The organism is Lysobacter sp. Root916, from assembly GCF_001429785.1.
Classification (GTDB): Bacteria; Pseudomonadota; Gammaproteobacteria; order Xanthomonadales; family Xanthomonadaceae; genus Lysobacter.
The window spans coordinates 171005-228310 of sequence record NZ_LMJF01000015.1 but is presented as its reverse complement, the minus strand read 5'-3'; the positions used below and the strand labels follow the sequence as shown (position 1 = coordinate 228310).

Here is a 57306-nt window from a genome sequence, read left to right as displayed (position 1 = left end):
GTCGGTGATCTTGAGGAACCACTGCGGGATCTCGCGCTTCTCCACCAGCGCGCCGGTGCGCCAGCCGCGGCCGTCGATCACCTGTTCGTTGGCCAGCACGGTCTGGTCGACCGGGTCCCAGTTGACCACCGAGTTCTTGCGGTAGGCCAGGCCCTGCTTCATCAGGCGCACGAACATGCGCTGCTCGTGCACGTAGTAGTCCGGACGGCAGGTCGCGAACTCGCGCGACCAGTCGATCGCGTAGCCCATGGTCTTGAGCTGCGCCTTCATGTGCTCGATGTTGGCGTAGGTCCACTTGGCCGGCGCGGTCTTGTTCTTGATCGCGGCGTTCTCGGCCGGCAGGCCGAACGCGTCCCAGCCCATCGGCTGCAGCACGTTGTGGCCGGTCATGCGCTTGTAGCGGCTGATGACGTCGCCGATGGTGTAGTTGCGCACGTGGCCCATGTGCAGCGCGCCCGAGGGGTACGGCAGCATCGACAGGCAGTAGTACTTGGGCTTGTCGGAGCGCTCGTCGACCTCGAAGGCGCGGGTACCGTCCCAGTAACGCTGGGCGGCGGCCTCCACGGACTTGGGGTCGAAGGCGTGGCTGTCGGTGGGGGCTGGTGCGACGTCGCTGGACACGGAGGGGGTCTGGCAGGGCAAGGAAAGACCCGAAAGCCTACCGCAGCGCACAAAAGCCCGCCATGGCGGCCGGCTCGGCGCGACGCCCGCAAGCCTCTCAGGAGCGGTTTACGCGCGTTTTCGCCGATGTTCCCGCGTGCCGCGCACCGGCCCAGCCGCCGCCGGCGAGGGTCGCCACCGCCTCGGGCCGGCCGCGCAATGCGCCGCGGCCGGCCGGTGCCGGCCGCGGCGCGCCTTACGGTGCGGCGGATTCAGCGCTTGGTGCACACCCAGGCAATCACCTTGCCGTTGCTGTCGTATACCGGCGTCGCCCTTTGCCCGATCGGGCACAGGAGCAGAGGCTGGGTGGTCGCCAGGGCCAGGGTCGGCAACACCGCGACGACGGCGAGGAGCAGACAGAGCGTCAGTTTCATGGACGAACTCCTGTTGATTTCCGCAAAGGTTCGCTTGCATGCTGCGGCGGCCCATTCCCGGGCCGCGCGGGCGATTGTCACCGCATTCGGACCGGCATGTGCGAAGTCGGTCGCATTCTCTTTCGGTGCGCTAGCGTATGGCGCGCCCCATTCTTCACGTGCACAGCCGGAATCCACGATGACTCGTCCGTCCGCCGCCGTATCGTTCGTCCTCGCCGCCCTCCTCGCCCCGCCCGCCTTCGCCGCCGAAGCCCCGACCGCGCTGCACTGCGGCAAGTTGTTCGATGCGCGCAGCGGCCAGCTGCTCGACGCCCGCACCGTGGTCGTGCGCGAAGGCAAGGTCGCCGAGGTGCTGGCGGGCCGCGCCGAGGTCGCCGGCGCGCGCGCGATCGACCTCAGCAGCCACACCTGCACGCCGGGCTGGACCGATCTGCACGTGCACCTGGGCTCGCAGTCCAGCCCGCAGAGCTATTCGGAAGGCTTCCGCCTCGACGACGTCGACTTCGCGTTCCGCTCCGTCGGCTTCGCCAAGAAGACCCTGATGGCCGGCTTCACCAGCGTGCGCGACCTCGGCGGCGAAGTCAGCCCGCATCTGCGCGACGCGATCAACCAGGGCCTGGTCGACGGGCCGCGGATCTGGGCCGCGGGCAAGTCGATCGCCACCACCGGCGGCCACGCCGACCCCACCAACGGTTACAACGACGCGCTCTCGCACCTGATCGGCCCGCCCGGCCCCACCGAGGGCGTGATCAATTCGATCGACGACGCGCGCCAGGCCGTGCGCCAGCGCTACAAGGACGGCAGCGACGTGATCAAGATCACCGCCACCGGCGGCGTGCTGTCCTACGCCAAGTCCGGCGACGCGCCGCAGTTCACCGTCGAGGAGGTCAAGGCTATCGTCGACACCGCCAAGGATTACGGCTACCGCGTCGCCGCGCATGCGCACGGCGAGGAAGGCATGAAGCGCGCGGTGCTCGGCGGCGTCACCAGCATCGAGCACGGCACCTACATGAGCCCGGAAGTGATGTCGCTGATGAAGCAGAAGGGAACCTGGTACGTGCCGACCATCTACGCCGGCCGCTTCGTCGCCGAGAAGGCCAAGATCGACGGCTATTTCCCGGAAGTGGTGCGCCCCAAGGCCGCGCGCATCGGCGCCCAGATCCAGGACACCGCCGGCCGCGCCTACCGCGGCGGGGTCAAGATCGCGTTCGGCACCGACATGGGCGTGGGCCCGCACGGCGACAACGCCCGCGAGTTCGTCTACATGGTCGAAGCCGGCATCCCGGCCGCGACCGCGCTGCAGGCCGCGACCATCCGCGCCGCCGAGGTGTTGGGCGTGGACGACCAGGGCGTGATCGAAGCCGGCAAGCGCGCCGACATCGTCGCCGTGCCCGGCGACCCGATCGCCGATATCAACGCGGTGATGAAGGTCGACTTCGTGATGAAGGACGGCAAGGTCTACCGTCAGCCCGGCGCGACCGACTGAGGTCGCCCGCGATGCGGCGCCTGGCGGCGCTGATCCTCGCGCTGGCGCCGGCCTGGGCCAGCGCGGCCGACAGCGTCTGCTACGGCACGCCGGGCAAAGGCCGGCTCGAGCACGGCGTGCAGCTGCCGGGCTCGGGCCGCAATTTCGTGCCCTACAGCAGCGTCGGCGTGGGACTGGGTCGCACCTACGCGCATGCCAAGGTGCAACGCTCGATCGCGGATGCCTACGCGGAGCTCGCGCGTACGCGCCCCGCGACCACCTACATGTACGGCGAATCCGGCTGGGCCGTGGGCGGCCGCATCCAACCGCATCGCACCCACCAGAACGGTCTGGCCGTGGATTTCATGGTGCCGGTGCTGGACGCACGCGGACGCTCGGTCGCCTTGCCCACCAGCATCGCCAACCGGTTCGGCTACGACATCGAGTTCGACGCCCAGGCACGTTACGGCGAGCTGCGCATCGATTTCGAGGCGATCGCCGATCACCTGCACGCCGTGCAGGTCGCGGCCGCGAAACAGGGCGTCGGCATCTCCCGCGTGATCTTCGAACCGGCCTACCTGCCGCAGCTGTACCGGACCCGACGCGGCGCCTACCTCAAGCGGCATATCCGCTTCATGCAGGGCCAAGCCTGGGTGCGCCACGACGAGCACTACCACATCGATTTTCTGCTGCCCTGCAAACCCTTGCGGGGCTAGCATCAGCTTCGGCATCCAGGCCGGGCAACCACGGGGAGCGCCGCGATGGATCTGGAATGGATGGGTTACGTCGCCGCGACCCTGACCACGCTGTCGTTCCTGCCGCAGGCGGTGAAGACCATCCGCAGCCGCGACACGCGCGGCATCTCGCTGGGCATGTACGTGGTGTTCACCCTCGGGGTCGGCTTCTGGTTCGGCTACGGCCTGGCCCTGCACTCCTGGCCGATGATCGTGTCCAACGCGATCACCTTCGCGCTGGCGGCGACCATCCTGGGTCTGAAACTCAAATACGGCTGAGGCTCAGCGAGGCGCCGCCCGTGCGCGCGCCGCGACCAGCCACCACAGCAGCCAGGTCGCGAACGCCGCGCGCTGGGCCAGACCCGCCGGCAGCAGCGAGGGCAGCACCAGCGCGAACAGCAGCACCGCCAGCGCGGCAACCAAGCTGGCCAGGCTCAGCGTGTGCAGCTCCGGACGCGCGCGGCTGCGGCTGCCCAGCGCGATCGCGAATGCGCCCGCGGCGAAGGCCAGCCACCACAGCAGCCACACCGTCGCATGCAGGCGGCTGGGCGCGGAGTCGAAGTCCTGCGTGTCCAGCGGCAGCAGGCCCTGCGCGGCGAAAGCCAAGGCCGACAACAACACCAGCTGCGTACCCACGCGCACGCTCCAGCGCGTGCCGGCCAGCGCTTCGCGCAGCCCCAGCGCCACCGCCGCGGCGAGCAGGCCCGGCAGCACGAACGCGAACAGGTTGAACCACCGCGCGTAAGGCACGCCCGAGCCGCCCAGCCACGCGACCGGATGTTGGGTATGCGCATAGCCGTCGAACGCCGCGCCGAAACCCGCCAGCGCCAGTACGAAGGACAGCAGCGCGGCCGCGGCCGCGATCGATTTCCAGGATTTCACGGCAACTCCCATACGAATACGTCCTCGACGCCGACTTCGAACGCGCGCGCGATCCGGAACGCCAGTTCCAGCGACGGCGCGTAGCGTCCGGCCTCCAGCGCGATGATGGTCTGGCGGGTCACGCCGCAGGCGTCGGCCAGCGCCTGCTGGGTCATTTCGCCGCGCTCGAAGCGCAGGCGGCGGATGTGGTTGCGGATCGGGGTGGCGACCATGCGCGCGCTCAGTGCCGATCGCGCCAGTAGTAGACCGCGCTGGCCGCGTACTCGCACAGCCAGCCCCACATCAGCGCGAACACCAACAGGCTGGACACCATCGCCGGCGTCGCCCAGGCCAGGCGCGAGGCCGGGCTCAGGCCCAGCGTCACCGCGATCCCGATCACGCCGAAGATCAGCGCGCCGTGGCCCCAATCGGCGGCGTGACGGGCGATCTCGCGGTCGCGCTCGTCCTCGCCGACCGCGCCGCGCCATCGCGAGCCCAGCACCTGCGACAGCACCGCCCAGGCGATCAGCAGCAGCACCAGATGGCGCCCGACCGCGCCGGCCTCCGGATTGCGCCACAGCTCGGCGCCCTGGAACACCTGCACCTTGGCCAGGTAATAGGCCACCGCGACGAGCATGAACCCCAGGCCGATCCAGGCCCGCCATTCGCCCAGGGCGGCGCGGCCCTCGAACTCGGAACGCGGTACCCGATGCAGCAACAGCAACGAGCCCCAGGCCGCGGTGACCAGCAAGGCCACCCCGACCTTGCCACCGTCGAAGCCCAGCACCGCCGACGGGTTGGCGATCAGCAGCCACAGCGACAGCCCCGCCACCGCCAGCAACCCGGCCAAGCCCCAGCTACGCGTCATCATGGTGTCTTCCCCGCCAGACAATATGTACGCTGTACATTACATTTGCTCCAACGCATGTCAAGTATTTTTTACATGTCTTGGATTCGCCCCGGGCTGGCACCATGTCCGGCTGATCGTTTACGCAGGACCGCCCATGACCGTCTCCGCTCCGCAGCCGCACGTCTTCGACGCCACCACCGACCGCTTCGAGGCCGAGGTCCTGCAGCGTTCGCTGCAGACGCCGGTCCTGGTCGACTTCTGGGCCGCCTGGTGCGAGCCCTGCAAGACCCTCGGGCCGCTGCTGGAAAAGCTGGCCGGCGAGTACAACGGCGCCTTCGTCCTGGCCAAGGTCGACGTGGACGCCGAGCAGCAGCTGGCCGGCATGTTCCAGATCCGCTCGATCCCGACCGTGTACCTGGTCAAGGACGGTCAACTCGTCGACGGCTTCCCGGGCGCGCTGCCCGAGGGCCAGCTGCGCGAATTCCTCAGCCACCACGGCATCCAGCCGGCCGCCGCCGTCGAGGAACCCGTGGCCGAGGCGCCGGAGCCCACGCTGGACCCGCATGCCGAAGTGCTGCGCCTGCGCGCCGAAGTCGCGGCCGAGCCCGATCAGGACGAGCGCAAGCTCGAACTGGCGCTGGCCCTGCTGCGCACCGGCGCCGCTCACGAGGCCGAGCAACTGCTGGACGGGCTGCCCGCCAACCTGGCCACCGACGACCGCGCCCTGCGCGCCCGCGCGCGCCTGGGCTTCGCCGCCCTGCTCAAGGACGCGCCCGCGCCGGAAGTGCTGGAGGCGGCGATCGCCAGCGACGAGACCGACCTGCGCGCACGCCACCTGCTCGGCGCGCACCGCCTGATCGGCGGCCAGTCCGAAGCCGCGCTGGAGCAGTTCATCGAGATGCTGCGCCGCGACCGCGCCTACCAGGACGGCCTGCCGCGCAAGGCCTTGATCGACGCCTTCCGCGTGGTCGAGGACGAAGACCTGGTCGGCCGCTACCGCCGCAAGATGTCCTCGCTGCTGTTCTGAGCCGCCCCGTCCCCAGGAGCGAGCGCCCGCCTTCGCTCGCTCCTCACCCCTCCAAGCTCACTCCCCGCCCTTGACTATACGCATGCGTATGGCAGGCTGAGCGCCCCCGCCCGCCGCGACCGCGCATGAAAGCCAACACCCTGAAACTCGGCCTCAACCTGTGGCCGCCGTTCCTGTTCAGCGGCATCCGGGTGCGCGAGATCGCGCCCGACTACCGTCACGCGCGGGTCGAACTGCGGATGCGGCCGTGGAACCGCAACTACGTCGGCACCCACTTCGGCGGCAGCCTGTTTTCGATGACCGATCCGTTCTGGATGCTGCTCGCGCTCAATGCGCTAGGCCGCGACTACATCGTCTGGGACAAGGCCGGCGCGATCGAATTCGTGAAGCCCGGCCGCGGCACCGTGCACGCCGAATTCGCGCTCGACGAGCAGGTGTTGCAGGAGCTGCGCGAGGCCACCGCCGGCGGCGAGAAAACCCTGCGCTGGTTCGACACCGACGTGATCGACGGCGCCGGCGAGGTGGTCGCGCGCGTGCGCAAACAGCTCTACGTGCGCCGCAAACCCGGCCGCGACTGAGGCACGGCGCTGTGCGCAACACGTCGGCAAGCAGGATGTGAAGACCGGCTACGGTCTATTTCTGACGTAATAGGGCCATTCCCGACACACTCCAGGTGCTTGCGCGCCTGTCGCACGCGATGGCCTGTCGCCTTGCGCTTGCAACGAGGCACAATGGGCGTGCGCGACAATGGATGGCGCGTCTTCACGTAATTTGCGTGATGTGAGTGTGGTCAGTCCCGGCACGCATCAGCGTATGCTGGGCACTCGCGACAGGGGGCCGCGATGTCCAGGTCTACACAAAATCCGCACGAAGACTCAGCGCCGTTGCCGGAGATCGCCGGCTATCGCCTGCGCCGCGTGATCAATCACGGCGGCATGTCGACGGTATACCTGGGCGAACAGATCGGCTTGGCGCGCGAAGTCGCGATCAAGGTCATGCTGCCGTTGGCGCTGTCGGACGAAGTCAGCCGCCGCCGCTTCGAAAACGAAGTGCGCACCATCGCAAGACTCGAACACCCCAACGTCGTGGTGATCCACGAAGTCGGACGCACCCGCGAAGGGCTGCCCTATTACGCCATGCCGTATCTGGCGCGCGGCCATCTGGGTCAGCGCGATCTGAGCAAGGACGAGCCGCGCGCGATCTCGATCATGGAGACGCTGCTGTCGGCGCTGGACTACGCGCATGCGCGCGGCGTCGTGCATCGCGACGTCAAGGCCGAGAATGTGTTGTTCGACGACGCCGAGCGCCCGCTGTTGGCCGACTTCGGTATCGCCCTGCGGCGCGGCTTCGGCCCGCGCGTGACCGCGGCCGGCCTGGCCGTGGGCAGCACCGCCTACATGGCGCCGGAACAGGCGCGCGGCGAAGACGTCGACGGCCGCGCCGACCTTTACAGCCTGGGCGTGCTGGGCTGGGAAATGCTGACCGGCCGCCTGCCCTTCGAGGCCGCCGATGCGCTGTCGATGGCGGTGATGCACGCGCAGGATCCGATTCCCAAGCTGCCGCAGCACCTGCGTCACTGGCAGCGCTTCATGAACCGCGCGTTGGCCAAGCAACCCGGCCAGCGTTTCCAGGACGCGGCCGAAATGACCGAAGCGCTGGCCGATGTGCAGCGCAGCGGTTTCGTGCACAGCCTCAAGCGCCTGATGCCGCGCCGCAACCGCCTGCGCCAGTGGGCGGTGCCGCTGTGGGCCGGCGTGGCGGTGGCCGCGGTGGCGGTGGTCGCGATCGGCTTCGGCCTGAGCAGCGCCCAGGACGACGAATTCTTCCGGGTCGAACGCGCGGCCGCCGCGCCGGCCAGCGCGGTGGCCAGCCCTGCCGCCGGCGACCCCACCGACGCCATGCTCGCGCCGCTGCCGGAAGCGCCGCTGCAGCGTTCGCTGGAGGAAGCGCGCCGCTACATCCGCCTGGGCAAGCTGACCGCGCCGGCCGACGGCAACGCCTACAACAGCCTGCTCACCGCCTGGCACGCCGACAGCACCAGTCCGGACGTGCGCGCGGGCGTGACCGAACTCACCCGCGCGCTGGGCGACCAGCTCGCCGCGGCCGTGCGCGAGCGCAACGATCAGCGCGCGCGCGAACACATGCTCAACGCCACCACCCTGGCCCAGCAGACCGGCAGCGCCGACTCGCCCGCGATGCGCGCGTTGCGCGAACAGGCCGTGGCCGCGCTGCAGGCGCGCATCGAACTGGACGGCAAGCGCAACGATCGCGAGGACGCGCAGCGCTCGGCCGCGCTGGCGGCCGAACTCGACCTGCCCAAGGCCACCTCGGCGCGCCTGATCGCGCAAGCCAAGGCGATCGGCGGCCTGCGCGCCGGCGAGACGGTCGCGGTCGGCAGCCTGACCCAGGACAACAGCCGCATCACCGTCGCGCTGAGCCCGCGCCCGGTCAGCCGCGCCGAGTACGCACGCTTCGCCAGCGCCAGCAACCGCAGCCCGGCGCTGTGCCGCGAGCGCGCGTCGCTGCTGCGCGTGCTGGCGCCGCGCAACTGGGAATCGCCGGGCTTCAAGCAGGGCGACGGCGAGCCGGTGGTCTGCGTCTCGCAGGCCGACGCCGAAGCCTATGCGCAGTGGTACAGCCAGCAGACCGGCCGCCGCTACCGCCTGCCGTCCGCGGCCGAGGCCGAGAACCTCAACGACACTCCCGGCCGCGCGCTGTCGATGTGGCTGCGCGACTGCGGCCGCGACTGCCAGCAGCGCCAGGCCAGCGGCGCTTCCTGGCGCAGTCGCCAGGCCCAGCGCCCCCTGGCCGCCGCGCGCGGCTACGACGACGTCGGCTTCCGACTGGTGCGCGAGCGCTAAGCGCGTCGGCGGAGCCCTTGTAGGATGCGGTGAGCCAAAGGCGAACCGCATCGTCGCGCGGCCGCCCCAACGACGACGGCCCGATTCTCGTTGCCTCTGGCCCCTGTGGCGGGTACCGGCTCGTCCGAAGCGCGCGGCCCGCGCCCACCGCAAACCCAGGCCCCCATCGCGGCACCGCCGCGCATGCCCGCGCTCGCCTACAATCTGGCGCCATGCGCATGTCCAACCTGCAACGCCTGTTCCTCACCGGTCTGCTCACCCTGCTGCCGATCTGGCTGACCTGGGTGGTGGTCAAGTTCGTGTTCGTGCTGTTGTCCGACACCAGCCGGCCGCTGATCGACCCGCTGCTGGCCAATCTGGCCGCGACCAATCCGCAGGCGCTGGGCTGGCTTACCGAGCGCTGGTTCGCCACCGCGCTGGCCCTGGCCGCGACCTTGGGCGTGATCCTGCTGTCGGGCGTGATGGCGCGGCGCGTGTTCGGCCAGACCTTGTTGCGCGGCTTCGAGGCGCTGATCAAGCGCATCCCGCTGGCCAGCACGATCTACTCCAGCGCGCGCCAGTTGCTCGACATCCTGCAGACCAAGCCCGACGGCACCCAGCGCGTGGTGCTGATCGACTTCCCGCATACCGAGATGAAGTCGATCGGCTTCGTCACCCGCGTGCTCAAGGAACAGGGCACCGGCCGCGAGCTGGCGGCGGTGTACGTGCCGACCACGCCCAACCCGACCTCGGGCTATCTCGAGATCGTGCCGGTGGAAAAGATCACCCCGACCGATTGGAGCGTCGACCAGGCGATGAGCTTCATCATCTCCGGCGGCGCGGTATCGCCGGAGACGATTCCGTTCTCCGTTCCCGTCGCCACCGACGCACCCACTTCCAATTGAGGCCTGCATGAGCCAGCAAGGACGCACCGCACTCGCCCGCCTTTTGCCGTTCTCCCCGCTGAAAAAGAGCGGATGGGTGGATTTGCTTTTCGCTTCGCGCGGAGCGGGAGCAAAAGCAAAAGCAAATCCCCCGCCGTCCGCTACGCGGACGTCTGCCCCCTTTTTCAAAGGGGGCGCATTCCAAGGGGGCGCATTCCAAGGGGGCGCACTCAAAGGGGGCGTTTTGTTGGCGCTGCTGTTGTCGGCGCTGGCCCTGCCGGCCGCCGCGACCGAATCGGTGGCCTTGCTGCCGCAGACGATCAAGCTGGACGACGGCCGCAGCTTCAAGCTCACCCTGCCGGCCAATCTCGAAGTCGTGCCGGTGGCGCAGGGCTACAAGCGCATCCGCTTCTTCGCGCGCAGCCCCGATGGCCGCATCTTCCTCACCGACATGCGCGACCTCAGCGACAACCGCAAGGGCCGCGTGCTGATCCTGGACGGCTGGGACGAGAAGAAGGCCAAGTTCGCCCGCATCACTCCTTACCTGACCGACCAGCGCAACCCCAACAACCTGGCCTTCCACACCGACAAGCAAGGCCAGCAGTGGCTGTACCTGGCGCTGACCGACAAGCTGGTGCGCTACCGCTATCGCGCCGGCGATCTCGCGCCCAGCTCGGCGCCCGAGACGCTGGCGACGTATCCCGACTACGGGCTGAGCTACAAGTACGGCGGCTGGCACCTCACCCGCACGGTCGCGTTCGCCAACAACGGCAAGATGTACGTCTCGGTCGGCAGCAGCTGCAACGCCTGCATCGAGAAGGAGCCGGTGCGCGCGACGGTGATGGAATACAACCCCGACGGCAGCGGCGCGCGCGTGTACGCGCGCGGCCTGCGCAACGCGGTCGGCCTGATCGCCCACGACGACCGCCTGATCGCGACCAACCAGGGCTCCGATCACCTCGGCCTGGACAAGCCCGACGAGACCTTCTTCAAGCTGACCGACGGCGCCGACTACGGCTGGCCGCATTGCTACCACAGCCGCGGCAAGGTCTACGCCGATCCCAAGTTCCCGCGCGCCGCCGGCTGCGCCAAGGTGCCGCGCGCGTTCGGCTGGTTCCCCGCGCATGCCTCCGCGCTCGGCGTGGACTGGTTCCCGGCCGGCGACGGCAGCCTCGCCAATCAGTACGTGGTCGCCCTGCACGGCTCCACCAACGCCAAGATCGGCCATGGGTACAAGCTGGTGCGGGTCAACGCCGACGGCAGCAACGGCGGCGACCTGATCACCGGTTTCCTCGACGGCGCCAAGGTCAACGGCCGCCCCTGCGGCGTGCTGCGCATGGGCCGCGACGCGTTCCTGTTCACCGACGACAAGTACGGCGTGATTTATTACGTGAGACCGAAACGATGAGCGCAGCCGCGCCCGGGATCGTGACCAAGACGCTGGAAGACCGCGCGCTGCGCTTGTTCATCGTGCTGTCGGCGTTCTTCTGCGTGAACGCAGTGCTGGCCGAGTTCATCGGGGTCAAGATCTTCGCGCTCGAGGACACGCTCGGGATCGCGCCGCTGCAGTGGAACCTGTTCGGCCAGAGCGGTTCGCTGAGCTTCACCGCCGGCACCCTGTTGTGGCCGGTGGTGTTCCTGATGACCGACGTCATCAACGAGTTCTTCGGCCGCCGCGGCGTGCGCACGATCTCCTGGCTGGCCGCGCTGCTGATCGTGTACGGCTTCGTGTTCGCGTTCGCCGCGATCTCGCTGGCGCCGGCCGGCTGGTGGGTGAAGGCGGCGCAGTCGCAGGGCGTGGCCGATTACCAGGCCGCGTTCGCGGCGGTGTTCGGCCAGGGCCTGTGGACCATCGCCGGCTCGCTGGTGGCCTTCATGCTCGGCCAGCTGATCGACGTGGCCGTGTTCCACCGCATCCGCAACGCCACCGGCGAGAAGCACATCTGGCTGCGCGCGACCGGCTCCACCGCGGTCTCGCAGCTGGTGGACAGCTTCGTGGTGCTGTACATCGCCTTCGTGCTGGGGCCGCAGAAGTGGCCGACCTCGCTGTTCCTGGCGGTCAGTACGGTCAACTACGCCTACAAGATGCTCGCGGCGATCGCGATGATTCCGCTGATCTACCTGGTGCGCGCGGTCATCGTGCGCTACCTGGGCGCGGCGCGGGCGCAGCAATTGCGCGACGAAGCCGCCGCCTGAACGCGACGCGCGCCGCGATTGCGCGCATCCGGGGCCGCGCCGGCCGCGATCCGTGACTTCCGACCGGGGCGGCTGCGCGGCCGCTCGGCCATGCTGGGGGACTCATCGCTCCTGGGAACCCGTAATGACCTTGCGCCCGCTCGCTCTCGCACTCGCTTTGACGGTCGCCGCCGCGGCCATCGCGCCCGGCTACGCAGCCGAAGCCCCCAAGGCCGCCGCCGCCGACCAGGCCAAGGCCGCCAAGCTCACCGCCCTGTACGGCCAGTACTGGGAAGAAATGCTGAAGCTCAACCCCGTCCAGGCCACCTTCCAGGGCGACAACCGCTACAACGATCAGCTGCCCGATTTCGGCACCGCCGAATACCGCAAGGAATCGCACGATTTCACCGTGCGCTGGCTCAAGACCGTGCAGGACATCGGCCCGGCCGGCCTGCAGGGCCAGGACCTGCTGAGCTACGAGACCTTCGTGCGCGATGCCAAGAGCTCGCTGGACTCCGAGCAGTTCCCCGACTGGATGATGCCGATCAACCAGATGGGCAGCATGGCCAGCTTCGCCGTGCAGCTGGGCTCGGGCACCGGCCCGCAGCCGTTCAAGACGGTCAAGGACTACGACAACTGGCTCGCGCGCGGCAACAAGCTGCCGGTGCTGTTCGACACCGCGATCGACAACATGCGCCAGGGCATGAAGGCCGGCGTGGTCCAGCCCAAGGCGCTGATGATCAAGGTGATCCCGCAGCTGGACGCGCTGATCAAGGACAAGCCGGAAGAGACGCTGTTCTGGGGCCCGATCACCAACCTGCCCAAGGACTTCTCCGACGCCGACAAGCAGCGCCTGACCGCGGCCTACCGCGAGATGATCGCCAGCCGCCTGCTGCCGGCCTACAAGAAGCTGCGCACCTTCATCAACGACGAATACCTGCCGGCCACGCGCGACAGCGTCGGCATCGACAAACTGCCCAACGGCCAGGCCTGGTACGCGTTCAACGCGCGTCAGCGCACCACCACCAACCTCAGCCCGGCGCAGATCCATCAGATCGGCCTGGACGAGGTCGCGCGCATCCACGGCGAAATCCGCAAGGTGATGACCCAGGTCGGCTTCAAGGGCTCGCTGCAGGACTTCTTCAAGTTCATGCAGACCGATCCGCGCTTCAGCTTCAAGACCGAGGACGCCCTGCTGGCGCACTACCGCGCGCTGGAAGCCAAGATCAACCAGAAGATCCCGCAGCAGTTCTCGCTGGTGCCGAAGGCGCCGTTCGAGATCCGCGCGGTCGAACCCTTCCGCGCCCAGTCCGCGGCCGGCGGCGAATACCGCAGCCCCAGCGAGGACGGCAGCCGTCCGGGCGTGTTCTACGTGAACACCTACGACCTGCCCACGCGCAAGACCTGGGACGCCGAGGATCTGTACCTGCACGAGGCGATCCCGGGCCACCACTTCCAGCTCGCGCTGCAGCAGGAGCTGACGGGCATTCCGGCCTTCCGCCGCTTCGGCGGCGAAACCGCCTTCATCGAGGGCTGGGGCCTGTACGCCGAATCGCTGGGCAAGGACCTGGGCGTCTACACCGATCCCTACGACTACTTCGGCTACCTGCAGAACGAGCTGTGGCGCGCGATCCGCCTGGTCACCGACACCGGCCTGCACAGCAAGGGCTGGACCCGCGAGCAGGTGATCAAGTACATGCTCGACAACTCCGCCGAAAGCGAAACCCAGTCCACCGCCGAGGCCGAGCGCTACATCGCCTGGCCGGGCCAGGCGCTGGCCTACAAGATCGGCGAGCTCAAGATCCAGGAACTGCGCCGCAAGGCAGAAAAGGAACTGGGCCCGAAGTTCGACGTGCGCGAGTTCCACGCCGAAGTGCTGAAGGACGGCTCGGTGGCGCTGGACGTGCTGGAGCAGAAGATCGACCGTTGGATCGCCAGCAAGAAGGGCTGATCGGGCCCGCGATCGGACAGAAGAAGCCGGGCTTGCCCGGCTTTTTCTTTGCCTGGGTTGGCGGGCTTGGGCAACGCCCGTCTCGGTCCCCGTCCAGGCCCGGCCTGCCGACCGCAGCCGCGGCCCAAAGCCATGCCCGACGTGTCCATTCAGCTTCAGCGCTCGGGTGCAGCCCCCCTTGCAGACCCCGCGCCTGCCGCCCTGAGCGGCCTGCGCCAGGGCCGGCGCCGCGCCGTCGTCGCCCTGAGGGGCCGCCACCGCGCCCACACCCAAGGCGGCGAAAAAATCGCCACAAGGCACCGTCAAGCCGCATAATAGTGCGCGGCCCGTCACATTTTGGGCTCGATATCCTGCCCTAGCCCATAGCGCCAGCCACGGAAGACGGATGTTCGCCATTGCAGTGCCGACCCACCACGCCAGGCGATGGCGTCCGCTGGGCCGATTTCTTGTCGCCCTCCTGATCACCCTCGTACTGTCCGCCACGGCCTCGGCCCAGGAGTGGACCTATCGAGTGCGACCGGGCGACAACCTGTGGGAGCTCAGCGCACGCCATCTGCGCACCGACGTCGACTGGCGCCGTCTGCAGCAACTCAATCGCGTCGCCGATCCGTATCGCCTGCCGCCCGGCACCCTGCTGCGTTTCCCGGTGTCCTGGTTGCGCATCGAACCGGCCAAGGCGCGTCTGGTCGCGCTGCGCGGCGCGGTGCGCGCGCAAGTGTCCTCGCGCGCCAGCGTGACCTCGGCCAGCCAGGGCTTGCGCCTGAGCATCGGCGGTTGGTTGGAAACCGGGCCCGGCGCCAGCGCCACCCTGGAATTCGCCGACGGCTCGCGCCTGATGCTGATGGACAACAGCCGCATCGTGTTCGACCGCCTCAGCGCCTACGGCCAGACCGGCATGGTCGACACCCGCATGCGCCTGCAGCGCGGCCGTGCCGCTAACCGGGTGATCCCCGCGCGCGGTCCGGCTTCGCGCTACATCATCGAAACGCCGTCGGCGACATCGAGCGTGCGCGGCACCCGTTTCCGCGTGAACGCGGGCGGCGACGCGCAGCCGGGCAGCACCGAAGTGCTGGAAGGCAAGGTCCAGGTCGGCGGCGCCCAGGGCGCGGGCGTGCTGGTGCGTCCCGGCTACGGCAGCGTCGCCGCCAGCGGCGCGCCGACCTCGGCGCCGACCCGGCTGCTGCCCGCGCCGACGCTGGAGGATGCCGCCACCCAACTGGCCTCGCTGCCGATGACGCTGAGCTGGGCGGCGATGCCCGACGCGGTCGCGTACCGGATCGAAGTGGTGCGCGACGACGCGCCCGACGTGCTGCTGTTCGAAGCGCTCACCGCCGCCACCCGCCTGCGCATCGCCGACCTGCCGCCCGGCCGTCATCGCGTGCTGCTGCGCGCGGTCGCCGCCAACGGCCTGGGCGGCGAAGACGTCGAGCGCGGCTTCGAAGTCAGCGACCACCCCTTGCCGCCGCTGACCCTGCGCCCGCTCGACGGCGAGACCGCGCACACGCCGCGTCCGCGCTTCGAATGGGCGCGCGTCGAAGACGCCGCCGGCACCACCCTGGAACTGGCCGACGATCCGGCATTCGAGCGTCTGCGCCTGCAGACGCGTGTGGACGGCCAGCGCTATCGCCCGTCCGAACCGCTGCCGCCGGGTCGCTACTACTGGCGCCTGGCTTCGCGCGACGGCAACGGCCGCAGCGGTCCTTACGGCGACGCGCTGACGTTCGACGTCAGCGATGCGCCGGTGGATCCGGGCCTGCAGCCGCCCGAAGCCGCGCAAGGCCAACTGACCCTGCGCTGGAAGGACGCGGCGCCGGGCCAACGTTTCCATATCCAGGTCGCGCGCAAACCCGACTTCGCAAAGCCGCTGCTGGATCGCGAAGTCGAGCAGCCGCAGGTCAGCCTCGACCGCCCCGGCGGCGGCCGCTGGTACGTGCGCGTGCAGACCATCGACGACGACGGCTACGTCGCGCCATACAGCCCGGCGCAACAGATCCGTCTGCCCTGCCGCGTGTGCTACGCCGGCGCGGGCGCCACCTTGCTGTTGCTGCTGGCCTTGTGAACATCCGCGCGTCGTCCTGGCCCCTGCGTATCGCCGCGGCCTTCGCCGCCGCGGGCCTGGCGGCGCTGATCAGCGCCAGCGGCGCGTTCTGGTGGCTGGACGACGCCTTCTACGACCAGCATCTGGCGGCGTGGACCTACCCGCCCGACGACGACGTCATCGTGGTCGCGGTCGACGACCAGAGCCTGGGCGAGCTCGGCCAATGGCCCTGGCCGCGCGACCTGCATGCGCAACTGCTGGACCGCCTGCACCGCGCCGGCGTGCGCGGCGTCGCCCTGGACCTGGTGTTCGCCGAACCCGACCGCAGCGGCGAGGCGCACGACTTCGCGCTCGCCGACGCGCTGCGCCGCAACGGCCGCGTGGCCTTGCCGGTGATCGCCGCCGCGCCCAGCCAGAACGGGCCGCCGGTGGAAGTGTTGCCGACGCCGGTGCTGGCCGCGGCAGCGGCCACGCTGGGCCACACCGACATCGAACTCGACGCTGAAGGCACCGCGCGCGGCCTGTACCTGCGCGCCGGGCTGGGCGAAGCGCGCTGGCCGGCGCTGGCGCTGGCGACCATCGGCCTCGACCCGGCGTATGCGCGCCGACCGCTGCCCGGCCTGCGCCGGCCCGCCAGCGAAGGCGGATCGCCCTATCAATGGACGCGCGACCACTATGTGCGCATCCGCTACGCCGGCCCGCCCGGCAGCTTCGCCCAGGTCTCCTACGCCGACGTGATCTCCGGCCGCGTGCCGGTCGAACTGCTGCGCGGGCGCTGGGTCGTGGTCGGCGTGACCGCGGCTGGGCTGGCGCCGCCGTTTCTGACCCCGATGTCCGACGAGTTGCGCATGCCGGGCGCCGAGTACCAGGCCAACGTGATGGAGATGCTGCTGCACGGTCGCGCGATCGTGCCGCTGGCGCCGCAATGGGGCGCCGCGCTCACCGCCGCGGTGGTGCTAGTGGTGGTGCTGTGCATCCTGGTGCCCGGTTTCCCGCGCCCCTTGCTGCTGACCTCCGCCTGCGTCTTGGCCACCCTCGCCGCCAGCATCGCGCTGCTGCGCATGGGCAATCTGTGGTTTCCGCCCGCGACCGCGATCGTCGCGATCGCGCTGGCCTACCTGGCCTGGATGATCGGGCACCTGCGCCATTGGCGTCGCCAGGCCCATCTGGACACCCTCACCCGCCTGGCCAACCGCCGCCGCTTCGATCATGTGCTCGAGCGCGAACTCGCCAGCGCGCGCCGCACCCGCGCGCCGTTGACCCTGGCCCTGATCGACGTCGACCACTTCAAGGCCTACAACGACGCCGAAGGCCACCGCGCCGGCGACAAGGTGCTGCGCCAAGTCGCCCACATCATCGCCGCGCACGCGCGCCGCCCACGCGACCTCGCCGCGCGCTTCGGTGGCGACGAGTTCGCCATCGTCCTGCCCGACACCGCCGCCGAGGGCGCGGCCCTGGTCGCCGCAGCCCTGCTCGCCGACATGCGCGCGCTCAACCTGCGCCATGGAGACGCCCTGGGCGGCGCCAAGGTCAGCATCAGCATCGGTTTGCATACCTGCGTGCCCGGCAACCACACGCGCGAACGCACCTTGTTCGATGCGGCCGACGCCGCCCTGTATCGCGCCAAGGAGAACGGGCGCGACGGCTATGCGGCGACGCGATCGGTCGAGGCCGAGTAGCCGCGGACCGCGCTCATCGCATCATTCCTCGGGCATGCGATCGGCGGGAATGTAGTCGCGCAAGCGCCGCATCAGCTCGCACTGCGCCGCAGCGCGATCCGGAAACGTCTCCCGCCAACGCGTCTGTATGTTCGAAACGCCGGATTCGGGCTCCACATCGAAGTCCAAGCCGATACCGAATCCGGACTTCACCGGCGCGATGTGCAACCTGTATTCGAACCCATCTTTCGCGGTGATCGTCCGCAACGGCGCCGACGCGAAGACCGGACAATTTTTCAGATAGGCTTCGTCGCGAAAGACGACGATCTTCATCGCCAGCGCAAGCACCGCGACGAAGGTGACGAGCAAAAGCGCTGCCCACCAACCGATGAGCCAGGCGCCCGCCAAGATCATGAGCGGGCCCAGCACCAGCAGAACGAAGAAGGCTCGGTACCGGAAGCAGACGAAGGCCAGCGCGAGCACGAATCAGCCCGCCACGAAGATCGCGCCGCCAAAATCGCCAAGACCGGCTGTCATCATCGTTGCTCGACCATTCGCACCAACAGCTCGAATGCGCTGCTCTGTGCAGCCTCGACTGTACCGCCGATCGCGTCCCAACCCGTCCGCCAGGCTTCGTCGTACAGCGCTTCGTCGCCGTCCACCGCCTGCTCGGCGATACGTCGTACTTTGCGCCAGGTCTTCTCGAACTGGGCTTGGCTCAGGGCCTGCGAAAAATCGACGCCGGCGCGCTCCAGTGCAGGCACGACCACCGCGTCCACCCTGGGCGTAAGGCCCTCGTGCACCGCAAGCAGGATGCGTCCATGCATCGTGCTGGTGGCGATGGACAACACCCCAGACGTCACGGGGTTCCAATCTTCGGCCAGCGCCGGGTCGGTGGCGATCGCGGCAACGGCGGCCGAGCCGGCACTGTCTCCTGCTGCGGTCGATTTGATGGCCTGCGAGGCAGCCACGCCCAGCACCGAAGCCTGCTCGCTCGCCACCGCCAGCTGCGTGCTGTCGGTCACGCGCGACACCCTGTCGAAATAGGCATCGGGAAGGACACTGCAGGCGACCGAGATCGTCCTCATTTGCGAACGCGTGCTTGCGGCGAAGGGAGCTCCCTTCAACGATGGCGCTCGCAGGCCTCGCAATGCAGTCGCGTGCTCGGCCAGCTGCGGCCTTCCATCGGCCTCCAACCACAACGGCGCGTACTCGCGCACCAGCCAATCCAGCGCCTGGATACGGCGCGCGGTCTGCACGCCTGCGCCCGACCGCGTATCGCGCACCACGCCCTCCAGCGGCTGCAGCCAATGTCGGCCCTGGTCATCGGGCATGGATTCGCACCAAGTCTCCAGAAAGGCCGCGATCGCAGGACATGTCGCGTGCGCGGGATCGTTCCAGTAGCGATGCATGTCCATGCTCAATCCCATTCGCGTTGTTTATCGGCTCGGCCGCAGCTCGGGTCGCAACTCACTGCCGATGCTCCGCGGGCTCAACCTCCATAACGGGGATAGCTCGCGGGGAAGGCGACCGGGCCGCGCTGTCGCCGCTTGCCCGCGTCGCGCTTGGTGGTGGCCTTGGCGCAGTCGCGCGCGGCCCGTTCCGTGCCCGGCGGATCGGCGGCGTCGATGCAGACTGTGCGGCCGGCAACGACCATCAGGGCCTGCCCGCCGCCGTAGTCCTTGATCTGGTCGTACTTGAATTCCGTCAGCGGACGTCCGTCGGCATCGAGCAGGGCGATGCGCTGCGCACGCCAGACCGCGGTGAGTCCGCTCAGGTCCCAGGTGTCGTTGATATCGCTCTGGTCGTACACCCGCTTGCCATGCGTATCGAACAACTCCAGCCGATAACGTTCGTCGTTGGCCTTGCGCCACTGCATCCGTTCGTACTGATTGAGCGCTTCCGGCTCCGGATTGAGCAAGCTGCTGTAGCCCACCGTGCGCCCGTAGTAGCTTCCGCCTAGCCTGGTCATACGCAGGCCGGTGATGAAATTGACGGTGAAGCTCTTGTACTCCTGCTCGGACACTCGGGCCCAACCATGGTCGAGGCCATCGACCGCGTAGCCCGGCGAAACCTCGTAGTACTCGATCGGCAGCACGACCCGCCCCTGGGCATCGAGCATGCCGCGGCGAACCTTTCTCGGCTCTCCCGGCCGAGCGATATCGCGCTGCACCTGATACCAGGAGACGTCCGGGCGCAGCTTCGTCCTGACTCCGACGATGTTGAGGTACTCGAACGGGATGACGGTCTTTCCGTCCTGGCCGATGACGCCGTAGAGATCGTCCCTGAAATCCCCGCCCGAGGGCCGGATGGTCGCGATCGCCTGGCCGTTGACGAAGTGCAGCTCATCCTCGAACACGGTGGCCGATACTTCGTTGCCCTGCCGATCGAAGTGGCGCACGCTCTGCAAGCCGATAGCGCTCAGGCCCTGATCGCCCAGATCGGTGATGTGCTGATAGCCGATCGGGATCACGACGAGCTTGCGTCGGTCCACCACGCCGTAGGCCGCATCGCCCTTGCGGTCGATGCGTACCAGATACAGCCCGTCGCCGAGCGTCGCGACTTTGTGATGCGAGGGCGCGCGCTGTCCGCGCTCCACGATGGCGGTCGCCTTGGGCTCCGGCATCTCCTTGCCGGTCATGGCCTGGTAGTAGCGGACGGGCGCGCACGCCGTCAGCGAAAAAAGCGCAACGATTGCGGCGATCCTGGCCAGCTTGCTCATAGGCCCGATGTTTGCATGCTCAGGCGCCCGCGCGAAAGAACTTCACGCGATCCCGTTGCCGGCCATTGCAACAGCGGGCATCTCCCCGCGACGCCTCAGAAGCGCTCGCCGACCGGCAGATAGCGCCACTCGCCCAGCGGCATCTTGCTCAAGGAAATGCGGCCGATGCGCAGACGCTTGCTGGACACCACCTGCAAACCGACTTGCGCGCACATGTGCCGCAGCTGCCCACCCATCACGTTCTTGATCGCGAAGCGCAGCCGGTTCTCGTTCGCCCAGCTGACCTTGCACGGCGCCAGCGGACGGCCGCGGTATTCCAGGCCCTGCGCCAGCCGCTTCAAGCCGTAGGGGCCGAGCTCGCCGCTCACCTCGACCACGAACTCCTGCTCGATCTGGGCGTAGTCCTCGGTCAGGCGGCGCCAGGTGCGGCCGTCCTGGCTCAGCACCACCAGGCCGGAGGCCTCGGCGTCGATCGGCATCAGCGGGGTCAGGTTGTGGAAATGGCGCTTGAGCAGGCGCACCCCGGACAGATCGCCCTCGGCGTGCGTCGCCGCCAGGGCCAGGCCGGGCGTGTCCTTGAAGTCCATGCCGGCCGGCTTGTGCAGCAGCATCGTCGCCGGCTCGGCCGGCTCCAGCCGCGCCTGAGGATCCAACTCGACCCGTTGGCTCGAGATCGGCGCTTGCGGCTCTTCCACCACCTCGCCGTCGACCAGGACCCAACCGCCCTCGATGTACTGCTGGGCCTGCGCACGCGAACAGCCCGTCAATTCTGCGACGCGTTTATCTAGACGTAGGGGCTCGGACATGGAAAAAGTCGGCGGGGAAGGCGTTAAGTGTAAAGATACGCCGGTGCCCGGCGGAAAACCCCTCTCCACCGGACCGATTGCGCTCATAGGACTAGATGAAGACTCCCTCCGGCTTGCAGGCGCTGATCGACGACGGCGTGATCGATGAAGTGATGCGCCCGCTGAAAAGCGGCAAGGAAGCCGCGGTCTACGTGGTCCGCTGCGGCAGCGAAGTGCGCTGCGCCAAGGTCTACAAGGACATGGCCCAGCGCAGCTTCCAGCAACGCGTGCAGTACCAGGAAGGCCGCAAGGTGCGCGGCAGCCGCGAGGCGCGTGCGATCGGCAAGGCCACCAAGTACGGGCGCAAGCAGCAGGAAACCGCCTGGAAGAACACCGAGGTCGACGCGCTATACCAGCTGCGCGACGCCGGCGTGCGCGTGCCCGAGCCTTACGGCTACTTCCACGGCGTGCTGGTGATGGAGCTGGTCACCGACGCCGACGGCCACTCCGCACCGCGCCTGGGCGAGGTCGAACTGGCGCCGGACCAGGCCCGCGGCTTCCACCGCTTCCTGGTCCGCCAGGTAGTGAAGATGCTGTGCGTGGGTCTGATCCACGGCGACCTGTCCGAATACAACGTGCTGGTCGCGCCGGACGGCCCGGTCATCATCGACTTCCCCCAGGTCGTCAGCGCCGCCGGCAACAACGCCGCGCGCGCGATGCTGCTGCGCGACGTCAACAACCTCACCGCCAGCCTGGGCGCCTGGGCGCCGGAGCTGCTGGACACCTGGTACGCCGAGGAAATGTGGGCCCTGTTCGAGGCCGGCGAGCTGCACCCCGACAGCGAACTCACCGGCACCTTCGTGCACGACGAATCGACGGTCGACCTGGGCAGCGTGCGCGACGCGATCAACGACGCGCGCGAGGAAGCCTTGATCCGGCAGCAGGGGCGCGAAGCGGCGGCCGCGGAAGAGTGAGTGTCGGCGCGCCGTGCGCGCGCACCATCGCGATGCCGGCCGTTGGCGAGACGTGTCGCGGTTCGAGCGGGCTCCGACGGGGCGCCCCACGCGGCAAACCGGCACACACGAGCCTGGCTGCTCGCATGCGCGGTTCCGACTCGCGCATGCAGCCCCAGACCGTCGCGAAGACCAGCCGAACCGAGCAACGCGATGCGGCATGCCGATGACGCCCCGGTCGGCGTGGCGATCCGAATCCGAAGCCGATCCGCATAATTTCAAGCGCTATTCGAGTGCCTTGCTGCATTCATCAGCAGCGCAATTGGCACAAATAGCGCGTTCATATTTCTGAACCAAGGAAGGCATCGCCCACCCGCCGCAATGAGTGGGGGGTGATCGCCTCGTGGGACGTTCTATCCCTTGCGGCACGACCAAGCGCTGCCCCCCCGCACGCCCACGACCCAGCGCCTGAGCCAGACCCGCCGCAACCGCTGTACGCATCCCTCTCTTTAGCTCAAGGAGTTTTCGGATATGCGCAAGTTCAGTATGTCGGTTATCGCTGCGACCGCAGCCATGTTGGTTTCCGGTGCGGCCCTCGCCGCCGACGACCTCGCCCCCGCGTTGAAGTCGGCCATGCAGCGCGACTTGGGACTCTCCGGTGCCCAGCTGGCCCAGTACCTCAAGGCCGAACGCTTGGCCGGGCAACAGGAAAAGTCCGCCGAGAGGCAGCTCGGCCGCAACTTCGCCGGCGCCTGGCTGGAGCGCAAGGCCGATGGCTCGTTCGGCTTCGTGGCCGCCAGCACCTCGGCCAAGGGCAAGGTCGCCGGCGTCGAAACGCGGCAGGCCCGTTACAGCCTGGCCGCGCTGAATTCGGCCAAGGGCCAGCTCGACAGCCAGCTCGCCCGCAACGCCCGCGCGCCCAAGGGCGTGTACAGCTGGGCGGTGGATGTGCCCAGCAACAGCGTGGTGTTGGGCGTCGCGCCGGGCGCGGAAGAGGCGGCCGTCGATTTCGTCGCCCGCAGCGGCATCGACGCGAGCACCGTGCGCTTCGAAACCCTCAACGAAGCCCCGCAGCGCCGCATCGCGATACAAGGCGGTCGCGGCTACCTGCGCGATCCCGGCGACGGCTACGTGTACGCCTGCTCGGTCGGCTTCACCGTGACCCAGGGCAGCTCCCCGGGCTTCGCGACAGCCGGCCACTGCGGCACCACCGGCGAGGTCGTCTATCACGAAGTCTCGCAGTGGACGCCGGGCGTGAGGATCGGGTCCTTCGCCGCCTCCACCATGCCCAACGGCAATCAGACCGGTCCCGACCGCGGCTGGGTCAAGGTGGATAGCACGCACACGCTGTCGCCCAGCGTGTACGGCTACGGCAGCGGCGACGTCAACGTGCGTGGCAGCACCGAAGCCGCCGTCGGTGCGGCGCTGTGCCGTTCCGGCCGTACCAGCGGCTGGCGTTGCGGCGCGATCCGCAGCAAGAACATGACCGTGTCCTATGTGGACGACGCGGGCAATCCGGACGGAACGGTGACCGGCCTTACCCAAACCACCGCTTGCGCGGAAGGCGGCGATTCCGGCGGTTCCTTCATCACCGGCGTCGGCCAGGCCCAAGGCGTGCTGTCGGGCGGTAGCGGCAGCTGCAAGGGCCGTCAGGGCCGGACCGGCGGCGGCAACAGCTATTTCACGCCGATCAACTCCATCCTCAGCAGCTACTCGCTGACCCTGCGTACCAGCCCCTGATCCAAGGGCGCAGGTACCGACTCGAGCGCCCCGGTTCTCCGGGGCGCTTTTTTTCTGCGCGCGCGGGCCACCGAGCGGGCGCGCTCGACTCCGTCATCCGTCGCATGCTCTGTTATCTCCAGTGCCTGTGCCTGGCGCCAAGGCGCCACGCCGATCGACAGCGGCGCCTCGAGCGCGACGGACAACGCTACGACATAGTCAGCGACGTCCTACGCGGCGAATCGGCGGTCGCCCCGGGCGGTGTGCGCGACGCGATCAACGGCGCGTACGAGGGCGCAGAGACGGGGCGCGGCGGGAAGACCGACAGCGTGCGCGACAGGGCCAGAACCGCGTCAAGGACGCCCCATCGCGTGGCCGCGCAGGCTAGGACGAAACCGACAGGCCGCCCGGCTGCTCCGCCAACCATTTGCTCCAGTGGTACAGCGCCAGCCCCACACCTTCGGAGGCCTTATCGCTGGCGCGGGTGATCGGCATCGCCTCGATCCAGGCTGCATTCGACAGTTCCTGCAAGGTGCTCTCCGGCGCCTGGCAGAAGCCCATGTGCCAACGCTCGAATTGCCGTTGCGCCACGGGGCCGTGCAAGAGTTCGATCAGCTCCCGATGCCCACGCGCGTTACGGATGCGCTCGTAGACCTGATTCAGGCCTGCCGCCTCGCCTTCGATGTACTGGAAGAAGCGCCCATCGTGATGGAACAGCACGCCGGTCACGCCCACCGCGGCGTTGAACACGCGCGCATCCACCAGCAGCGCGTCGAGTTCCGCGGAAGACAGCCGCCGCGTGGCGGAGCTGCGATAAGCAATGGCGACGAGATCGGTCATGCGATTACCCTAGCATGCGCCAGTCGGGGCCTGCGCTCGACCGCGGCCTTCGCACCGTGGCGCCGGCCGTGCTCGCACCGACTGGCCGAACATGAACGTCTGCGCGATCCGGGCCGCCCTCACAGCGCCGCCTGCTGCAGCAACTTCGCCACCTCCAGGGCCTGCGCCTTGGTCAGCCGGAACGGCACCATGCTGATCGCCAGCGGCGCCTTGGACACCACCGACAGCGCCACGAAGCCCTGACCGTCGGAGTCCTCCATGCGGATCACGTTGAACGTCTGCGAGGTGAACGCGCCTCCGGTCAATTCGACCTTGCCTACTTCGCGCTTGATGGTGCCGCCCAGCAGCGCGCCGGTCAGGCTGCCGCTGCGCACGTAGCGAAAAATGAAATAGGCCACGACGCCGAGAAACAGGATGGGAAACAGGTAGTCCATTCGAGCCTCGTTCTTGGAGGGTCTTTCGCGATTGCGGCAACCAGCGATGCATCGCCGCCATCGCAACCGATCGATGCGTCTAGCGACTCCGCAACCCGGCACCGATACGCAAGGCGTCGATGGTGTTGGCTTGGAAACGCAGCGCTTTCACTTTCATATCCGGCTGAGTGGTACGTCCGACGAACAGCACCGCGGGCGTGCGCTTTTGCCCGGGCATCGGGTCGACATTGCCGTCTATGACGATGGTGTGGTCGAAGGTCGCCTGAAACGACTTGCCGTCGGGCGCCAGGACGATGTCATGGACGTCCCAGGCATAACCCCAGAACAGCTGACCCGGTCGCGTCGGGTCCTGCATGGCCGGGTGGAAATCGACAATGCGCCGATAGCCGCCCTTGCGGTCGCGCCGGTAGAAGGAATAGTCGATCCCGTCCTCGAAACCGTAGGCGATCACGCGCAGGCTGGGATCGGCTTCGAGCTTCCACTCGTAGCACATGCCGTCGCCGGGGTTGGCGCAAAAACCCGAGTTCGCCGGCACCGGCGTCATCGCCCGTGCCGCGGCGTTCGCCGGCGCCAAGCCGATGCCGGTCAATGCGAGCACCGCGGTGCCCGCCGCAAGATGAAACTTCATGAGCCCCCCAAGCCCTGTGTCGCAACCATCCTAGCGCCGGAACTTGGCGCCGCCAAAGAAAAAGGCCGGCAATGCCGGCCTTTTTCATCGACGCTGCGAAACGCTTACGCGCCTTCGCGACGCTGGCCGCTGCCCGAACCCGTGCGGCCGCCGCTGCGGTGCTGCGGACCGGCGTGGGCGTGGCGCGGGGCCGGCTTGCCGTGCGGACGGTGGGCCGGCTTGCGCGGGCCGTTGTTGCCGCCCGGACGCTGGCCGCCGGGGCGACGCGCGCCCGGAGCGTCCGAACCCATGCGGATCGGACGGCTCGGCTCGAAGCCTTCGACCGTGACCATCTGGATGTCGTCCTTGAGGATGCGCTGGATCTGGCGCAGCAGGCCGCCTTCGTCCGGCGACACCAGCGACAGGGCCTCGCCGGTCGCGCCGTTGCGGCCGGTGCGGCCGATGCGGTGCACGTAGTCCTCGGCCACCATCGGCAGGTCGAAGTTGATCACCAGCGGCAGGCTGGGGATGTCCAGACCGCGCGCGGCGACGTCGGTGGCGACCAGCACGCGGGCCTTGTTGGCCTTGAAGTCGCGCAGGGCTTTCTGGCGCTGGGCCTGGCTCTTGTTGCCGTGGATGGCGACGGCCTTGAAGCCGGCGTCTTCCAACTGTTCGGCCAGGCGGTTGCAGCCGTGCTTGGTGCGGCCGAACACCAGCACCTGGTCGGTGCTGCGCTCGGCGAGGATGCGCACCAGCAGATCGCGCTTGCGGCCGCCGTCGACCGGATGCGCCTTGTGGGCGATGGTGTCGGCGATGGTGTTGTTGGCCGCGACCTGGACCTGCTGCGGCTCGCGCATGAACTCCAGCGCGAGCTTCTTGATCTCGGCTTCGAACGTGGCCGAGAACAGCATGGTCTGGCGCTGCGGCGGCACGCGGCCGAGGATGCGCTTGATCGCGGGCAGGAAGCCCATGTCGAGCATGCGGTCGGCTTCGTCCAGGACCAGGATTTCGATCGCGTCGAGCTTGGCGGTGCCGCGCTCCATGTGATCGATCAGGCGGCCCGGGGTGGCGACCAGCACGTCGACGCCGCGACGCAGCATGTCGACCTGCGGACCCATGCCGGCGCCGCCGTAGATCGAGCAGATGCTCAGACGCAGGTGCTTGGCGTAGCTGCGCAGACTGTCGTTGACCTGCACCGCGAGTTCGCGGGTCGGCACCAGCACCAGCGCGCGCGGCTTGCGCGGGCCGTTGCTGCCGGTGAGCTTGGACAGGCGGTTGAGCAGCGGCAGGCCGAACGCGGCGGTCTTGCCGGTACCGGTCTGGGCGCCGCCCAGCAGGTCGTGACCGGCCATGGCCAGCGGAATCGCTTCGGCCTGGATCGGGGTCGGGGTGTTGTAATTCTGCTCGACGAGCGCGCGCAGCAACGCGGGCGCAAGCCCGAGGGATTCAAACGTCATGTGGAACTCCAAGTACTGATGATCCGCGGACCGAAGTCGCGGAGTCACTCGGAGCGTTCCCTAAAACCGCGCTGCGAGTAATCGAAATGACGGTGCCGGATGCTCCGGACCGTGTCGGCGCTACGAAAGACGTGCGGGATAAAGCCGATCGCCTAAGAGCAGTGGACCCTTGCGATGCGGCGGGCAACCTGGGAAACGTACCCCTTGCGGGGAGGCAGCCGTGCGCTGAACAGGCGGCATGCTACGCGAAAGCCTGCCTGTGCGCTAGCGCTAAATTCTTGTCGGGACAGGAAAAACCCGCCCTGGGAGACGCTGGAGCCCGTGCACGGCGGCACAAGCGGTTCGTAGCTGAACGAAAGGCTTGCTCGCCGACGAAGCCTGGCCGATGGCGCCGGCCCCCTACCCGGTCTGCAACCGCAGGCGCGCAGCCGGTGCGGCGGCACGATGCCTGGGGCGCCGCCGAGGGCGCGCGCTTCGGTCTGTCACGGCTGCGGCGCAAACCGGCGCCCTACCCCTAGATCCGCGGAACGGGCCGAGCCGCGACGATCCGTCCCTCGCCGCGTGGGCAGCCACCGCCGTAGCGACGAGAGCGGCGCCACCTTGGTCGATTGCAGGGCGCGCATGATCCGGCCAGTCCTTCGTGGTCGACCCAACCCGCGGAACAGGGCCGCCAGGAGCATCGCGCCGTGCGGGGTCGTGCCCGTGCAGGGTCATGCAGGATTGCGCGCGGGCTGGTAGAAAGGGACGTAGCCGCGCGTCCGCCGGGCGCACGGCGCGGCAATGCCGGATCCACCGCAGCCTGGGGAGCGGGCCATGGACAATCGCAGTCTCGCCACCACCGCACGCACGCTGATCGCGAGCGTCTTCATCGTCATGGGCCTGTACCGCCTGCTCACGGCCTGGGGCGGCGCGGCGATGCCGGTCGCGAGCCTGGTCTTCAGCGCGGTCGAACTGGTGCTGGGCCTGCTGATCGCCAGCGGCTGGAAGCTGCGCTGGACGGCCGGCCTGGCCGCCTTGCTGATGGCGGTGGACGCGGCGATGTCGCACCCGTTCTGGAGCCTGTCCGGCGTTGAGCGCGGCGCCCAGCTGCTGCACTTCATGAAGAACGTGGGCCTGATCGGCGGCCTGTTGCTGCTGATCGCGCACGCCGGCCACCCGCCGCGACGTTGAGCCGGACCGCAGCATGAGCACCGTCGTCCGTTCCCTACTGCGCAACCGCAACACCGACGGGCACGGTCGCGTGACCATGGTCGAGCTGTTCTTCGACCTGGTGTTCGTGTTCGCGGTGACCCAGCTTTCGCACACGCTGCTCGCGCACCTGAGCCTGCTCGGCGCGCTGCAGACCTTGCTGCTGTTTCTGGCGGTGTGGTGGGTGTGGATCTACACCTCCTGGTGCACCAACTGGCTGGATCCGGATACCGCGCCGGTACGGCTGTTGCTGTTCGCCCTGATGCTGGGCGGGCTGCTGCTGTCCAGCGCGCTGCCGGAGGCCTTCGGCGAGCGCGGCCTGCTGTTCGCCGCGGCCTACGCCGCGATGCAGGTCGGACGCACGCTGTTCATGGTGGTCGCGCTGCGCGGCGTGCATCCGACCTTGTGCCGCAATTTCCTGCGCATCGCGGTGTGGCTGATGGTGTCGGGCGCGCTGTGGATCGCCGGCGGCCTGGCCGACGGCGAAGCGCGCTTCGCCTGGTGGGCGGGCGCGCTGCTGATCGAGTTCTTCGGGCCGGTCGCGTTCTTCTGGGTGCCGGGCCTGGGCCGTTCGAGCATCGGCGACTGGGACGTGGACGGCGGCCACCTGGCCGAGCGCTGCGGCTTGTTCGTGATCATCGCGCTGGGCGAATCGATCCTGGTCACCGGCGCGACATTCGCCGGGCTGCCGCTGGACGCCAGCCACACGGCCGCCTTCGTGATCGCCTTCGTCGGCAGCGTGGCGATGTGGTGGCTGTATTTCGACAGCGGCGCCGAACGCGCCAGCCATCGCATCGCCCATGCCGCCGACCCCGGACGGCAGGCGCGCATGGCCTACACCTACCTGCATCTGCTGATCGTGGCCGGCATCATCGTCTGCGCGGTCGCCGACGAAATCGTGCTGATGCATCCGGGCCATGCCGACAACGCCGGCATCGCCGCGATCCTCGGCGGCCCCGCGCTCTACCTGCTAGGCAACGCGTTGTTCAAGTGGACGACGAACGACCGCCGGACGCCGCCCTTGTCGCATCTGGCGGGTTTGGCTCTGCTGCTGGCGACGGCGCTGGCGGCGCGGCCGCTGCATCTGTCGGCGCTGGCGCTGGGCGCTGCCACCACCGCGATCCTGGTGCTGGTGGCGGCGTGGGAGTGGCTGGCGCTGCGGCGCGCGGTGCGGCCGGCGCACTGAGCGCGGGCGCCGGCGTTTGCGAAAGGCCTGGCGCCGGCGCGGATAGCGGGCGGTTGAGCGACTTGGGCGACGGCTAGCGGGCGGGGCTCGGCCGGCGCATCGGGCGCAGGCGCGGGACGCTCGAAAAAGCCCGGACGCGCCCCCGACTGATCGGCAGGCGGACCTGCGCTTGCGCGATCAGACGTCCAGGCTCATGCCCGGCCGCACCAGCACCGGGGTGACGCCGTAACGTTCGCCGACTTCGCCCGCCAGCGCCTCGCGCGCCTTGTCCTCGCCGTGCACCAGCGCCAGCGGCGGATGACCGGCGATCGCGCCGTACCACTCCATCAAACCGTGCTGATCGGTATGCGCCGAGAGGCCGCCGACGGTATGACGCTGGGCGTTGACGCGCACGTCGCGACCGTGGATGCGCGCCCACTGGGCGCCGTCGACCAGACGCCGGCCGAGGGTGCCTTCGGCCTGATAACCGACGAACACCACCCGCGTCTCGCGCCGCTCCAGACGTTGCCGGAAGTGATGCAGGATGCGGCCGGCGTTGGCCATGCCGGAGCCGGCGATCACGATCGCGCCGCGCTCGATGCGGTTGATCGCCATCGAATCCTCGGTCGACTCGGTCAGACGCAGATTCGGCAAGCTGAAGGGATTGGGCCGGTCGCGCCAGACCTGTTGCGCGTCCTGGTCGAACAGATCGGTGTGGCGGTCGTAAACGCCGACCACCTTGGCCGCCATCGGGCTGTCGAGAAAGATCCGCCAGCGCGCCATCTGCCACTCGTCCCAATGCTTGGCGAACCAGTACAGCAGCTCCTGGCTGCGCCCGACCGCGAACGCCGGAATCAGCACGTTGCCGCCGTCGCGCCAGGTCTCCTCGAGGATGCGCCCGAGTTCGCGGATGGTCTCGGCGCGGTCGCGGTGCAGGCGGTCGCCGTAGGTCGATTCCATCAGCACCAGGTCGGCGCTGTCGATGCGGGCCGGATCGCGCAGGATCGGCGTGCCCTTGGGCCCGAGATCGCCGGAGAACACCAGCTTGCGGCCGTCGGCATACACCTCGACCGCGGACGAACCCAGGATATGCCCGGCCTCGCGGAACGCGATCTCGACGCCGGGCAGGATCTGGCTGCGCTGGTCGTAGGGCAGCGGGCGTACCCGCGCCATCGCGGCCTCGACATCGGCCTGGGTGTACAGCGGCACCGCTTCGGGCTCGTCGTCGCGGCGGCGGCGGTTGCTGCGCTCGGCCTCGCTCTGCGCGATGTGGGCCGAATCCAGCAGCATGATCCGCATCAAGTCGGCGGTCGCGGCCTGGGCATGGATCTGGCCGCGGAAGCCGCGTTGGACCAGCAGCGGCACGCGGCCGATATGGTCGATGTGCGCATGGCTGATCACCAGCGCGTCGAGCGCGGCCACATCGAACGGAAACGGATCGGCATTGCGGCGCTCGGCCTCGGGACTGCCCTGGGTCATGCCGCAATCCAGCAGCAGGCGCCGGCCGGCGGCCTCGACCTCGTGCAGCGAGCCGGTGACCTCGCCGGCGGCTCCGTGGAAATGCACTTTCATCGCGATGCTCCGAGGGCGGGGCCGTAGCGGCCGTAGTCCGCACCTTCGCGCATGCGCGCGGGCTCCACAAGACCGAAGGCCCGCGCGAGGCGGGCCTTCGGGGCAAAGCGGACCGGCGTGGACTCAGCGGCCCGGGACTCGGCAGCAGCGAGCGGTCGCGGTGACCGTTCCGGCCGAGGCACTGTCGTTGACCATGTTGCAATGCGAGGTCCAGCTACCCGCCACGCGCATGCCGAAGATCGAAGGACGGCACTGCGTTTCGACCGCCGTATAGCCTGCGGGGCAGCTGCCCGCGAAGGCGTTGCCGGCCGCGCCAGCGGCGAGATTGAGCACCGTGCCGTCGACTTCGACGCACTGCAGCGCGGTCGCCTGCGGATTGATGAAGTAGCCGATGATGTCGCCGACCAGGTGGGTCTGGGCGAACGAGTACACGCTCAGCTCATTGGCCGAAGCGCCCTGATCCAGCGCGACCGTGGCGAGGTTGCCGCGGATGTCGCCGCCGCCGTAGTTCACCGTCGCCGCCAGCGGCTGGGTGGTGCCGAACGGGAAGGCGGTGATGTAGCCCGCGGCCGACGGCGTGACGGTGGTGAAGTTGATCACCGCCGCGGCGAACGAGCCGGCCGCGCCAACGCCGTTGCAGTTGCTGGCGGCGCCGCCCTGGAAGCTGTAGTCGGAGACCGCGGTGACGTCGAAGCTGCGCACGGTGTTGGCCGCGATCGCGCCGCCGGCCAGGCGGGTGTCGAACAAGCGGCAGGGCGAGATCGGCACGAACACCAGATCGGTGGCGGCGTCGCCCAGCGCGNCGTGTTGGCCGCGATCGCGCCGCCGGCCAGGCGGGTGTCGAACAAGCGGCAGGGCGAGATCGGCACGAACACCAGATCGGTGGCGGCGTCGCCCAGCGCGTTCGGCACGACATCGGCGCCGGCCTTGGCGACCTGCGGGCCGAGCAGCGCCGTGTTCATGGCGTCGAAGCTGGACGCATCGGCGGCGCCTTGCAACGCGCTCATCGGCGCCTTGGCGAAGACCGGCCCCATTTCCTTAGCCCAGGCGCCGATGTCCTCGCGATAGGCTTCCTGCACGTACGGGCCCCACTTCTTCACGACCTGATAAACGAGCTCGCCACGCGCACCGCGACCGGCGGCATCGGCGGGCTGCGACAGCAAAGGCGCCAGCGCGAACAGACCGACGGTCAGAATCAACTTGTTCATATGTATCCCCTCATAGGTTCGACTCGCGGGTCGAGCCCCCCGTGGACTCGATCGCCGACATTCGAAAGGACGAGAACCGCAGGGAAAACAGGACAGACGTCACACTTTCAGCGCCAGGCATCGCGAGAAATGCGGCGAGTCGCGCGGCGTATGTCCATCCGTGGCGACTCGCCCATGCCTGCAAACGTTTGCGGACACGGCTCGCCACGCGCGACATCGGGGTTAACACCCAGACGTCGCCGACAGCCATAAAAGGAAAGGCCCGCACGGAGCGGGCCTTTCGCGTATTGCGCTTGCTACGACTTGGCGGCTTGGACCGTCAGCGACCCGGCACCCGGCAGCAGTCGGCGAAGGCGACGACGTTCATCGCCACCGCGCTCTCGTTCGCCCACGAGCAGTAGTGCACCAAGCCGTTCGGGTACGAGCTCACGACGCGGCCGCTGTAGCTGGCCGAATAGCAGTCGCCACCGGTCATGGTGTAACCGACCGGACACGCCGGCGAAGGCGCGTTCAAGGTGCCGCTGGCGGTGAGGTTGTACGAGGTCTGCACTCTGGTGCAATCCAACGCCGTCGCCTGCGGGTTGATGAAGTAGCCGATGATGTCGCCGACCAGATGGGTCTGGGCGAACGAGTACACGCTCAGCTCGTTGGCCGAAGAACCCTGATCGAGCGCGACGGTGGCGAGGTTGCCGCGGATGTCGCCGCCGCCGTAGTTCACCGTCGCCGCCAGCGGCTGGGTGGCACCGAACGGGAAAGCGGTGATGTAGCCCGCAGCCGACGGCGTGACGGTGGTGAAGTTGATCACCGCCGCGGCGAACGAGCCGGCCGCGCCAGCGCCGTTGCAGTTGCTGGCGGCGCCGCCCTGGAAGCTGTAGTCGGCGACCGCGGTGACGTCGAAGCTGCGCACCGTGTTGGCCGCGATCGCGCCGCCGGCCAGGCGGGTGTCGAACAAGCGGCAGGGCGAGATCGGCACGAACACCAGATCGGTGGCGGCGTCGCCCAGCGCNGTGTTGGCCGCGATCGCGCCGCCGGCCAGGCGGGTGTCGAACAAGCGGCAGGGCGAGATCGGCACGAACACCAGATCGGTGGCGGCGTCGCCCAGCGCGTTCGGTGTGATCTCAGGACCGGCCTTGGCGACCTGCGGGCCGAGCAGCGCGGTGTTCATGGCGTCGAAGCTGGACGCGTTGGCGGCGCTTTGCAACGCGCTCATCGGCGCCTTGGCGAAGACCGGCCCCATCTCCTTGGCCCAGGCGCCGATGTCCTCGCGATAGGCTTCCTGCACGTACGGGCCCCACTTCTTCACGACCTGATAAACGAGCTCGCCACGCGTACCGCGACCGGCCGCGTCGGCAGGCTGCGACAACAACGGCGCAAGCGCGAACAACCCTGCCGCCAGAATCAACTTCCTCATCCCTGTATCCCCTTTTAGGTTCGAATCGCGGGTCGGGCCCCAATGGACCCGATCGCCGACGCTCCAAGCACAGAGACGGAAACCAGGACAAAAACCGGACACCCATCACAAAGTATTTGCTGCGCCGCGCCCGGATCGAGGCCGTCACCCGTCGCGACTAGCGGCGTTATGGCACTGGCATGCGGTTATGGCGGTCGTCGCACAAGGCGATGAGACTCCGTGATGGCGCCGGCCCTGACGCGGAAACGCAAAAGGCCCGCATTGCGCGGGCCTTTCGCCTGTATCGCGTGTATCGCGCGATAGCGCGCCCTAAGCGGTCAACGTCCCGGCAGACGGCAGCACTCGGCGTACACGGTCACCTGCATCGCGGTCGGGCTTTCGTTGGTGAAGACGCACTGATGCAACAGGCCATTGGGGTAGGAAGCGACCACGCGGCCGGCGTTACCCGCCGCCTGGCAGTAGCCGCCGGTCTTGGTGTAACCCGCCGGACAGCTGGGCGAGGTGCCGGTGAACGAGGCACTGCCGTTCATGGTGCTGATGGTCTGCACCGTCGTGCATTGCAGGGCGGTGGGGGTGGGGGCGATGAAATAACCGACGATGTCGCCCACCAGATGCGTCTGCGCAAACGAGTACACGCTCATGTCGCTGGACGCGGCGCTGGCGTCCAGCGCGACCATGGCCAGATTGTTGACGATATCGCCGCCGGCATAGTTCACGCTCGACGCCAGTGGTCGCGCGCCCTGATAGGGATAGGCGGTGATGTAGCCCGCCGTGCCGGGCGTGACCACGGTGAAATTGATCATCGCCGCGCCGATCGCGCCGACCGCGCCGACGCCGTTGCAGTTGCTGGCGCTACCGCCCTGGAAACTGTAATCGGTGACCGAAGAGACATCGAAATCGCGCGTGCCGTTGGCCGGGATCGCACCGCCGGCGATACGGGTGTCGAGGATGCGGCAGGGCGCGATCGGTACGAAGGTGAGGTCGGCGCCCAAGTTGCCGATCGCGCTCGGCACGATCTGGCCCTGGGCGGTGGCCTTGCCCAGCAACGCATCGTTCATGGCGTCGAAATCGCGCGCGTCGGCGGCCCGCTGCAGCGCGTTCATCGGCGACTTGGCGAAGATCGGCCCCATCTGGCGCGCCCAGGCGTTCATGTCCGCCCGATAGGCCTCCTGCACGTGCGGGCCCCATTTGCGCACGATCTGATAGACCAGCTGGCCGCGCGGCGAATAACCGCTGGCGTCGGCGCTGCGAACGAGGCCGGAGGCGAGCAGCAAGGGCGCGGCCATGGCCAAGGCGGCCAGGGTGAGCAAGGATTTCTTCATATCGTTCCCTCTGGCGCGGCGCGCAGGAGGAAACCGCCGAGGCTCCCTGCCCGGTGCCGCGGGTTAGTCGGCGTCCGCCGCCAGACTATGCCGAGAACCACGCAAATGTTATGCCAAAGCTGGCGAAGCGCCCGGCGGGCGGGCCCCTAAACCCGAGTTGCGCGCGCATGGCACGCGCAACGCAGCCGGGCGCGCGGCCCCGCCATGACCTTCGACACCCCCTGGCGAGGCCGAAGGGGTCTATTGTCCTGCCACGCCCCGACCGGGGCGGTAGCCATGCCCTACTCCCAAACGCCGTCAGGCCGGAGCTCGTTGTGACCTTGAAGAAACCCCAAATTCTGCTGTTGACCCTCGCCATCACCACCGCGATGGTCGCCTGCACCAAGAAGGACGAGGCCGCGCCGCCGGCCGCCGACGCCGCCAAGCCGACCGCCGACGCCGGCGCGGTGAAGATCGATGACAGCACGCTGCCGAAGGTCAACCGCTTCCTGGCCAGCGACCTCGACACCAGCAAGGACGCGTGCACCGATTTCGGCGGCTACGTCAACGGCAGGTGGCTGGCCGCCAACGCCATCCCGGGCGACCGCACCTCCTGGGGCGCGTTCGAAATGCTCGACGAGCGCTCCACCGCGGTGCAGAAGCAGCTCGCCGAGAAGGCCGCCGAACTGCCCAACGCCACCGGCGTGGACAAGCTCGTCGGCGATTTCTACGCCAGCGGCATGGACGCGGCCAAGATCAACTCGCAGGGCATCAACCCGATCAAGGGCGACCTCGACGCGATCGCCAAGCTCGAGAACAAGGACCAGATCGCCGACTACCTGCGCGCCAGCGCCGCCAAGGGCCAGAACGTGCTGTTCGGCTTCGGCGCCGAGGCCGACTTCAAGGACTCCAAGAACAACATCGCCTACGCCTCGCAGGGCGGCCTGGGCCTGCCGGATCCGACCTACTACACGGCGGCCGACAAGAAGGAAAAGCTGGACGCCTACGAGAAGCACATCGGCAACGTGCTGCAGCTCAGCGGCGTGGCCGCGGCCGACGCCGCCAAGCAGGCCAAGGACGTGATCGCGTTCGAAACCCGCCTGGCCAAGGTCTCCAAGACCAGCGAGCAGCTCTCGCGCGACGCCAGCCTGTACTACAACCCGGTCAGCCTGGCCGATGCCGACAAGCTGACCCCGAACTTCCCCTGGACCAAGTTCTTCGAGTCGCAGGGCGTGCCCGCGCAGAAGATGTTCTCGCTGGCGATGCCGGCGTTCCATCAGGAAGTCAGCAAGATGCTGGCCGACGTGCCGGCCGCGCAGTGGCAGAGCTACCTGCGCTTCCACACCGTCGACAGCGCCTCGCCGTATCTGTCGGACGACTTCGTCAAGGAGAACTTCGAGTTCTACCGCAAGACCCTGCGCGGCCAGACCGAGCTGAAGGAGCGCAGCAAGCGCGTGCTCGACACCGTCGAGGAGCAGGTCGGCGAGGCCCTGGGCCAGATGTACGTCAAGGTCGCCTTCACGCCCGAATCCAAGGCGCGCATGGAGACCCTGGTCAAGAACCTCAGCGAGGCGCTCAAGGTCCGCATCGAGAAGCTGGACTGGATGAGCCCGGAGACCAAGAAGAAGGCGATGGACAAGTGGGCCGCCTTCACGCCCAAGATCGGCTACCCCGACAAGTGGCGCGAGTGGGCCGGCCTGCAGACCAACCGCGACAGCTACTACGGCAACGTGATGGCCGCGACCGAGTTCAACTACAAGTGGAACCTGGGCAAGGTCGGCAAGCCGGTCGATCGCACCGAATGGGGCATGCCGCCGCAGATGGTCAACGCCTACTACAACCCGCTGCAGAACGAGATCGTGTTCCCGGCCGCGATCCTGCAGCCGCCGTTCTTCGACCCGAACGCCGACGACGCCACCAACTACGGCGGCATCGGCGCGGTGATCGGCCACGAGATGACCCACGGTTACGACGACCAGGGCAGCCGCTTCGGCGCCACCGGCAACTTCGAGAACTGGTGGCAGCCGGCCGACGCCAAGGGCTTCAGCGGCCGCACCGACAAGCTGATCGCCCAGTTCGACGGCTACGAAGCCGCGCCGGGCGCCAAGGTCAACGGCAAGCTGACCCTGGGCGAGAACATCGCCGACCTGGGCGGCCTGGCCACGGCCTACGACGCGATGGTCAAGGCCACCGCCGGCCAGCCGGACCCGAAGACCGACGGTCTGACCCGCGACCAGCGCTTCTTCCTCAACTGGGCCACCGTGTGGCGCCGCAACTTCAAGCCCGAAGAGCTGAAGGTGCGCCTGGCCACCGATCCGCACGCGCCGGCCAACTTCCGCGCGATCGGCGCGCCGTCGAACCTGCCGGCCTTCGCCGCGGCGTTCTCGTGCAAGCCGGGCCAGCCGATGGTGCGCGAAGGCGACAAGCAGGTCGTGATCTGGTGAAAACCGGCGCCTCCGTTCGCGGCGGCGCCGACTAGCGGTTACTTGCCCTCGTCGGCAGGCGCGAAGGCCCGGGTTTCCCGGGCCTTCGCTTTTTTGGCCCCTGATCCGCATCGCCCGGCGCCATCTTGCGCAACCGCGAAACCCGTTCATAGGCAATCGACGGGCGCTTGTTAAACTGGCCCGATCACCAGGACGGAATCCGCGATGACGACCCTACGCCCGCTTAGCTGCGCCCTCGCCCTCAGCCTGATCGCCGGCCTGGCCCTACCGACCGCCGACGCCGCCAAGAAGAAGCGGGCCCCCGCCGCCAAGCCCAAGGCCGCCGCCGTCGCCACCGCCTGCACCGATTTCTACGCCAACGCCAACGCCGACTGGCTGCGCGGCAACCCCCTGCCCTCCGGCGCCGGCACGGTCTCGGCCCTGGAGCAGTTGGACGCGCGCACCCGCCAGCAGACCCTGGACCTGCTCAACGGCGCCATGACCGCGCCGCAGGGCAATGTGCAGAAGCTGCTCGGCGACTTCTGGGCCAGCGGCCTGGACGAAGCCGCGGTGGAGCGCGACGGCGCCCAGCCGATCGCGCCCCTGCTGTCGCGCATCGCCGCGATCAAGAAGGCCAAGGACATCCCGGCCTCGATCGCGGCCCTGCACCAGGTCGGCATCCCGGTCGCGTTCAACTTCGCCGCCGACGTCGATCTGCAGGACCTCAACCGCCATATCGGCTACTTCGGCCAGGGCGGCCTGGGCCTGCCCGATCCGGCCTACTACACCCGCAGCGACGCCGAGACCCGCCAGCTGCTGGGCCACTACAACAACTACGTGCAGAAGATCCTGGCCCTGACCGGTACCCCGCAGGCCCAGCTGTCGGCCGAGTCGCAGCTGGTGATCGATCTGGAAACCCGGATCGCGCGCGCTTCGCAGTCGCTGCCGGAGCTGCGCCAGCTGCGCAGCCACTACGCCCCGGTGCAGGTGGCGGCGCTGGCCAAGCAGTACAAGCGCCTGCAGCTGGGCGACTTCCTCAAGGCCCAGGGCGTCAAGGACGACAGCGTCTCGATCGGCAACGCCAAGCTGTTCGCCGAACTCGACAACCTGGTCGGCACGCTCAAGCCGGAACAGTGGAAGGTCTACCTGCGCTGGCGCGTCGGCGATTCGATGGCGCCCTACCTGGCCAAGCCCTTCCGCGACGCCCAGTACGACTTCCACGGCCGCATCCTGCGCGGCAGCGCGCCGCCGTCGCGCCAGCAGGCCGTGCTGGACGCGATGAATCTCGCCGCCGGCCCGATGATCGGCCGCGAGTACGCCGCCAAGTACCTGCCCGCCGCCACCGACAAGCGCGCCGAGGAAATCGCCTCGCAGGTGCTGGCGACCCTGGGCAAGGCGATCGACGCCGAAACCCGCTACAGCGAAGCGGCCAAGGCCGAGGCGCGCGCCAAGCTGGCCAAGCTCAAGATCGAAGTCGGCACCCCGCGCCGCGACCTCGACTACTCGGTGCAGCCGATGGGCCGCGGCAGCTTCGGCAGCAACATGCTGATCGCCTCGACCTGGCGCCACCGCGAGGAAATGAAGCGCATCGGTCGCGGCAACGCCGACCGCCGCTGGGACGTGCTGCCGCAGGATCCGGCCCTGGCCTACGACATCGCCCAGAACCGCCTGATCGTCACCGCCGCGGTGCTGCAGGCGCCGGTGCTGGACATGAGCAAGGACGCCGCCTCGCAGTACGGCTCCTTCGGCGCCCTGGTCGGCCACGAACTCAGCCACGGCTTCGACAGCCGCGGCCGCCTGGTCAACGCCAATCAGGAACTGCGCGACTGGTGGACCCCCACCGAAACCGCGGCCTGGGAAGCGCTGGGCAACCGCGTCGCCGCCCAGTACGGCGCCTACGAATACCCCGGCCTGAAGGGCGTCAAGGTCAACGGCCAGCAGACCCGCGACGAGAACATCGCCGACATCGCCGGCGTCGAACTGGCCTGGAAGACCTTCCGTAGCGAAGTGCCCACCCCGTCCAAGGACGCCGATCAGGCCTTCTACCGCGCCTGGGCCGGGCTGTGGGCGCAGCAGGCCAGCACCGAGGTCTACACCCAGCGCGCGTCCACCAGCGTGCATGCGCCGGGCCAGTGGCGCACCAACGGCCCGTTGTTCAACCAGCCCAGCTTCGGCGAGGCCTACACCTGCAAGGCCGGCCAGCCGATGCAGGCCAAGCCGGAACAGCGCATCACGATTTTCCCGTGATCGCTGGCGGCGACGCGCGGCCCGAGCGGCCGCGTGTCGCCGACGATCGCAGCGCGCGCCTCCAACCAGCGCCGCAAGCGCGCCCGTTGATTTAGGCTAGAGGACGCCGAGCCCGTCCGATCGCCCATGCCCAACGCCCCTACGCACGACCTGCTCAACGCCCTGCGCGCCAGCCCCGACAACGCGGTCTTGCAGGGATTGGTCGTCGACGCCTGCATCGCCGCCAACGACCCGGCCGCTTTGCGCGAAGCCATCGACCTGTGCCAAGCCGCGCTGTCGATCGACGACAGCCGCCGCGGCGCGGCCGCGCGCCTGTTGCTCGACGCCGGCGACACCGACTACGTGCTGCGCCTGTCGCCGCCGGACTCCGCGCCGGCCCTGCTCGCGCAGTCGCGCGTGGCGATGGCCGAGGGACGCCGCGACGAGGCCCGCGCCTGTTACGAGCGCGCGATCGCCCTGAACCCGGCGCTGGAAGATCCGGCCCTGGCCGCCTCGCTGAGCGGCAAGGTGGTGTCGCTGGCCGACGTGCGCGGCCGCGCGCAAGCCAGCATCGCCAACGACGATACCGATCCCTACGATCTGGCGCGGCTGGTGCAGCCGTCGGCCGAGCGCGTGAGCTTCGCCGACGTGGGCGGGCTGGATCAGGTCAAGCATCAGATCCGGCGCCGCATCATCACGCCGTTCCTGAAACCCTCGCTGTTCGAACGTTTCAAGCGCCGCTCCGGCGGCGGCATCCTGCTGTACGGGCCGCCAGGCTGCGGCAAGACCCTGCTGGCGCGCGCCACCGCCGGCGAATGCGGCGCCAAGTTCTACAACGTCGCCATCACCGACGTGCTGGACATGTTCATCGGCGAATCCGAGCGCAAGCTCCACGCCATCTTCGAACAGGCGCGGCGCACCGCCCCGTCGGTGCTGTTCTTCGACGAGATCGAAGCCATCGGCGGCAAGCGCCAGCACACGCGCGAGGCCACCTCGGCCAAGCTGGTCAGCCAGTTCCTGACCGAGCTCGACGGCTTCGCGCAGAACAACCATGGCGTGCTGATCCTGGGCGCGACCAACGTGCCTTGGGCGGTCGACGCCGCGTTCCGCCGGCCCGGCCGCTTCGACCGCGTGCTGTTCGTGCCGCCGCCGGACGAAGGCGCGCGCCGCGCCATCCTCGACCTGCAATTGCAGGGCCGGCCGATCGCCGACGCCATCGACGGCAGCGCCATCGCCAAGCTCACCTCGGGCTACTCGGGCGCCGACCTGCGCAACCTGGTCGAGACCGCCGTCGACGAGGCCATCGAGCAATCGATCGACGCCGGCCGCGAAATGCCGCTGACGCTGGCGCACCTGCGCGAGGCGCACAAGCAAACCCGCGCCACCACGCTGGAATGGCTGACCACCGCGCGCAACCATGCGCGCTACGCCAACCAGGGCGGGCAGTACGACGAGGTCCTGGATTTCCTGAAACAGCACGGGGCCGGGGAATGACGGCCGCCGCCTATCGTTTGCCGGACGAGCCGCTGCCGTCGGGCCTGGCGCGCTACGCGGTCGATCCGATGTGGCCCCTGCTGGCGCTGATGCTGGGCGGCAACGCCTTCGGTCTGGCCTGGTTCGTGCTGAACGGCCTGGCCCTGGGCAGCCCGACCCGCGCGCGCGAATGGGCCTGCGTCGCGATCGGCCTGCTCGGCAGCGCGGGGCTGGTTCTCGGCCTGGACGGCCTGGCGCGCGCGGGCTGGCTGCAGGGCGCGGAGTTGCGCTACGCCGCCCTGTCCATCGTCACGCTGAAGCTGGCGATCGCCTACGCGATCTACATGATGCAGGCGCGCTGCTTCGAGATCTGGGAACACTACGGCGGCGTCGCCCGCAACGGCTTGCCGGTGTTGCTGCTGATCGCGGTGATCGGTCGCGGTTTTCTGGCGACCCAGACTTGGCCGGCCTGGCTGGGAGCGATGCTGCGATGAACGATATCGACGACGGCGCCCGCCTGTTCGAGCTGGCCTTGCGGCAGTTGCGCCAGGGCCAGATCGACGCGGCCATGAACACGCTGGTGCAGCGGCTGAGCGAAGACCCCAACGACGCCGACGCGCATGCCCTGCTCGCGCGCTGCCTGCTCAGGCGCAAGCGCCCGCACGCGGCCGCGATCGAGGCCCGACGCGCGATCGAGGACGAGCCCGAATCGCTGGCGGCGCAGTTGGTGGCCGCCGACGTGGCGATCGCCCAGCGCCGGCTCCCGCAGGCGCAGGCGCATCTGGAAACGGCGCGCTCGCTGTATCCGGATGTCGCGGCCGTGTACGACAGCTATGCGCGCCTGGACCTGGCCTGGGGCCGCGAGGCGCAAGCCCGGGAACACAATCGCCGCGCCTGCGAACTCGATCCCGACGACAGCGACTACCTGGCCCTGCGCGCCTGGCTGGAATTCCAAAGCGGCGATCGCGTCCAGGCCGAACGCTGGGCGCGCGAAGTCCTGAGCTTCGAGCCCGACCACGTCGAGGCGCTGTGCGTGCTCGGCCATTGCGCGCTCGCCCAGGGCGATGTCGAGTCCGCGCGCGAGCACGCCGCCTGGGCCCTGCAGATCGATCCCATGGACGAGCAGGCGCTGACCCTGCTGGGCGCGATCAAGGCCCGCCAGAACTGGCTGCTGGGGCTGTGGTGGCGCTTCCAGAGCTATGTGTCGGCGGGGTCCAGGGGCCGCGCGGTGGTGTTGCTGCTGGGCATGTTCCTGGCCTACCAGATCACCCTGATCGCGCTGGACGAGCACGGCCACAAGCAGCTGATCGGGCCGCTGTCCTATCTTTGGCTGGGCTTCTGCCTCTACACCTGGATCGCGCCGACCTGGTTCTGGCGATCGGTGCGGCGCGAGCTGGAACAGGTGCGGCTGCGCCCGAACTTCTGATCCGGCGCCGCCGGATCAGTGGACCACGCGCAGGTGCGAACGCTTCTTCTTGGGCGGGCGGCGGCCGAACGGCGGCCGTCCCTGCCAGTACCGGATCAGCAACCAGCCAAACAGCATGCCGCCCAGATGGGCGAAATGGGCGACGCCCTCGCGGGTGCCGAAGATGCCGTAGGCCAGCGCGATGCTCGCGTACACGATCGCCAAGGTCCGCGCCTTCAGGATGATGGGCAGCGGCAGCATCGTGACCTTCTGGTTCGGGAACAGCAGCGCGAACGCGACGATCAGGCCGTAGACCGCGCCCGACGCGCCGACCGTGGTGACCGCGTAGCCGTAGTAGTGCAGCAAGGCGCTGGTCAACGCCAGCTGGCACAGACCGGCGCCGACGATGCAGACCAGGTAATAGGTCAGATAACGGCGCTCGCCCCACTGGTGTTCGATCATCGCGCCGAACATCAGGATCGGGATCAGGTTGAACAGCAGGTGGCCGAAATTGCCGTGCAGGAAACCGTAGGTGAACAGCTGCCAGGGCATGAAGCCGGCGCCGCCGTAGACCTCGCCCGAGCCGATCGGCCAGAGCTGGAGATAGTCGAGGACGACGCGCCCGAGCTCGCTGTATTCCAGCAGCCATTGCAGGACGAACACCGCGATATTGACGAGCAGCAGCAGCTTGGTGACGCGCGGCAGATTGCGGAACATCTGAACTCCCGGGGGATACGCCTATGTTAGCCGCTGGACGCGGACCCGCGCGGATCTTGCGGTTCCACCGTTCACGGCCACGCCGGGGTCAGTCCGGCGGCCCCCAGATTTGGGCATCCAGCGTCGCGGCGGCGCGAACGCCGAGCACCCGCCCGCCTTCCACCCGCAGGCCCTCGCCGCGCAGGCGCTGGCACTGCTCGCGGTAGCCCTTGGAGCCTTCCGGCAGGGCGATCCGGCCGTCCGAGCGCAGCACGCGGTGCCAGGGCAGTTTGGGGTCGTCGTTCTGGCTGAGCAGGCGCGCGACCAGGCGCGCGCGCCCGGGCAGGCCGGCGCGGCGGGCGACTTCGCCATAGCCAGCGACCTCGCCCTTGGGAATGGCGCGGATCGCGGCGAGGATGCGTTGGGCGGCGACCTCGGAGTCCATGAGGGTTAGCATAGCCACGTCGTACGAACAAAGAAGCCCGCAGGGAGCAGACCATGAAATTCGAACAAATCCGCAAGCACCTTACCCAGTCCGGCTTCCACCTCACCCTGCACGACGACGGGGTGCTGTGCATCGAGCTGTCCTTGGAACAGGGCACGCGCCACCAGGCGATCTTCCTGTCCGAGTTGGAGGACGACGACCAGCGCCCGTTCCTGCGCGTGAGCACCGCGATCGCGCCCACCACCGGCCTGGACGCGCGCCGCGCCCTGATCTTCAACTGGCAAAGCCACGTCGGCTACCTCGCCATCGGCGACCTCGACGGGGTGCCCTATCTGCAGTTGTGCGAGAACCGCCCGTTGGAAGGCCTGGCCGCGTCCGAGATCGACCGCCTGGTGCTGGAGATCGGCGGCCTGGGCGACCGCATGGAGCGCATGCTGTCGGCCGACGGCGACCTGCTGTAAGCGACGCGGCCACCGCGACGCCTGGTCGGGCTGCGCATCCGCCTTCTGTGGGAGCGGCGTGAGCGGCGATCGCGCCGGCCAGCGCGGTGACGCGATCGCGGCTCAAGACCAAAGGAAGCCCCTGCGGGACGCCGCTCCCGCAGGAAACAAGGCCACGAAAAAGCCCGCATCGCTGCGGGCTTTTTCGTTTCGTCGTCGCGCCGGCATCAGGCCCAGCCCAAGGCCTCGATCAGGCGCCACAGGCCGTAGGCGATGCCGCCGGCGGCCGGGATGGTGAGGATCCAGGCCCACACGATGCGTTCGATCACGCCCAGCTTGAGCTTGCGCGGGTTCTTGGCGAAACCCACGCCCATGATCGCGGTGGAAATGCTGTGGGTGGTGGACACCGGCATGCCGAAATGCGCGGCCGTGACCAGAATGGTCGCCGACGCGGTTTCCGCCGCGAAGCCGTCGATGGTCTGCAGCTTCACCATCTTGTGGCCCAGGGTCTTGATGATGCGCCAGCCGCCGGCGGCGGTGCCCGCGGCCATGACCAGGGCGCAGGTGGCGATCACCCAGGTGTCGATGTCGTCCTTGCCGCCGTCCGGATGCAGGAACGACAGCCAGGCCGGCAGGTCGTTGAGGATGCCCGACGACTGCGCGCCGAAAATCGACAGGGCGATGATGCCCATGGTCTTCTGCGCGTCCTGGCGGCCATGGGCCAAGCCCATGTAGGCGGCGGACACCAGCTGGGCCTTGCCGAAGAAGGCGTTGACCCAACGCGGCTTGGCCAGCTTCGCCAGCGGGCCGCCGGCCTTCATCATCGAGGAGATGATCAGGTACAGCAGGGCGATGATGCTCACGCCCAGCAGGAAGCCCGCCAGCGGCGAGGTGATCATGGGCACCACCACCTTCCACAGCAGGCCCTTGTTGCTGGCCCAGTCGCCGTCGCCGGCCTTGGACCAGATCAGCGCGGTCCAGTTGTTGTGCGAGGCCGCCAGCGCGGCGCCGCACAGGCCGCCGATCAGCGCGTGCGAGGACGACGACGGCAGGCCGCGCCACCAGGTGATCAGGTTCCAGATGATCGCGCCCAGCAAGGTGCAGATCAGCACCTGCGAGGTCACGTTGACGACCTCGGTATCGATCAGGCCCGAGGCGATGGTCTTGGCGACCGCGGTGCCCATGAACGCGCCGATCAGGTTGGTGCTGGCAGCCAGCATGATCGCCTGGCCGGGAGTCAGCACCTTGGTCGCCACCACGGTGGCGATCGAGTTGGCGGTGTCGTGGAAACCGTTGATGAACTCGAATACGAGCGCGGCCAGGATCACCACTAGGACCAGAGTCAGCATCACGAGGGAGGCCTCAGCTGTTCTTCAGCACGATCTGGTAGGCCACCACGCCGGCTTCGCGGCAGCGGTCGATGGCCTTCTCCAGAATCTCGAAGAACTCCTTGAGCAGGAACATCTGCAGGTTGTCCAGGCGACCGGAATAGATGTCGCGGTACAGCTCCAGCATCAGACGGTCGGCCTCGTTCTCCAGCGAGCGCAGCTTCTCGTTGAGCTCGGTCATGCGGTCGATGTTCATCTTCTGCAGGTCGTGGACCATCTCCACCACCACCGCGGCGGCCTGCTCCAGCATCGCCGCGCGCGGCGCGAAGTCGATGCCGTCCAGGTGCTGGATCGCCAGCGAATAGCGGTCGGCGAACTTCTCGACCTGCTTGGGGATCTTGTACAGGGCCGAGCCCAGCGACTCGATGTCCTCGCGCTCGATCGGGGTGATGAAGCTGTCGACCAGGGCGTGGCTGATCTTGTCCGAGGTCGCGCGCTCGCGCTGGCGGGCCAGCTTGAAGGCGTCCAGGGCCGGCTGACGGTCGGCGGCCTTCATCATGGCGTGCAGTGCCTTGGTGCTGTCGTAGGCGGCCTGGGCGGCCTCGTCTAGCAGGGTGTAGAACTGCTGGCCGGAGCCGAAGATGGTCTGCAGCGAGAACATGCGTGAAAGCCTCTGAATGCCGGCCGCGACCGGCCCGGGGTGGTTGTGCGGGCGCGATTATGACGGTTTGATGGCGAACGCGCCCGTCTTTCGCGCCGGCCTGTGCCCCGAAACGGGCGAAAACCGCCCGGCCGGGGCCCCTCACCCACCGCTCACGCGGCCGGCGCGGCGGCGCCTGTTAAGATCGGGGCCGCGCATCCCCCGCCCACCCTGCCCCATGGACGACGACCCAACATCGCCCGCCCGCGTTAGCGCGGCCCCCCTGTCCGGCCCGCGGTCTACCGCTCACGCCCCCGGCATCCCCGCCCCTGACCCCTCGATGGAGCAGCCCGCATGCTCGAGCTGCTGATCGTCGCTGCGCTGATCGTGCTCAACGCCTTCTTCGCCTTGTCGGAGATGTCGCTGATGACCTCGCGCAAGCTGCGCCTGAAACAGATGGCGGAGACCAGCCGCGGCGCACGCACCGCGCTGGCGCTGGCCGAGCATCCGGACAACCTGCTGTCGACCGTGCAGATCGGCATCACCGGCATCGGCGTGCTGACCGGCTATTTCGGCGGCGAGTCGATCGGCCTGGTCATCACCGGCTGGCTCGGTCATCTGCTGTCCGGCGACTTCTCGCAGTACGCGCGTCCGATCGGCATCGGCACCGCGATGGCGCTGATCACCGCCGCCCAGGTCATCTTCGGCGAGCTGATCCCCAAGCGCCTGGCCCTGACCAATCCCGAGCGCATCGCCAGCGCGGTCGCGATCCCGCTGTACGGCCTGTCGCGCGGCGCGCGGCCGGCGGTGAAGGCGCTGGGCGCGATCAACCGCCTGGTGCTGCGCATCCTGGGCATCAAGGACGACGCCCGCAGCGAGATCAGCGAAGAAGAGATCCGCCTGCTGGTGACCGAAAGCCACGAGCAGGGCGTGATCGACGCCGACGAACGCAAGATGATGAACCGCGTGCTCAGTCTGGGCGACCGCACCGCCGAGAGTCTGATGACGCCGCGCACCCGCATCGCCTGGCTGGATGCCAACACCAGCTTCGCGCAGAACCTGGAGACCATGCGCGAGAACGCTTATTCGCGCTACCCCGTCTATCGCGGCGGCGACAGCGACGTGCTTGGCGTGCTCGAGGTCAAGTCGCTGCTGGACCGCCTGGACCAGACCGCGCCGGAGCTGTTCACCCACCTGCGCCCGCCGCTGTTCGTGTCCGAATCCACCCATGCCCTGAAGTTGCTGGAGATCTTCCGCGAGGAGCAGCTGTCGCTGGCGCTGGTGGTGGACGAATACGGCGACGTCACCGGTCTGGTCACGGTCAACGATCTGATGGGCGCGGTGATCGGCCGCATCCAGAACAACGAGACCGACGACGACGCCGCACCGGTGGTCGAACGCTCCGACGGCTCCTACCTGCTCGACGGTTCGCTGGCGCTGGAAGACCTGCGCGAGCTGGTCGGCGGCGGCCGCCTGCCGGGCGAGGACGAGCACGACTTCCACACCGCCGCCGGCATGGTCATCGCGCGCTTCGGCCGCATCCCGCACGTCGGCGAGCATTTCGACTGGAGCGTGTGGCGGATCGAAGTGGTGGACCTAGATGGGCCGCGCATCGACAAGCTGCTGCTGCAACGCATCGCCGCGCCGCGCGAGGACGCTCAGGAACCGGTGGCCGATGACGCCTCCGGTTGATCGCAAGCCGCCGGCGCAGGAAGCCGGCACGCGCGCGCTGCTCGACGACTTCGCGACGGGCGACCCCGCCGAGGTCTTGCGCCTGGGCGATGTGCTGGCCGGCCTGGGCGATCGCTCCTTCGGCATGCTGCTGTTCGTCTCCACCATCCCGGCCTTCATTCCGATCCCGGGCGTGGGCGGCGCGGTCAGCGGGCCGCTGGTGATGCTGATCGGCGCGCAGCTGCTGATCGGTCTGCGCAAGCCCTGGTTGCCGGGCTTCCTGGCCCGGCGCGGCCCGCACCGGCAGGCGATGGCGCGCTTCCGCAACCTGCTCTCGCCCTGGCTGACCCGCCTGGAGCGCGTGGTCCGCCCGCGCGCGACCGGTCTGCTCGATCACCGCGTCGCGAGCGCGTTCACCGGCCTGCTGCTGGTGCTGCTGGGCCTGCTGCTGTCGCTGCCGATCCCGTTCACCAACTTCCTGTTCGGCGGCTTGCTGCTGCTGTTCGCGTTCGCCTTGCTGGAACGCGACGGCCGCCTGATGGCCGTGGCCTGGGGCATGGGCGCGATCGCGGTGGCGGTGTTCGGCGTGCTCTCGGGCAGCCTGGCGACGCTGATCGGCGGCTGGATCGATCGCTTGCAGTGAGGCTTCGGCCAAGGCCGCAGCGATCACGATCAACCCAACAGCGTCAGAAACTCTTCCGCGCCCACCGGGTGGCCCAGCCAATAGCCCTGGGCGAGGTCGCAGCCGCGTTCGCGCAGCACCGCGTACTGGCCTTCCTTCTCCACGCCCTCGGCGACCACGGTGATGCCCAGCGAATGCGCCATGGCGATGATCGCCGTGGTCAGGGCCAGGTCGTCCGGGTCGCGCAGCACATCGGCGATGAAGCTGCGGTCGATCTTGACCCCGTCCACCGGTACCCGGCGCAGATGGCTGAGGCCGGAGAAGCCGGTGCCGAAATCGTCCAGCCACACCTTCACCCCGGTCGAACGCAGGCGCGCGAGCAGGCTGCTGGCGTGGATCTCGTCGCCGATCACCGCGGTTTCGGTCAGCTCCAGGTGCAGACGCTGCGCGGGCAGGCCGGTTTCGTGCAGGCAGGCCGCGACCACATTGGGCAGATCGCCGGTGCGCAGTTGGCGCGGCGAGACGTTGACCGAGACGAACAGCGGTTCCGCGCCCGGGCGCGCGTGCTGCCAACGCACCGCATCCTGGCAGGCCGCGCGCAACACCTGCGGGCCCAGGGTTTCGATCAGGCCGCTCTGCTCGGCCACGTCGATGAACACCGACGGCGCGACCAGGCCCTGCTCGGGATGGCGCCAACGCAACAGCGCTTCGGCGCCGACCATGGCGCCGTCGCCGAGGCGGTACACCGGCTGGTAGACCAGGCTGAGTTCGCCGCGGTCCCAGGCGCCGCGCAGCTCGTGCTCCAGGTGCACGCGGCGCTCCACCGCCTGGTCCATGGCGCGGCTATAGAAGCGATAGCAGTTCTTGCCCGCGACCTTGGCCTGGTACATGGCGATGTCGCCGTTCTTCATCAGCGAGGTCGCGCCGGAGGCGTCCTCGGGGAACAGGGTCACGCCGATCGAGGTGCCCAGGAAGACCTGGCGGTCGTGGACCACGATGGGCTGGCCGAGCTCGGCCACCAGCACGTCGGCCAGATGGCTGGCGCGCGCGCGTACCCCGCCCTCGTGGCCGTCGCCGTCCTGGACCAGGATCACGAACTCGTCGCCGCCGAATCGCGCCAGCAGCGCGCCCTCTCCGCCCAGGCGGTTCACGGTTTCCTGAATGCGGTTAGCGAACTGCAACAGCACATCGTCGCCGGCGTCGTGGCCCAGGGTGTCGTTGACGCGCTTGAAGTCGTCGATGTCGGCGAACAACAGGCCGAGTTGGCGCCCCGCGCCGCGCAGCTGCAGCAGGCGCTGGTCCAGGGTCTCGCGGAACGCCAGGCGGTTGGCCAGGCCGRTCAGCGCGTCGGTATAGGCCATGCGGCGGATGTCGCGATCGTGGCGCGCCAGACTCTGGCTCATGCGCCCGAACGCGCGCATCAGGTCGCCGACTTCGTCGTGGCGATTGCTGGCCGGCGTGCTGGTGTCGAAGTGGCCGGCCTCGATTTCCATCGAGGCGTCGGCGAGCTGGCGGATCGGGTGGACCAGGAAGCGCTGGATCAGATAGACCATCAGCGCGCCCAGCGCGAGCAGGCCGGCCGCCAGCAAGCCGATCCAGATCATGTGCTGCTGGGCCAGCGCGTCCAGTCGGCCGCGCAGGTCGCCCAGGGCCTGATCCTGGAACTGGTGCACGGTCTTGAGGTCGTAGCCCACGCGCACGCCGCCCAGGCGCTCGTTGCCGATCATGATCGGCGCCGACACGTCCATCACGATGTCGCTGGACTGGGTGTGCAGCTTGCGCGCGGCGATCACCTCGTAGGCCATCGGATCGTCCATGCGCTTGCCGTAGCTCGGAATTTCCTCGCTGCCGTCGTGGACGATGTTGCCGTCGTTGTCGTACACCAGCACGTAGCTGATGCCGGGGTTGCGCAGGGTCGCGCGGCTGAGCACGCCGACCGCGTCCAGATCGAAGTAGTACAGCGGGTTGGCCAGCGATTCGGCCAGTTGCGCGACCATGCCCTCGCTGTGCCGCTTGAGGTTGTCGGCGATCATGCCGCTCATGGCTTCGCGGCTGACGCCGACCACTTCGCGCTGCATGCGCTCCTGGCGGTTGAGCAGCAGCGCGATCAGCGCCAGCACGACCAGCATGGCCAAGGCCATCATGACCAGGAACTTGGCCTGCAAGCCGAAGCGCAACTTCATTCGACCTCCGACCGGACTTGCGCGACACCGTTGCCGATGCGCTGCAGGGCCTTGGCCGATGCCGGGTCGATCGGCATGAAGCGGGTGGTCTTGAAGAAGCGCAGCAGGGCCTCGCCGGCATCCGGATCGCCGGCCGCATCCAGCAGCACCTCGCGCAAGCGCGCCTCGACGCGCGGGTCGATGTCGCCGCGCACCACTTCGACCGCGCGCGGGTAATCGCCGGTGCGGCCGATCTCGATCATGTCGCGGCGGAACGCGGGCGGCATCCGGCGCGGGTTGTCCCAGTCCAGATTGCTCATCACGCCGACATCGACCAGGCGCTTGTGCACCCAGGTCGAGATGTTGAGCTCAGAGCGCGCGAACAGGTAGCCGACCTCGCCGTGTTCGATGCGGTCGGTCGGCGACAGCAGGATCTCCAGGCTCAGGCCGCGGTCCAGCAGCTCGGCGACCGGCACGAAGTAGGCGCTGGTCGAGGACGGGCGCTGGAAGGCGACGCTGTGACCGCGCAGATCGTCCAGCGAGCGCAGGCCGCTGTCGCGACGGGCGAAGAACACGCTGTGGTAGTGGCTGGTGCCGTCGCGCTCGGTCAGCAGCAGGGGACGGGCGTCGGCGCGCTGCTTGAGCAGCATCGCGGTGCCGGCGGTTTCGGTGACCCAATCGACCCGGCCGCGGCGCAGATAGCTGGCCATCTGCTGCGAGTCCTTGGCCATCAGGATCCGGCCCTCGCGGATGCCGACATCGGCCATGCGCGGGACCACGTAGTCCAGCAGCGGCTTGASCTGTTCGTAATGGGCCTTGGGGTCGTCGCTGATCCGGCCCAGCACCAGCACGCCGCGGGCGTCGCTGTCGGCCGATTGCGCGGGAACCGGCACCGACAGTCCCGCGACCGCCAACGCGAGCCCGAGCAGGACAGCGATGCAACGCGCGCTAGCGATCAAGAAAGTGACTCATCGGGACTGCCCGCCGCAGCGTAATCGAAACCGGCCCTGGCCGATACCACCGGGACCCGGCCAGGCCGCCCCGCTGTCAACGGCGCTGCCCGGCCAGCATGGCCATGCGCTCGGCGTCGGCGAGGATGCCGCGCAGCAGGCGCACTTCGCGCTCGTCCAGATCGGCGCGCAGAAACAGGCGGCGCAGCTTGCGCAGCGCCGATTCGGGCGCGCGGCCCTTGTGGAAGTCGATCGCGTCCAGGGTCTCGCCAAGCTGGCTGAAGAAGCCCTCCAGTTGCGCGTGCGAGGCCGGCGGATCGGAGCGGGCGGGCGCGGGCGCCGCCGGCGCGGCCGCGAGCGCGGCCATACGCAGCTCGTAGGCCAGCACCTGCACCGCCGCGGCCAGGTTCAGCGAGCTGTAGCCCGGATTGGCCGGGATATGCACGGCGGCGTGGCACAGCTGCAGCTCCTCGTTTTCCAGGCCGGTGCGCTCGCGCCCGAACACCAGCGCCACCTCGGCGCCGCCGCCGGCCTCGGCCAGCATGCGGCCGGCGGCCTCGCGCGGGTCGTACTGCTCCAGCTGGACCCGGCGATTGCGCGCGGTGCAGCCCAGCACCAGTCGGCAGTCGGTCAGGGCCTCGGCTAGGGTCGGGTACACGACCGCGGCCGCGAGCACGTCGTCGGCGCCCGCGGCCAGGGCCGCGGACTCGTGATTGGGGGCCTTTTCGGGCGCGACCAGGACCAGCCGGGACAGGCCCATGGTCTTCATCGCGCGGGCCGCGGAGCCTATGTTGCCGGGGTGCTGGGTGCCCACCAGCACGATGCGCAGCCGTGCCAACAAGGGCGTTTGGTCTGGATTGGGATCGTTCGCCATGCGCAATGGTAAACTCCCCGCCCCGGCCATAGCGCCGGTTCGTTCTTTCAGCCCGCCAGCCCGTCCCCCACCTCCGTTCCCGAGGCCGTTCGCCATGCAGAAACCCGCCGTCACCCTCATGGTCAAGGCCGCCCGCGCCGCCGGCAACGTGTTGCTCCGCCACATGTATCGGCTGGACGCGCTGAACGTGGTCGAGAAGGACCGGATGGACTACGCCAGCGAAGTCGACGGCCTGGCCGAGGCCGAGATCATCAAGGAATTCCGCCGTTCCACGCCCGACTACGCCATCCTCGGCGAAGAGAACGGCTCGATCGGCAGCGGTCGCTACACCTGGGTCATCGATCCCCTGGACGGCACCAGCAACTACCTGCGCGGCATCCCCCACTACTGCGTTTCGATCGCCCTGGTCGAGGGCGGCGAGCCGATCCACGGCGTGATATTCGATCCGCTGCGCAACGAGCTGTTCACCGCCAGCCGCGGCAGCGGCGTCCAGCTCAACGAGAAGCGCGTGCGCGTGGCCGAGCGCAAGGATCTCAACGGCGCCATGATCGTCACCGGCTTCCCGCCGCGCGAGCGCCCGCGCGCCAGCGCCCACCTCAAGTGCGTGGACTCGCTGCTGACCGAGGCCGAGGACATCCGCCGCACCGGTTCGGCCGCGCTGGACCTGGCCTATGTGGCCTGCGGCCGCGCCGACGCCTATTTCGAAGCCGGGGTGAAGCCCTGGGACATCGCCGCCGGCGCCCTGATGGTGCGCGAGGCCGGCGGCAAGGTCTGCGACTTCCGTGGTCGCGGCACCGGCCCCATGGACGCGCGCGGCACCATCGGCCGCCAGCTGGTCGCCGGCAACCTCAAGGTCTGCGACGCCCTGCAGAACCGCATCGTCAACACCGGATACGCGGCCGCGTTCGACTGAACCCGGCGCCGCAAAGCCGCGAACGCAAAGGCCGCGCGATTGCGCGGCCTTTTTCGTTGCCGCAAGGATCGCCGCGGCCGCCTGCTCCCTCTGTAGCCGACCCACGCTCCCTGTAGGAGCAGCGCAGCCTCCTGTGGGAGCGGCGTAAGCCGCGATCGATTGCCGGCGTAGCCGCATAGAGCCGATGGCATCCGCAGGCCTGCCTCGCATGGCGATGCCAGTCGCGCGGCCGCGCGCGTTCTCGCTATCGCGGCTCACGCCGCTCCCACAGAAAGCCCCGGAGGCGCGCGTCACTCGCTCACGCCTTCCCTCTGCGACGCCCGCCGCTATGCCTCGACGCTATGCCTCGACGCTATGCCTCGACGCAAACGAAAAGGCCGCGCATCTGCGCGGCCTTTTCGTTGCCTGGGGCCGAAGCCCCGACGCGGGACTCAGGGACGACGCGCTAGCGCCGCCTCGTCCTTGGCCTTGGGCATCAGGTCCTGCTTGGTGACCTTGAGCCAGCCCATGGTCAACAACGGGCAGGCCACGAAGATCGACGACAGGGTGCCGATCACGATACCCAGCATCTGCGAGATCGCCATGCCTTCCAGCGAACCGCCGCCGTACAGGTACAACGCGAACACGGTCAGGAAAGCCACGAACGAGGTGATCACCGTACGCGACAGGGTCTGGTTGATCGACTTGTTGAGGATGGTTTCCGGATCGGCGCGCATGGTGCGGAAGTTCTCGCGCACGCGGTCGAACACCACGATGGTGTCGTTGATCGAGTAGCCCATCACCGACAGGATGCCGGCCAGCACGGTCAGGTCGAACTCGTTGCCGAACAGGGCGAACCAGCCCGCCACCACTACCACGTCGTGCAGGGTGGTCAGCACCGCCGCCACCGCGAACTTCTTCTCGAAGCGGAACGAGATGTAGATCAGGAAGCCGACCACCACGAACAGCAGCGCCCAGATGCCGTTGGCGGCCAGATCGCGACCGACCTGCGGGCCGACGTAGCCGCCGCCCTTGATCTTGCCCGGGTTGCCGGGCGTGGACGCGATCGACTGCACTTCGTTGATGGTGTTGTTGGAGTCCTTGGCGCTGCCGCTCTTGGGCTGCAGGCGGATCAGCAGCTCGTTGCCGGTGCCGAAGGTCTGGACTTGGGCGCCGGCGTAGCCGGCTTCGTCCAGGCGCGTGCGGATGCCGTCGACGTCGACCGGCTTGGCGAAGCTCAACTCGACGCTGGTGCCGCCGGTGAAGTCCAGGGCGAAGTTGAAGCCCTTGACCGCGATCGCGCCGATCGCGACCAGCATGATCAGGCCCGCAACCGCCATCGACACCCAGCGCAGGCGCAGGAAGTCGATGTTGCTGCCATAAGGGAACACGTTGAAGGGTTTCATGTCGCGTGCTCCGTCAGATCGCGATCGTTTTCAGCTTGCGACGACCGCCGTAGATCAGCGTCGCGATACCGCGCGACACAGACACCGCCGTGTAGGCGGAGGTGGCGATGCCGAGCATCAGGGTGATACCGAAACCGCGCAGCGGACCGGTGCCGAACACCGCCATCGCCAGGCCGGCGAGGAAGGCGGTGACGTTGGCGTCGATGATGGTGCCCGAGGCGTGTTCGTAGCCGCTGGCGATCGCCGCCTGCGGCGGCAAGCCGGCGCGCAGCTCCTCTCTTATTCGTTCGTTGATCAGCACGTTGGCGTCGACCGACATACCCACCGTCAAGGCGATGCCGGCCAGGCCGGGCAAGGTCATGGTGGCGCCGAACAGCGACATCAGCGCGACCACCATCAGCAGGTTGATCAGCAGCGCCAGACAGGTGATGACGCCGAACATGCGGTAGTAGATCAGGAAGAAGATCAGGGCGAAGGCGAACGAGAAGCTCACCGCCTTCAGGCCGCGCGCGACGTTCTCGGCGCCCAGACTGGGGCCGACGATGCGCTCTTCGATGAAGTCCATCGGCGCGGCCAGCGAGCCGGCGCGCAGCAGCAGGGCCAGGTCGGAGGCTTCCTGCTGGCTCTCCAGGCCGTTGGTATTGAATTCCTTGCTGAAGACGCCCTGGATGGTGGCGACGTTGATCACTTCCTCGCTGATCCGGGTCGAGCGCACTTCCTTGCCGTCGACCGTGCGCACCTCGGGGATGCGCTCGATGTAGACCACCGCCATCGGCTTGCCGACGTGCTCGGTGGTGTAGTCGAACATGCGCTGGCCGCCGACGCCGTTCAGGCGGATCTGCACCGCGGGAGTGCCGCTTTGCGAGTCGAACGCGGCGGTGGCGCCGATCAGCTGGTCGCCGGAGGCGATCACGCGCTTGTTGAGCAGGATCGGAATCGGCTTGCCGTCGGGGCCGGTCTCGCGGCGGAAGTAGATGCGCGCTTCCGGCGGCACGCTGCCGCTGCGCAGCGCTTCCTGGGCGTCGCCCTCGACCACGCCGCGGTACTCCAGCGTGGCGGTGGCGCCGAGGATGCGCTTGGCCTGCGCGGTGTCCTGGATGCCGGGCAGCTGGACCACGATGCGGTCGGTGCCCTGGCGCTGGATGATCGGCTCGGCCACGCCCAGCGAGTTGATGCGGTTGCGCAGGGTACCGACGTTCTGCTCGACCGCCTCGGCCTGCATGCGCGCCAGCTCGGCCTCGGGCACCTGGATCTCGACGGTGTTGCCGACCACGTTCTGGACCAGCAGCGGCTGGCCCTTGGCGACGATCTGGCGCGCCTTGTCGGCGTCCGCGGCATTGCCGACGGTGGCGATGATGCTGTTGTTGGCGCGGCGCTCGACCGACTCGTAACGCACGTTGGCGTCGCGCAGGCTGACCCGCACGTCCTCGGCGGTCGCATCCAGGCGCTTGTCCAACGCGGCCTTCTGGTCGACCTGCATCAGGAAGTGCACGCCGCCCTGCAAGTCCAGGCCCAACTGCATGGGCTTGGCCTTGATCTTCTCCAGCCAGCCCGGAACGGTCGAAGCCAGGTTCAGCGCGACCACGTAGTCGCTGCCGAGCGGATCGCGCAACAGGCTGGCGACCTTGTTCTGGCTGTCGTTGTTGGTCAGCCGCACCAGCAGGGTGCCTTCCTTCTCGATCGCCACCGACTTGGCCGGCACGCTGGCCTTGCTCAGGACGTCGGCGACGCGCTTGCGCAGCGCTTCGTCCACCGCGGCGCCGCGGGCAGAGGAGATCTGCACCGAGGGGTCCTGCGGGAATACGTTAGGCAACGCATACAGCGCGCTGAGCAGCAACACTACGAGGATGGCCAGATATTTCCAGCGCGAGTAAGTCAGCATCGATTGCCCCTGCGGCGGCCACCCCGGCCGCCGTGCTTCATGTGTCGTGGCGTCGGCTTAGGCCGACTTCAAGGTGCCCTTGGGCAGTACGTTGCCGATCGCGCCCTTCTGCACGCGAATGCGCACGTTGTCGGCGATTTCGACGGTGATGAAGCTCTCGCCGATCTCGGACACGGTGCCGGCGATGCCGCCGTTGGTCAGCACTTCGTCGCCCTTGGAGAGCTTTTCCAGCATCGCGCGGTGTTCCTTGGCGCGCTTCATCTGCGGGCGGATCATCAGGAAGTACATGATCGCGATCAGGACGACGGGCATCAGCAGGCCGCCGAGGCCGCCGCCGAACAGTCCGCCGCCGGCGGGCGCACCGGCCGCGGCCTGGGCGTAAGCGGGGGCGATCAGAAGGTCGAGCAGGTTCATCTACGAAAGTCCTGAAACGAAAATAGCCGGGGATTATGCCATGGCCGGCTGGCGGCCATGGGCGGGCCCGAAATGGGCCCTGGCGCACGCTTTGGCGAGCCGCGAGGGGACCGGGACGAGCCCGAGCGCCCTGGCGACCGCTGCCGCCGGACGGTCCTGGTGGCCCGGTAGAGGGGCTTCAGGATCGCTGGCGGGTAGCCTTTCCCCCTGCCCATCCCGGCCCGATCGCACTGCGAGCGGGAGACGGGGAAGCGGAGTTCGCTCGCCTTGGGCGGCCCTCACCCCTGCCCTCTCCCGCGAGCGGGAGAGGGGGAAAGAGGGTTCGCTTGCCTTGGGCGGCCCTCACCCCTGCCCTCTCCCGCGAGCGGGAGAGGGGGAAAGAGGGTTCGCCCGCCTTGCGGGCGAACGGTGTTCTATAAGCGTGCGGCGTAGAAGGACTCGCGGAAGGCGGCAAAGGTTCCCTGCTCGATCGCCGCGC

At 68.6% G+C, this 57306-nt stretch carries 52 protein-coding genes (2 of these 52 only partly in view); 25 read left to right on the top strand and 27 right to left on the bottom strand.

What is annotated here, in order from left to right; all coding sequences use genetic code 11:
* Both leuS and ASE35_RS21375 read right to left on the bottom strand, forming a co-directional pair.
* A protein-coding gene (gene leuS, locus ASE35_RS17665) for a leucine--tRNA ligase (RefSeq protein WP_057164657.1) crosses the window boundary here: on the bottom strand, positions 1–621 show its 5' portion. The gene continues 2136 nt to the left of window position 1, outside the view; the window shows 621 of its 2757 coding nt (coding positions 1–621); it begins with the start codon at positions 619–621; its stop codon lies beyond the left edge, outside the window.
* 251 nt (positions 622–872) lie between these two features.
* Complete coding sequence (locus ASE35_RS21375; protein ID WP_157489547.1) at positions 873–1034, bottom strand: hypothetical protein; 162 nt, start codon at positions 1032–1034, stop codon at positions 873–875.
* Between the two features lie 178 nt (positions 1035–1212).
* Between ASE35_RS21375 and ASE35_RS17660 the strand changes: the two genes are divergently transcribed.
* The 3 genes from ASE35_RS17660 to ASE35_RS17650 are packed head-to-tail and all read left to right on the top strand — an operon-like array spanning position 1213 to position 3512.
* Positions 1213–2520: an amidohydrolase family protein gene (locus tag ASE35_RS17660; protein WP_057164656.1), complete on the top strand. Its 1308-nt coding sequence runs from the start codon at positions 1213–1215 to the stop codon at positions 2518–2520.
* Positions 2521–2531: 11 nt separating this feature from the next.
* Complete coding sequence (locus ASE35_RS17655) at positions 2532–3215, top strand: penicillin-insensitive murein endopeptidase (protein ID WP_057159664.1); 684 nt, start codon at positions 2532–2534, stop codon at positions 3213–3215.
* A gap of 45 nt (positions 3216–3260) precedes the next feature.
* Positions 3261–3512, top strand: a complete 252-nt coding sequence (locus ASE35_RS17650; RefSeq protein ID WP_056176222.1) for a SemiSWEET transporter — start codon at positions 3261–3263, stop codon at positions 3510–3512.
* A 3-nt stretch (positions 3513–3515) separates the two neighbouring features.
* Here ASE35_RS17650 and ASE35_RS17645 read toward each other — a convergent pair whose 3' ends face one another.
* Genes ASE35_RS17645 through ASE35_RS17635 form a run of 3 tightly spaced genes read right to left on the bottom strand, consistent with a single transcriptional unit; the run spans position 3516 to position 4965 of the window.
* The gene (locus ASE35_RS17645) at positions 3516–4115 is read right to left on the bottom strand and encodes a DUF998 domain-containing protein (protein WP_235567163.1); all 600 of its coding nucleotides are present in this window, start codon (positions 4113–4115) and stop codon (positions 3516–3518) included.
* Positions 4112–4312 carry a helix-turn-helix transcriptional regulator gene (locus ASE35_RS17640; RefSeq protein WP_343123526.1) on the bottom strand — a complete coding sequence of 67 codons (201 nt, stop codon included), beginning with the start codon at positions 4310–4312 and terminating at the stop codon, positions 4112–4114. Before ASE35_RS17640 ends, ASE35_RS17645 begins: the two co-directional genes overlap by 4 nt.
* 23 nt (positions 4313–4335) lie before the next feature.
* A complete protein-coding gene (locus ASE35_RS17635; RefSeq protein WP_057164655.1) occupies positions 4336–4965 on the bottom strand; it encodes a hypothetical protein in 630 nt (209 codons plus the stop codon).
* A 133-nt stretch (positions 4966–5098) separates the two neighbouring features.
* On the opposite strand from ASE35_RS17635, the gene trxA reads away from it, so the two are divergent.
* The 9 genes from trxA (at position 5099) to ASE35_RS17590 (ending at position 17538) form a co-directional block, all read left to right on the top strand.
* On the top strand, positions 5099–5971 hold the full coding sequence (gene trxA, locus ASE35_RS17630) for a thioredoxin (RefSeq protein WP_057164654.1): 873 nt from the start codon (positions 5099–5101) through the stop codon (positions 5969–5971).
* A gap of 125 nt (positions 5972–6096) precedes the next feature.
* Positions 6097–6549, top strand: coding sequence for a DUF4442 domain-containing protein (locus tag ASE35_RS17625; protein ID WP_057159667.1), 453 nt, complete (start codon positions 6097–6099; stop codon positions 6547–6549).
* 264 nt (positions 6550–6813) lie between these two features.
* Complete coding sequence (locus ASE35_RS17620) at positions 6814–8832, top strand: bifunctional serine/threonine-protein kinase/formylglycine-generating enzyme family protein (RefSeq protein ID WP_082611349.1); 2019 nt, start codon at positions 6814–6816, stop codon at positions 8830–8832.
* 212 nt (positions 8833–9044) lie between these two features.
* Entirely contained in the window at positions 9045–9716 is a 672-nt protein-coding gene (locus ASE35_RS17615) for a DUF502 domain-containing protein (protein WP_057159668.1), read from the top strand.
* A 226-nt stretch (positions 9717–9942) separates the two neighbouring features.
* Positions 9943–11103 (top strand): PQQ-dependent sugar dehydrogenase, encoded by a 1161-nt coding sequence (locus tag ASE35_RS17610; protein WP_200957053.1) that lies wholly within the window; start codon positions 9943–9945, stop codon positions 11101–11103.
* The gene (locus ASE35_RS17605) at positions 11100–11891 is read left to right on the top strand and encodes a queuosine precursor transporter (RefSeq protein WP_056176246.1); all 792 of its coding nucleotides are present in this window, start codon (positions 11100–11102) and stop codon (positions 11889–11891) included. The genes ASE35_RS17610 and ASE35_RS17605 overlap by 4 nt, the downstream gene beginning before the upstream one ends.
* 124 nt (positions 11892–12015) lie before the next feature.
* Entirely contained in the window at positions 12016–13821 is a 1806-nt protein-coding gene (locus ASE35_RS17600) for a DUF885 family protein (RefSeq protein WP_057164652.1), read from the top strand.
* 385 nt (positions 13822–14206) lie between these two features.
* The gene (locus ASE35_RS17595) at positions 14207–15880 is read left to right on the top strand and encodes a FecR domain-containing protein (RefSeq protein WP_057164651.1); all 1674 of its coding nucleotides are present in this window, start codon (positions 14207–14209) and stop codon (positions 15878–15880) included.
* Complete coding sequence (locus ASE35_RS17590) at positions 15877–17538, top strand: CHASE2 domain-containing protein (RefSeq protein WP_235568647.1); 1662 nt, start codon at positions 15877–15879, stop codon at positions 17536–17538. Before ASE35_RS17595 ends, ASE35_RS17590 begins: the two co-directional genes overlap by 4 nt.
* A gap of 21 nt (positions 17539–17559) precedes the next feature.
* Here the strand turns inward: ASE35_RS17590 and ASE35_RS17585 are convergent, their stop codons facing one another.
* From ASE35_RS17585 to ASE35_RS17570, 4 genes are all read right to left on the bottom strand, one after another.
* On the bottom strand, positions 17560–18000 hold the full coding sequence (locus tag ASE35_RS17585) for a hypothetical protein (RefSeq protein WP_057164650.1): 441 nt from the start codon (positions 17998–18000) through the stop codon (positions 17560–17562).
* A gap of 53 nt (positions 18001–18053) precedes the next feature.
* Positions 18054–18935: a hypothetical protein gene (locus ASE35_RS17580; RefSeq protein WP_157489545.1), complete on the bottom strand. Its 882-nt coding sequence runs from the start codon at positions 18933–18935 to the stop codon at positions 18054–18056.
* A gap of 74 nt (positions 18936–19009) precedes the next feature.
* On the bottom strand, positions 19010–20239 hold the full coding sequence (locus ASE35_RS17575; RefSeq protein ID WP_057164648.1) for a WG repeat-containing protein: 1230 nt from the start codon (positions 20237–20239) through the stop codon (positions 19010–19012).
* 95 nt (positions 20240–20334) lie between these two features.
* Positions 20335–21045, bottom strand: a complete 711-nt coding sequence (locus ASE35_RS17570; RefSeq protein ID WP_057164647.1) for an rRNA pseudouridine synthase — start codon at positions 21043–21045, stop codon at positions 20335–20337.
* A 95-nt stretch (positions 21046–21140) separates the two neighbouring features.
* On the opposite strand from ASE35_RS17570, the gene ASE35_RS17565 reads away from it, so the two are divergent.
* Together ASE35_RS17565 and ASE35_RS17560 are read left to right on the top strand one after the other, a co-directional pair.
* Positions 21141–21998 (top strand): PA4780 family RIO1-like protein kinase, encoded by an 858-nt coding sequence (locus tag ASE35_RS17565; protein WP_056176267.1) that lies wholly within the window; start codon positions 21141–21143, stop codon positions 21996–21998.
* 510 nt (positions 21999–22508) lie between these two features.
* Positions 22509–23717, top strand: coding sequence for a S1 family peptidase (locus ASE35_RS17560; RefSeq protein WP_057159676.1), 1209 nt, complete (start codon positions 22509–22511; stop codon positions 23715–23717).
* A gap of 363 nt (positions 23718–24080) precedes the next feature.
* On the opposite strand, the gene ASE35_RS17555 is transcribed toward ASE35_RS17560, so the two are convergent.
* The 4 genes from ASE35_RS17555 to ASE35_RS17540 all read right to left on the bottom strand — a co-directional run bounded on the left by ASE35_RS17555 (position 24081) and on the right by ASE35_RS17540 (position 27034).
* Positions 24081–24536, bottom strand: coding sequence for a BLUF domain-containing protein (locus tag ASE35_RS17555; RefSeq protein WP_056176275.1), 456 nt, complete (start codon positions 24534–24536; stop codon positions 24081–24083).
* A 119-nt stretch (positions 24537–24655) separates the two neighbouring features.
* Complete coding sequence (locus ASE35_RS17550; RefSeq protein ID WP_056176278.1) at positions 24656–24970, bottom strand: hypothetical protein; 315 nt, start codon at positions 24968–24970, stop codon at positions 24656–24658.
* A gap of 79 nt (positions 24971–25049) precedes the next feature.
* Positions 25050–25559, bottom strand: a complete 510-nt coding sequence (locus ASE35_RS17545; protein ID WP_157489544.1) for a hypothetical protein — start codon at positions 25557–25559, stop codon at positions 25050–25052.
* A gap of 143 nt (positions 25560–25702) precedes the next feature.
* Positions 25703–27034 (bottom strand): DEAD/DEAH box helicase, encoded by a 1332-nt coding sequence (locus tag ASE35_RS17540; protein WP_056176287.1) that lies wholly within the window; start codon positions 27032–27034, stop codon positions 25703–25705.
* Positions 27035–27847: 813 nt separating this feature from the next.
* Between ASE35_RS17540 and ASE35_RS17535 the strand changes: the two genes are divergently transcribed.
* Entirely contained in the window at positions 27848–28204 is a 357-nt protein-coding gene (locus ASE35_RS17535) for a DoxX family protein (protein ID WP_056176290.1), read from the top strand.
* Positions 28205–28217: 13 nt separating this feature from the next.
* Positions 28218–29408 carry a low temperature requirement protein A gene (locus ASE35_RS17530; RefSeq protein WP_057164645.1) on the top strand — a complete coding sequence of 397 codons (1191 nt, stop codon included), beginning with the start codon at positions 28218–28220 and terminating at the stop codon, positions 29406–29408.
* A 177-nt stretch (positions 29409–29585) separates the two neighbouring features.
* On the opposite strand, the gene ASE35_RS17525 is transcribed toward ASE35_RS17530, so the two are convergent.
* The 3 genes from ASE35_RS17525 to ASE35_RS17505 all read right to left on the bottom strand — a co-directional run bounded on the left by ASE35_RS17525 (position 29586) and on the right by ASE35_RS17505 (position 34900).
* Entirely contained in the window at positions 29586–30959 is a 1374-nt protein-coding gene (locus ASE35_RS17525; protein WP_057164644.1) for an MBL fold metallo-hydrolase, read from the bottom strand.
* A gap of 803 nt (positions 30960–31762) precedes the next feature.
* On the bottom strand, positions 31763–32167 hold a 405-nt coding region (locus tag ASE35_RS22105), incomplete at its 3' end, for a hypothetical protein (protein ID WP_235570106.1).
* 1728 nt (positions 32168–33895) lie between these two features.
* Positions 33896–34900 carry a hypothetical protein gene (locus ASE35_RS17505; protein WP_057164640.1) on the bottom strand — a complete coding sequence of 335 codons (1005 nt, stop codon included), beginning with the start codon at positions 34898–34900 and terminating at the stop codon, positions 33896–33898.
* A 338-nt stretch (positions 34901–35238) separates the two neighbouring features.
* Between ASE35_RS17505 and ASE35_RS17500 the strand changes: the two genes are divergently transcribed.
* From ASE35_RS17500 to ASE35_RS17480, 5 genes are all read left to right on the top strand, one after another.
* Positions 35239–37323 (top strand): M13-type metalloendopeptidase, encoded by a 2085-nt coding sequence (locus ASE35_RS17500; RefSeq protein WP_057164721.1) that lies wholly within the window; start codon positions 35239–35241, stop codon positions 37321–37323.
* Positions 37324–37527: 204 nt separating this feature from the next.
* Positions 37528–39549 carry a M13 family metallopeptidase gene (locus ASE35_RS17495; RefSeq protein WP_057164639.1) on the top strand — a complete coding sequence of 674 codons (2022 nt, stop codon included), beginning with the start codon at positions 37528–37530 and terminating at the stop codon, positions 39547–39549.
* Between the two features lie 126 nt (positions 39550–39675).
* Positions 39676–41022 carry an ATP-binding protein gene (locus ASE35_RS17490; protein WP_056181905.1) on the top strand — a complete coding sequence of 449 codons (1347 nt, stop codon included), beginning with the start codon at positions 39676–39678 and terminating at the stop codon, positions 41020–41022.
* The gene (locus ASE35_RS17485) at positions 41019–41495 is read left to right on the top strand and encodes a hypothetical protein (protein ID WP_057164638.1); all 477 of its coding nucleotides are present in this window, start codon (positions 41019–41021) and stop codon (positions 41493–41495) included. Before ASE35_RS17490 ends, ASE35_RS17485 begins: the two co-directional genes overlap by 4 nt.
* Positions 41492–42427 carry a tetratricopeptide repeat protein gene (locus ASE35_RS17480; protein ID WP_057164637.1) on the top strand — a complete coding sequence of 312 codons (936 nt, stop codon included), beginning with the start codon at positions 41492–41494 and terminating at the stop codon, positions 42425–42427. Before ASE35_RS17485 ends, ASE35_RS17480 begins: the two co-directional genes overlap by 4 nt.
* 15 nt (positions 42428–42442) lie before the next feature.
* On the opposite strand, the gene ASE35_RS17475 is transcribed toward ASE35_RS17480, so the two are convergent.
* A complete protein-coding gene (locus ASE35_RS17475) occupies positions 42443–43123 on the bottom strand; it encodes a rhomboid family intramembrane serine protease (protein WP_056181897.1) in 681 nt (226 codons plus the stop codon).
* Positions 43124–43211: 88 nt separating this feature from the next.
* On the bottom strand, positions 43212–43559 hold the full coding sequence (locus tag ASE35_RS17470) for an MGMT family protein (RefSeq protein WP_057159685.1): 348 nt from the start codon (positions 43557–43559) through the stop codon (positions 43212–43214).
* A 41-nt stretch (positions 43560–43600) separates the two neighbouring features.
* Here ASE35_RS17470 and ASE35_RS17465 point away from each other — a divergent pair, with 41 nt between their 5' ends.
* A complete protein-coding gene (locus tag ASE35_RS17465) occupies positions 43601–44008 on the top strand; it encodes a hypothetical protein (protein ID WP_056181890.1) in 408 nt (135 codons plus the stop codon).
* A 206-nt stretch (positions 44009–44214) separates the two neighbouring features.
* Here ASE35_RS17465 and ASE35_RS17460 read toward each other — a convergent pair whose 3' ends face one another.
* On the bottom strand, positions 44215–45336 hold the full coding sequence (locus tag ASE35_RS17460) for an inorganic phosphate transporter (RefSeq protein WP_056181887.1): 1122 nt from the start codon (positions 45334–45336) through the stop codon (positions 44215–44217).
* A 13-nt stretch (positions 45337–45349) separates the two neighbouring features.
* Complete coding sequence (locus ASE35_RS17455) at positions 45350–45976, bottom strand: DUF47 family protein (protein ID WP_056181884.1); 627 nt, start codon at positions 45974–45976, stop codon at positions 45350–45352.
* Positions 45977–46309: 333 nt separating this feature from the next.
* Between ASE35_RS17455 and ASE35_RS17450 the strand changes: the two genes are divergently transcribed.
* Complete coding sequence (locus ASE35_RS17450) at positions 46310–47647, top strand: hemolysin family protein (RefSeq protein ID WP_056181882.1); 1338 nt, start codon at positions 46310–46312, stop codon at positions 47645–47647.
* On the top strand, positions 47631–48269 hold the full coding sequence (locus ASE35_RS17445; protein WP_056181879.1) for an exopolysaccharide biosynthesis protein: 639 nt from the start codon (positions 47631–47633) through the stop codon (positions 48267–48269). Before ASE35_RS17450 ends, ASE35_RS17445 begins: the two co-directional genes overlap by 17 nt.
* A gap of 29 nt (positions 48270–48298) precedes the next feature.
* Here ASE35_RS17445 and ASE35_RS17440 read toward each other — a convergent pair whose 3' ends face one another.
* The 3 genes from ASE35_RS17440 to ASE35_RS17430 all read right to left on the bottom strand — a co-directional run bounded on the left by ASE35_RS17440 (position 48299) and on the right by ASE35_RS17430 (position 52234).
* A complete protein-coding gene (locus ASE35_RS17440; RefSeq protein ID WP_057164636.1) occupies positions 48299–50431 on the bottom strand; it encodes an EAL domain-containing protein in 2133 nt (710 codons plus the stop codon).
* Positions 50428–51366, bottom strand: a complete 939-nt coding sequence (locus tag ASE35_RS17435; protein ID WP_235570108.1) for a phosphate/phosphite/phosphonate ABC transporter substrate-binding protein — start codon at positions 51364–51366, stop codon at positions 50428–50430. Before ASE35_RS17435 ends, ASE35_RS17440 begins: the two co-directional genes overlap by 4 nt.
* A 91-nt stretch (positions 51367–51457) precedes the next feature.
* Complete coding sequence (locus ASE35_RS17430) at positions 51458–52234, bottom strand: RNA methyltransferase (RefSeq protein ID WP_056181872.1); 777 nt, start codon at positions 52232–52234, stop codon at positions 51458–51460.
* A 94-nt stretch (positions 52235–52328) separates the two neighbouring features.
* On the opposite strand from ASE35_RS17430, the gene ASE35_RS17425 reads away from it, so the two are divergent.
* Complete coding sequence (locus tag ASE35_RS17425) at positions 52329–53147, top strand: inositol monophosphatase family protein (protein WP_056181868.1); 819 nt, start codon at positions 52329–52331, stop codon at positions 53145–53147.
* 431 nt (positions 53148–53578) lie between these two features.
* Here ASE35_RS17425 and secF read toward each other — a convergent pair whose 3' ends face one another.
* The 4 genes from secF to tgt form a co-directional block, all read right to left on the bottom strand.
* Positions 53579–54532, bottom strand: coding sequence for a protein translocase subunit SecF (secF, locus tag ASE35_RS17420; RefSeq protein ID WP_056181866.1), 954 nt, complete (start codon positions 54530–54532; stop codon positions 53579–53581).
* A 13-nt stretch (positions 54533–54545) separates the two neighbouring features.
* Entirely contained in the window at positions 54546–56414 is a 1869-nt protein-coding gene (gene secD, locus ASE35_RS17415; RefSeq protein ID WP_056181864.1) for a protein translocase subunit SecD, read from the bottom strand.
* A gap of 57 nt (positions 56415–56471) precedes the next feature.
* Positions 56472–56828, bottom strand: a complete 357-nt coding sequence (yajC, locus tag ASE35_RS17410; RefSeq protein WP_056181860.1) for a preprotein translocase subunit YajC — start codon at positions 56826–56828, stop codon at positions 56472–56474.
* Positions 56829–57241: 413 nt separating this feature from the next.
* On the bottom strand, positions 57242–57306 hold the final stretch of the coding sequence (gene tgt, locus ASE35_RS17405) for a tRNA guanosine(34) transglycosylase Tgt (RefSeq protein ID WP_057164635.1). 1042 nt of this gene lie beyond the right edge of the window; only the last 65 of its 1107 coding nucleotides appear in the window; its start codon lies beyond the right edge, outside the window; it ends in the stop codon at positions 57242–57244.

Coding starts and splice junctions, on each gene's coding strand:
- ASE35_RS17535 (WP_056176290.1), top strand. CDS start 27,848: ATGGACAATCGCAGTCTCGCCACCACCGCACGCACGCTGATCGCGAGC.
- ASE35_RS17565 (WP_056176267.1), top strand. CDS start 21,141: ATGAAGACTCCCTCCGGCTTGCAGGCGCTGATCGACGACGGCGTGATC.
- ASE35_RS17550 (WP_056176278.1), bottom strand. CDS start 24,970: ATGGACTACCTGTTTCCCATCCTGTTTCTCGGCGTCGTGGCCTATTTC.
- ASE35_RS17570 (WP_057164647.1), bottom strand. CDS start 21,045: ATGTCCGAGCCCCTACGTCTAGATAAACGCGTCGCAGAATTGACGGGC.
- ASE35_RS17470 (WP_057159685.1), bottom strand. CDS start 43,559: ATGCTAACCCTCATGGACTCCGAGGTCGCCGCCCAACGCATCCTCGCC.
- ASE35_RS17430 (WP_056181872.1), bottom strand. CDS start 52,234: ATGGCGAACGATCCCAATCCAGACCAAACGCCCTTGTTGGCACGGCTG.
- ASE35_RS17595 (WP_057164651.1), top strand. CDS start 14,207: ATGTTCGCCATTGCAGTGCCGACCCACCACGCCAGGCGATGGCGTCCG.
- ASE35_RS17445 (WP_056181879.1), top strand. CDS start 47,631: ATGACGCCTCCGGTTGATCGCAAGCCGCCGGCGCAGGAAGCCGGCACG.
- ASE35_RS17660 (WP_057164656.1), top strand. CDS start 1,213: ATGACTCGTCCGTCCGCCGCCGTATCGTTCGTCCTCGCCGCCCTCCTC.
- ASE35_RS17495 (WP_057164639.1), top strand. CDS start 37,528: ATGACGACCCTACGCCCGCTTAGCTGCGCCCTCGCCCTCAGCCTGATC.
- ASE35_RS17600 (WP_057164652.1), top strand. CDS start 12,016: ATGACCTTGCGCCCGCTCGCTCTCGCACTCGCTTTGACGGTCGCCGCC.
- secF (WP_056181866.1), bottom strand. CDS start 54,532: ATGAAACCCTTCAACGTGTTCCCTTATGGCAGCAACATCGACTTCCTG.
- ASE35_RS17525 (WP_057164644.1), bottom strand. CDS start 30,959: ATGAAAGTGCATTTCCACGGAGCCGCCGGCGAGGTCACCGGCTCGCTG.
- yajC (WP_056181860.1), bottom strand. CDS start 56,828: ATGAACCTGCTCGACCTTCTGATCGCCCCCGCTTACGCCCAGGCCGCG.
- ASE35_RS17635 (WP_057164655.1), bottom strand. CDS start 4,965: ATGATGACGCGTAGCTGGGGCTTGGCCGGGTTGCTGGCGGTGGCGGGG.
- ASE35_RS17555 (WP_056176275.1), bottom strand. CDS start 24,536: ATGACCGATCTCGTCGCCATTGCTTATCGCAGCTCCGCCACGCGGCGG.
- ASE35_RS17455 (WP_056181884.1), bottom strand. CDS start 45,976: ATGTTCTCGCTGCAGACCATCTTCGGCTCCGGCCAGCAGTTCTACACC.
- ASE35_RS17575 (WP_057164648.1), bottom strand. CDS start 20,239: ATGAGCAAGCTGGCCAGGATCGCCGCAATCGTTGCGCTTTTTTCGCTG.
- ASE35_RS17620 (WP_082611349.1), top strand. CDS start 6,814: ATGTCCAGGTCTACACAAAATCCGCACGAAGACTCAGCGCCGTTGCCG.
- ASE35_RS21375 (WP_157489547.1), bottom strand. CDS start 1,034: ATGAAACTGACGCTCTGTCTGCTCCTCGCCGTCGTCGCGGTGTTGCCG.
- ASE35_RS17480 (WP_057164637.1), top strand. CDS start 41,492: ATGAACGATATCGACGACGGCGCCCGCCTGTTCGAGCTGGCCTTGCGG.
- ASE35_RS17450 (WP_056181882.1), top strand. CDS start 46,310: ATGCTCGAGCTGCTGATCGTCGCTGCGCTGATCGTGCTCAACGCCTTC.
- ASE35_RS17425 (WP_056181868.1), top strand. CDS start 52,329: ATGCAGAAACCCGCCGTCACCCTCATGGTCAAGGCCGCCCGCGCCGCC.
- ASE35_RS17540 (WP_056176287.1), bottom strand. CDS start 27,034: ATGACGTTTGAATCCCTCGGGCTTGCGCCCGCGTTGCTGCGCGCGCTC.
- ASE35_RS17605 (WP_056176246.1), top strand. CDS start 11,100: ATGAGCGCAGCCGCGCCCGGGATCGTGACCAAGACGCTGGAAGACCGC.
- ASE35_RS17465 (WP_056181890.1), top strand. CDS start 43,601: ATGAAATTCGAACAAATCCGCAAGCACCTTACCCAGTCCGGCTTCCAC.
- ASE35_RS17560 (WP_057159676.1), top strand. CDS start 22,509: ATGCGCAAGTTCAGTATGTCGGTTATCGCTGCGACCGCAGCCATGTTG.
- ASE35_RS17625 (WP_057159667.1), top strand. CDS start 6,097: ATGAAAGCCAACACCCTGAAACTCGGCCTCAACCTGTGGCCGCCGTTC.
- trxA (WP_057164654.1), top strand. CDS start 5,099: ATGACCGTCTCCGCTCCGCAGCCGCACGTCTTCGACGCCACCACCGAC.
- ASE35_RS17530 (WP_057164645.1), top strand. CDS start 28,218: ATGAGCACCGTCGTCCGTTCCCTACTGCGCAACCGCAACACCGACGGG.
- ASE35_RS17650 (WP_056176222.1), top strand. CDS start 3,261: ATGGATCTGGAATGGATGGGTTACGTCGCCGCGACCCTGACCACGCTG.
- ASE35_RS17655 (WP_057159664.1), top strand. CDS start 2,532: ATGCGGCGCCTGGCGGCGCTGATCCTCGCGCTGGCGCCGGCCTGGGCC.
- ASE35_RS17475 (WP_056181897.1), bottom strand. CDS start 43,123: ATGTTCCGCAATCTGCCGCGCGTCACCAAGCTGCTGCTGCTCGTCAAT.
- ASE35_RS17505 (WP_057164640.1), bottom strand. CDS start 34,900: ATGAAGAAATCCTTGCTCACCCTGGCCGCCTTGGCCATGGCCGCGCCC.
- ASE35_RS17490 (WP_056181905.1), top strand. CDS start 39,676: ATGCCCAACGCCCCTACGCACGACCTGCTCAACGCCCTGCGCGCCAGC.
- ASE35_RS17580 (WP_157489545.1), bottom strand. CDS start 18,935: ATGGACATGCATCGCTACTGGAACGATCCCGCGCACGCGACATGTCCT.
- ASE35_RS17460 (WP_056181887.1), bottom strand. CDS start 45,336: ATGCTGACTCTGGTCCTAGTGGTGATCCTGGCCGCGCTCGTATTCGAG.
- ASE35_RS17615 (WP_057159668.1), top strand. CDS start 9,045: ATGCGCATGTCCAACCTGCAACGCCTGTTCCTCACCGGTCTGCTCACC.
- secD (WP_056181864.1), bottom strand. CDS start 56,414: ATGCTGACTTACTCGCGCTGGAAATATCTGGCCATCCTCGTAGTGTTG.
- ASE35_RS17485 (WP_057164638.1), top strand. CDS start 41,019: ATGACGGCCGCCGCCTATCGTTTGCCGGACGAGCCGCTGCCGTCGGGC.